This is a genomic window from Streptomyces sp. NPDC048383, assembly GCF_040651775.1.
Lineage (GTDB): Bacteria > Actinomycetota > Actinomycetes > Streptomycetales > Streptomycetaceae > Streptomyces.
Genome location: NZ_JBEZKS010000010.1, coordinates 115,344 through 162,432, shown reverse-complemented (window position 1 = coordinate 162,432; position 47,089 = coordinate 115,344). Strand labels below are relative to the sequence as shown.

At 74.0% G+C, this 47,089-nt stretch carries 40 protein-coding genes, 1 tRNA gene and 1 pseudogene (1 of these 42 running past the window's edge); 18 read left to right on the top strand and 24 right to left on the bottom strand.

Features of this window, described 5'->3' with window-relative positions; genetic code table 11:
- Positions 1–136 precede the first annotated feature (136 nt).
- The 3 genes from AB0D46_RS10400 to AB0D46_RS10390 all read right to left on the bottom strand — a co-directional run bounded on the left by AB0D46_RS10400 (position 137) and on the right by AB0D46_RS10390 (position 3,754).
- A complete protein-coding gene (locus AB0D46_RS10400; protein WP_362876874.1) occupies positions 137–1,429 on the bottom strand; it encodes a hypothetical protein in 1,293 nt (430 codons plus the stop codon).
- A 227-nt stretch (positions 1,430–1,656) separates the two neighbouring features.
- Positions 1,657–3,117: a S8 family peptidase gene (locus AB0D46_RS10395; RefSeq protein WP_362876873.1), complete on the bottom strand. Its 1,461-nt coding sequence runs from the start codon at positions 3,115–3,117 to the stop codon at positions 1,657–1,659.
- 217 nt (positions 3,118–3,334) lie between these two features.
- Positions 3,335–3,754, bottom strand: coding sequence for a GNAT family N-acetyltransferase (locus tag AB0D46_RS10390; RefSeq protein WP_362876872.1), 420 nt, complete (start codon positions 3,752–3,754; stop codon positions 3,335–3,337).
- 41 nt (positions 3,755–3,795) lie between these two features.
- On the opposite strand from AB0D46_RS10390, the gene AB0D46_RS10385 reads away from it, so the two are divergent.
- A complete protein-coding gene (locus tag AB0D46_RS10385; RefSeq protein WP_362876871.1) occupies positions 3,796–4,473 on the top strand; it encodes a nucleoside deaminase in 678 nt (225 codons plus the stop codon).
- A 310-nt stretch (positions 4,474–4,783) separates the two neighbouring features.
- Here the strand turns inward: AB0D46_RS10385 and AB0D46_RS10380 are convergent, their stop codons facing one another.
- Positions 4,784–5,485 (bottom strand): 4'-phosphopantetheinyl transferase superfamily protein, encoded by a 702-nt coding sequence (locus tag AB0D46_RS10380; RefSeq protein WP_362876870.1) that lies wholly within the window; start codon positions 5,483–5,485, stop codon positions 4,784–4,786.
- A gap of 80 nt (positions 5,486–5,565) precedes the next feature.
- On the opposite strand from AB0D46_RS10380, the gene AB0D46_RS10375 reads away from it, so the two are divergent.
- Positions 5,566–6,348, top strand: coding sequence for an alpha/beta hydrolase (locus AB0D46_RS10375; protein WP_362876869.1), 783 nt, complete (start codon positions 5,566–5,568; stop codon positions 6,346–6,348).
- 43 nt (positions 6,349–6,391) lie between these two features.
- Here the strand turns inward: AB0D46_RS10375 and AB0D46_RS10370 are convergent, their stop codons facing one another.
- Positions 6,392–6,913 carry a hypothetical protein gene (locus AB0D46_RS10370; protein ID WP_362876868.1) on the bottom strand — a complete coding sequence of 174 codons (522 nt, stop codon included), beginning with the start codon at positions 6,911–6,913 and terminating at the stop codon, positions 6,392–6,394.
- Positions 6,914–7,169: 256 nt separating this feature from the next.
- On the opposite strand from AB0D46_RS10370, the gene AB0D46_RS10365 reads away from it, so the two are divergent.
- Positions 7,170–7,619, top strand: coding sequence for a phospholipase (locus tag AB0D46_RS10365; RefSeq protein ID WP_362876883.1), 450 nt, complete (start codon positions 7,170–7,172; stop codon positions 7,617–7,619).
- 84 nt (positions 7,620–7,703) lie between these two features.
- Here AB0D46_RS10365 and AB0D46_RS10360 read toward each other — a convergent pair.
- Both AB0D46_RS10360 and AB0D46_RS10355 read right to left on the bottom strand, forming a co-directional pair.
- A pseudogene (locus tag AB0D46_RS10360) lies at positions 7,704–8,365 on the bottom strand (response regulator transcription factor).
- A 186-nt stretch (positions 8,366–8,551) separates the two neighbouring features.
- A tRNA-Arg gene (locus AB0D46_RS10355) sits at positions 8,552–8,624 on the bottom strand.
- 332 nt (positions 8,625–8,956) lie between these two features.
- Here AB0D46_RS10355 and AB0D46_RS10350 point away from each other — a divergent pair.
- The 5 genes from AB0D46_RS10350 (at position 8,957) to AB0D46_RS10330 (ending at position 16,438) form a co-directional block, all read left to right on the top strand.
- Positions 8,957–10,570 carry a dynamin family protein gene (locus AB0D46_RS10350; protein ID WP_362876882.1) on the top strand — a complete coding sequence of 538 codons (1,614 nt, stop codon included), beginning with the start codon at positions 8,957–8,959 and terminating at the stop codon, positions 10,568–10,570.
- A gap of 4 nt (positions 10,571–10,574) precedes the next feature.
- On the top strand, positions 10,575–12,506 hold the full coding sequence (locus tag AB0D46_RS10345) for a GTPase (protein WP_362876867.1): 1,932 nt from the start codon (positions 10,575–10,577) through the stop codon (positions 12,504–12,506).
- A gap of 123 nt (positions 12,507–12,629) precedes the next feature.
- Positions 12,630–13,037, top strand: coding sequence for a single-stranded DNA-binding protein (locus AB0D46_RS10340; protein ID WP_362876866.1), 408 nt, complete (start codon positions 12,630–12,632; stop codon positions 13,035–13,037).
- A gap of 278 nt (positions 13,038–13,315) precedes the next feature.
- On the top strand, positions 13,316–14,692 hold the full coding sequence (locus tag AB0D46_RS10335; protein WP_362876865.1) for a TQXA domain-containing protein: 1,377 nt from the start codon (positions 13,316–13,318) through the stop codon (positions 14,690–14,692).
- 147 nt (positions 14,693–14,839) lie between these two features.
- Positions 14,840–16,438: a phosphatase PAP2 family protein gene (locus tag AB0D46_RS10330; protein ID WP_362876864.1), complete on the top strand. Its 1,599-nt coding sequence runs from the start codon at positions 14,840–14,842 to the stop codon at positions 16,436–16,438.
- A gap of 109 nt (positions 16,439–16,547) precedes the next feature.
- On the opposite strand, the gene AB0D46_RS10325 is transcribed toward AB0D46_RS10330, so the two are convergent.
- Complete coding sequence (locus AB0D46_RS10325; protein ID WP_362876863.1) at positions 16,548–17,267, bottom strand: hypothetical protein; 720 nt, start codon at positions 17,265–17,267, stop codon at positions 16,548–16,550.
- A gap of 71 nt (positions 17,268–17,338) precedes the next feature.
- On the opposite strand from AB0D46_RS10325, the gene ettA reads away from it, so the two are divergent.
- From ettA to AB0D46_RS10310, 3 genes are read left to right on the top strand one after another with little or no spacing between them, the layout of a single operon-like run.
- Positions 17,339–19,003, top strand: a complete 1,665-nt coding sequence (gene ettA / locus AB0D46_RS10320; RefSeq protein WP_362876862.1) for an energy-dependent translational throttle protein EttA — start codon at positions 17,339–17,341, stop codon at positions 19,001–19,003.
- Positions 19,004–19,012: 9 nt separating this feature from the next.
- A complete protein-coding gene (locus tag AB0D46_RS10315; protein ID WP_362876861.1) occupies positions 19,013–19,468 on the top strand; it encodes a thioesterase family protein in 456 nt (151 codons plus the stop codon).
- Positions 19,465–20,181 carry a hypothetical protein gene (locus AB0D46_RS10310; RefSeq protein ID WP_362876860.1) on the top strand — a complete coding sequence of 239 codons (717 nt, stop codon included), beginning with the start codon at positions 19,465–19,467 and terminating at the stop codon, positions 20,179–20,181. The genes AB0D46_RS10315 and AB0D46_RS10310 overlap by 4 nt, the downstream gene beginning before the upstream one ends.
- Before the next feature lie 21 nt (positions 20,182–20,202).
- On the opposite strand, the gene AB0D46_RS10305 is transcribed toward AB0D46_RS10310, so the two are convergent.
- Positions 20,203–20,604, bottom strand: a complete 402-nt coding sequence (locus tag AB0D46_RS10305; RefSeq protein ID WP_362876859.1) for a globin — start codon at positions 20,602–20,604, stop codon at positions 20,203–20,205.
- Between the two features lie 122 nt (positions 20,605–20,726).
- Here AB0D46_RS10305 and AB0D46_RS10300 point away from each other — a divergent pair, with 122 nt between their 5' ends.
- Complete coding sequence (locus tag AB0D46_RS10300; RefSeq protein WP_362876858.1) at positions 20,727–21,782, top strand: methyltransferase domain-containing protein; 1,056 nt, start codon at positions 20,727–20,729, stop codon at positions 21,780–21,782.
- Here AB0D46_RS10300 and AB0D46_RS10295 read toward each other — a convergent pair.
- From AB0D46_RS10295 to AB0D46_RS10230, 14 genes are all read right to left on the bottom strand, one after another.
- Complete coding sequence (locus AB0D46_RS10295; protein ID WP_362876881.1) at positions 21,763–22,869, bottom strand: FHA domain-containing protein; 1,107 nt, start codon at positions 22,867–22,869, stop codon at positions 21,763–21,765. The genes AB0D46_RS10300 and AB0D46_RS10295 overlap by 20 nt on opposite strands.
- A 46-nt stretch (positions 22,870–22,915) precedes the next feature.
- Positions 22,916–24,241 (bottom strand): VWA domain-containing protein, encoded by a 1,326-nt coding sequence (locus tag AB0D46_RS10290; RefSeq protein WP_362876857.1) that lies wholly within the window; start codon positions 24,239–24,241, stop codon positions 22,916–22,918.
- 43 nt (positions 24,242–24,284) lie between these two features.
- Complete coding sequence (locus AB0D46_RS10285; protein ID WP_362876856.1) at positions 24,285–25,958, bottom strand: protein phosphatase 2C domain-containing protein; 1,674 nt, start codon at positions 25,956–25,958, stop codon at positions 24,285–24,287.
- A gap of 3 nt (positions 25,959–25,961) precedes the next feature.
- A complete protein-coding gene (locus AB0D46_RS10280) occupies positions 25,962–28,790 on the bottom strand; it encodes a tetratricopeptide repeat protein (protein ID WP_362876855.1) in 2,829 nt (942 codons plus the stop codon).
- Entirely contained in the window at positions 28,787–30,190 is a 1,404-nt protein-coding gene (locus tag AB0D46_RS10275) for a hypothetical protein (RefSeq protein WP_362876854.1), read from the bottom strand. The genes AB0D46_RS10280 and AB0D46_RS10275 overlap by 4 nt, the downstream gene beginning before the upstream one ends.
- Before the next feature lie 56 nt (positions 30,191–30,246).
- Positions 30,247–31,284 carry a glutamate ABC transporter substrate-binding protein gene (locus tag AB0D46_RS10270; RefSeq protein ID WP_362876853.1) on the bottom strand — a complete coding sequence of 346 codons (1,038 nt, stop codon included), beginning with the start codon at positions 31,282–31,284 and terminating at the stop codon, positions 30,247–30,249.
- Positions 31,285–31,289: 5 nt separating this feature from the next.
- Positions 31,290–32,687, bottom strand: coding sequence for a hypothetical protein (locus AB0D46_RS10265; RefSeq protein ID WP_362876852.1), 1,398 nt, complete (start codon positions 32,685–32,687; stop codon positions 31,290–31,292).
- Positions 32,688–32,890: 203 nt separating this feature from the next.
- Complete coding sequence (locus AB0D46_RS10260) at positions 32,891–33,898, bottom strand: BadF/BadG/BcrA/BcrD ATPase family protein (protein WP_362876851.1); 1,008 nt, start codon at positions 33,896–33,898, stop codon at positions 32,891–32,893.
- On the bottom strand, positions 33,889–35,154 hold the full coding sequence (locus AB0D46_RS10255; protein WP_362876850.1) for a 6-phospho-beta-glucosidase: 1,266 nt from the start codon (positions 35,152–35,154) through the stop codon (positions 33,889–33,891). The genes AB0D46_RS10260 and AB0D46_RS10255 overlap by 10 nt, the downstream gene beginning before the upstream one ends.
- A gap of 5 nt (positions 35,155–35,159) precedes the next feature.
- Positions 35,160–36,047 carry a carbohydrate ABC transporter permease gene (locus tag AB0D46_RS10250; RefSeq protein WP_362876849.1) on the bottom strand — a complete coding sequence of 296 codons (888 nt, stop codon included), beginning with the start codon at positions 36,045–36,047 and terminating at the stop codon, positions 35,160–35,162.
- Positions 36,044–37,012, bottom strand: a complete 969-nt coding sequence (locus AB0D46_RS10245) for a sugar ABC transporter permease (RefSeq protein ID WP_362876848.1) — start codon at positions 37,010–37,012, stop codon at positions 36,044–36,046. Before AB0D46_RS10245 ends, AB0D46_RS10250 begins: the two co-directional genes overlap by 4 nt.
- A gap of 4 nt (positions 37,013–37,016) precedes the next feature.
- Positions 37,017–38,351, bottom strand: coding sequence for an ABC transporter substrate-binding protein (locus tag AB0D46_RS10240; protein ID WP_362876847.1), 1,335 nt, complete (start codon positions 38,349–38,351; stop codon positions 37,017–37,019).
- Between the two features lie 102 nt (positions 38,352–38,453).
- A complete protein-coding gene (locus AB0D46_RS10235) occupies positions 38,454–39,671 on the bottom strand; it encodes an ROK family transcriptional regulator (RefSeq protein ID WP_362876846.1) in 1,218 nt (405 codons plus the stop codon).
- A gap of 152 nt (positions 39,672–39,823) precedes the next feature.
- A complete protein-coding gene (locus AB0D46_RS10230; protein WP_362876845.1) occupies positions 39,824–40,867 on the bottom strand; it encodes a mechanosensitive ion channel family protein in 1,044 nt (347 codons plus the stop codon).
- Positions 40,868–41,155: 288 nt separating this feature from the next.
- Here AB0D46_RS10230 and AB0D46_RS10225 point away from each other — a divergent pair, with 288 nt between their 5' ends.
- From AB0D46_RS10225 to AB0D46_RS10210, 4 genes are all read left to right on the top strand, one after another.
- Entirely contained in the window at positions 41,156–41,692 is a 537-nt protein-coding gene (locus AB0D46_RS10225) for an HNH endonuclease (RefSeq protein WP_362876844.1), read from the top strand.
- A gap of 292 nt (positions 41,693–41,984) precedes the next feature.
- Positions 41,985–42,311 (top strand): hypothetical protein, encoded by a 327-nt coding sequence (locus AB0D46_RS10220; protein ID WP_362876843.1) that lies wholly within the window; start codon positions 41,985–41,987, stop codon positions 42,309–42,311.
- Between the two features lie 11 nt (positions 42,312–42,322).
- Positions 42,323–44,362: a 4-alpha-glucanotransferase gene (locus AB0D46_RS10215; RefSeq protein ID WP_362876842.1), complete on the top strand. Its 2,040-nt coding sequence runs from the start codon at positions 42,323–42,325 to the stop codon at positions 44,360–44,362.
- Positions 44,363–44,382: 20 nt separating this feature from the next.
- On the top strand, positions 44,383–44,616 hold the full coding sequence (locus AB0D46_RS10210; RefSeq protein ID WP_362876841.1) for a hypothetical protein: 234 nt from the start codon (positions 44,383–44,385) through the stop codon (positions 44,614–44,616).
- Positions 44,617–44,762: 146 nt separating this feature from the next.
- Here AB0D46_RS10210 and AB0D46_RS10205 read toward each other — a convergent pair whose 3' ends face one another.
- Positions 44,763–45,260 carry a MarR family transcriptional regulator gene (locus tag AB0D46_RS10205; RefSeq protein WP_362876840.1) on the bottom strand — a complete coding sequence of 166 codons (498 nt, stop codon included), beginning with the start codon at positions 45,258–45,260 and terminating at the stop codon, positions 44,763–44,765.
- Positions 45,261–45,407: 147 nt separating this feature from the next.
- On the opposite strand from AB0D46_RS10205, the gene AB0D46_RS10200 reads away from it, so the two are divergent.
- Entirely contained in the window at positions 45,408–46,349 is a 942-nt protein-coding gene (locus tag AB0D46_RS10200) for an EamA family transporter (RefSeq protein ID WP_362876839.1), read from the top strand.
- 197 nt (positions 46,350–46,546) lie between these two features.
- A protein-coding gene (locus AB0D46_RS10195; RefSeq protein WP_362876880.1) for a DMT family transporter crosses the window boundary here: on the top strand, positions 46,547–47,089 show its 5' portion. It continues 309 nt past the right edge of the window; only the first 543 of its 852 coding nucleotides appear in the window; its start codon is at positions 46,547–46,549; the stop codon falls past the right edge of the window.

Sequence of the window (47,089 nt, the reverse complement as noted above, 5' to 3'; positions counted from 1 at the left end):
CCGGATGGAGCCCGGGTCGAGGGTCAGGGTCCCGTACCGCTCGGCGAGGCGGTCCTTCTGGTCCTGGGGGAACGCGGCGATCATCTCGTCGATGAGTGCGGCGCCGGAGCGCCGCACCACCCCGGGTCGGGCCCGGTCAGGCGATCGAGAACGTCACGACCGACTGGTAGGTGTCGGCGAACATGAACGGCGGCAGCTGGAGCATCGCCGCGCCGCCCACGGCGAACTCGCCGCCGGTCAGCTCGTCACCGCCGGCCGCCTGCGAGGCGACCTTCATCGGGGTGTCGGTGATCGCGCCCGGGGTGCCCGCGGTGCAGGTGCTGGGGCTGTCCGGGTTGGTGACGGTGCAGGACGGCTGGATGCCGAGCTGCGCCTTCGCCATCGAGTGGCCGGTCGTCTGGTTCAGGAACGGCGTACGGGTCGCCGTCACGTCCCAGCCGAGGCTGCCGCCGCGGAAGTCCTGGACGGTCGCGGCGTTGAACGCGCCGAACACCGACTGGGACTTGCCGTTGATGGTCACCGAACCGAAGCTGACGGCCGGCTGGCCGTCCTTCGGGCCGAGGGCCAGCGGCCCGGGCAGCACCTCGATGTCCACCGGGTTCTTGACGCCCGCCTGCTCCTCGACGAACACGAAGGGCTTGGGCGCGAGCGTCGAACCGTCGATCCTGATCGCGTCGGCCTTCTTGGTGACCGTGATGTCGCAGGTCGCGGCGCCGGACGCGGACGCCGTACCGGTACCCGTGTCACCGGTGGCCGCACCACCGAGCAGCGCGGAACAGGAGACCGCGCCGGCCGGGAAGTTGGCGCCGGTGACGACCACGGCGGTGCCCGCCGGGCCGCTGTTGGGCGTCAGCTTCGTCGTGACCGGATCCTTGGGCAGCGCCTCGGAGGCGATCGATCCGACCGAGGCGCTGGGCCGCGGATCCGGCGTACACGTCGTGGTGTAGACGGTGCCGCCCAGGTCGGCGTCCGTGACCACCTGGTCGATCGTGATCTGGACGGTGGTGCCTTCGGTGCCCTCGGGGAGGGTGATGTTCCCGCTGAACGCGGGCGGGTCCGCCTTCTTCCCGGCCTCCTGGTGGCTCGGGACGGCCGGGCTGGTCACCGTCTGGGCGACCCCGCCGACGAGCAGCTTCATCTTGATCGTGTTCACCGTGTCGATGGTGAACATCGGGACGACGGGGGTCTCGCCCGGATCGATGGTGATCGGCACGGACTGACCCGCCTTGGCGGTGTCGGGGACCGTGACCGTGAAGTCCTGGGTGCCGTTGGCGCCCGGCTGGGGCGCGGGGGCGACACACTTCACGGGTACCGGCGTGGTTTTGGTCGCGGCCTGCGCCGTTCCCGTCAGGGCCACGACGCCGCCCGTCAGGGCGAGGGAAAGGGCGCCCGCCCCGGCCAGCATTCTTCGTCGGAACGTTGTACTCACTGGGTCGCGACTCCTTCGTCAGACGAACCCCTCCCCCCACCCGCTGTGTGGGGGAGGTTGAGCCGGTGCGGAGGCCGTCATTGACGCGTCGCGGTGATGAGAAGTCAATGGATGGGTTTCGCCCGAAGCACCCACACATTGATGTCCCATCAGAACCGGTCTGATGGGACATCGGATACCGACTGGTCGGTGGCGGCGGATGGGACCGCCCGGGTGCCGCCGTCGCCTCAGGGGGCCGTCGGGGTGTGCAGGAGCAGGTTCGCGGTGCCGGCGGGCAGGCCGGTGATCCGGTTCGGGATGGCGCCGCTCCGCAGCGCCCGTGCCACCTGGTCGGGCGTACGGACGGTGCCGCCGGCCAGCAGCAGCGCGGCCGCGCCCGCCACGTGCGGGGCCGCCATGGAGGTGCCGGAGGAGCGGGCGAGGGCCGTCGCCGAGCCCTTCCACGCCGAGGTGACGCCCACGCCCGGCGCCGAAAGGTCCACGCAGCGGCCGTGGTTGGAGAACGCCGGTCGCCGGTCGGCGGAGTCCGTGGCGCCCACCGTCAGGGCCTGTGGGACGGCTGCCGGGGAGCCGGCGCAGGCGTTCCCGCCGTCATTGCCGGCCGCCACGGCGAAGGTGATCCCCGACGCCACGGCACGGACCACCGCCGCGTCCATGGCCCGGCTGCGGGTGCCGCCCATGCTCATGTTGACGACGGCCGGGCCCCGGGCGGTGTGCCGGGCGGCGTCCTTCACCAGCCAGTCGAGACCCCGCAGGATCGCCGACAGCTTGCCGTCGCCCCGACAGTCGGCGACCTTCACGCCGACCAGGGAGACCCCCTTGGCCACCCCGTACGTGGCCCCGCCGACGGTCGCGGCGACGTGCGTGCCGTGACCGTTGCAGTCGGCCGCGCCCTCCAGGAACACCGCGTTGTACCCGGCCCGGGCCCGGCCCCCGAACTCCTGGTGCGCGGTGTTGATCCCGGTGTCGACGACGTACACCGTGACGCCCTGCGCCTTGGTCGCGTACGTGTACGAACCGTCGAGCGGCAGCTCGCGCTGGTCGATCCGGTCGAGCGGCCAGGGTGCGGCGGCCTGCGCGGTGAGCGGGGCACTGACGGGGGCGGGGGTGAGGGTGGGAGTGGGTGCGGCGGGGGGGACGGGTGGGGTGGGGATGGTGACCGGGGCGGGAGCCGGGGCCGGAGCTGCGGCCGGGGTGGTGGGGGTGTCGGGGGTGGGGACGGGCTGGGTGGCGGGGGTGTTGGGCGGGGTCTGGGTGCCGGGGGTAGCGGTCGGTGCGGGAGTGCCGGGTGGGGGAGCGGGCGCTGAGGTGGCCGGTGCGGGTGCGGGTGGGGCAATTGGGGCCGGTGTGGCCGGTGTGGGGGCCTCGTCGGAGATTCGGAAGTCCGTGTCCGGTTCGACGGAGGCCACCCGGGGGTCGGCGGCGAGGCCGGCCGCGCGGGCCGCGGTGGTCCGGACCGTGAAGCCGTTGAGCACGGTGTCGTAGACCGCCCCCACCCGGTCCCCGGCCTCCGCGGCCTCCGCGGCCAAGGCGCGGGTCGGGGCGCGGGGGGTGGCGTCCTTGAGGACCACCACGTAGGAGGCGGTGGGCGCTTCGGACCCGGCCGTGTCGTTGGTTGCCGGCGGCGGGAGCGCGGCGGCCGCCGCGAGCAGGGCGGCGGCGGGGAGGAGCGCGGTCAGTGCGGTCATGCTCCCGACGCTCCCGCCGCCGGGTCGGTGGCGCGCGGAGGGTGCGCCGACTGGCCGCACGACACGCCGCCCAAGGGGTCCCCGAGCCGGCGCCTGCCGGGCGGAGCGGTTGCGCGGGCAGTGCTCCGCGCGTCGCAGCCGGACCCCGGCGAGGTCGGCGGCGGGGCAGGGGGGTGACGGGGATTCGGCGGTCCCCGCCTCCGCGTCGGGGCGCGGGTCAGGAGGTGGGGGGTAGGGGCCAGCCGCGCATCGTGAAGACGCCCTCGTCCTGCGCGCCGGACGCGGTGTACGTGGCGAGCGCTGCCTCGTTGTCCGTGTCGACGCCCACCCACATGCCGTAGCAACCCCGCCTCGCCGCTTCCGCGGCAAGGGCCTCGGTGAGGGCGCGGCCGATGCCGCGCCGCCGGTAGCCCTCGTCCACGGAGAGTTCGTACAGGCACATCTCGGTGCCCTTGTCCGGGTGGCTCATCTCGACGCCGGACACCATGCCGGCAGGTACCCCGTCGACGTAGGCGATCAGCATCAGGTGGCCGGGGGAACGCAGGAAGCGCTCGGACCACTCCTCGCGGGCGGGACCGTCGAAGAGCCCCTCGGCGGCTCGTAGTTCGGCGGCGGTGGTGGCGGGGCGGATGTCCATGCCCGTCACGATAGGGGCCGGACCCGTGTGATCATGCCGACATGACGCGTGCGGGCGGGGAGTTCGAGACGGCGTGGCACACGGCACCCGAAGCGGTACGCCGCTCCCTGGGCCGGGCGTACGAGGCGCTGGTGGCCGGCGGCCTGGCGGTCGGGGCGGTGCTGACGGACCCGACGGGGACCGTATTGGCAGAGGGGCGCAACGAGGCCTACGAGGAGCCCGGAACCGACGGCCCGGGCACCGGCCCGCTGCGGGGGACCCCCCTCGCCCACGCGGAGATGAACGTACTCGGGGCCGCCCGGACGGGATGGGACCTCGGCGCCACGACGTTGTGGAGCACCCAGGAGCCGTGCGCGATGTGCGCGGCGGCGGCCCGGTTCTGCGGGGTCGGCGCCGTGCGTCACCTCGCACCCGACCCGTGGGCACTCGCGACGGGCTCGACCGGGTCCTCCGGGGCCGCACCCGCAACCGGCACGCTCTGGCTGCTCGCCGCGAACGTGATGTTCCTGCGCAGCGTGGCGGCGGCCGCGACGGGACCCGGCGAACCGGAGGTCCTGCGCCACCACCGGAGCGCCGAGCCGGAGACGGCCGCGCTCCACGACTCCGTCCCGCCGGGGCTCCCGGAGAACGACCCGGTGGAGAAGTGGCTGGCCCGGTTGTGGCCCGCGCTGACGGAGGCCGCGCGGAACCGGGAGGGCCGCCACCGGAGCCCCCGCTGACGGCGCCGGCCACGCCCCCGCGGACCGCGCGCCGTCGGCGCCGGCCACGCCCCCCGCAGACCGCGCGCCGTCGCCGTCGGGCGCCGCGTTGACTGTGCGCCGTCGCCGTCGCCGTCGCCGTCGCCGTCGGGCGCCGCGCGGGCCCGCTGCCGGCCCCGGCCGTGCACCGTGTCGGCCTCGCGCCGTCGGCGTCGGGCGCCGCGCGGGCCCGCTGCCGGTCCCGGCCTTGCGCCGTTGCAGTCGCGCGCGCCGCCGCGGCCGCGTGTCGGGTCGGGATGGGATGGGGGTGGGCCTGGGGCGACGGGGGCCGTCAGGGTGTGCGGACCGCTAGGGCGGCCGCGTAGGCGGGTGGAGCCGGGAGGTCGCGGAGGGACCAGCCCGGGACGGGGGCCGGGGTGGCGGCCGAGCCGACGTACGGCTCGATCAGGCCGAGGGCGAGCCCGGTGCCGGTGGCCTTGAGGTAGGCCTCCTTGCGGGACCACAGCCGGGCCAGGGCCGCCTGCCGGTCCGTCACCGGGAGGGCGGTCAGTTCGGCGGTCTCCGCCGGGTGCAGGGTGCCGATCACGTCGCCCACGGCCCCCTCGTTCGGGAGGCCCTCCACATCGACGCCGACCGGGACGCCCGCGACGGCGAAGTAGGCCATGTCCGCGCTGTGCGACAGCGAGAAGTGCACCGCGCCACCCGCGACGGCGGGCCTGCCGTGCGGGCCCCCGCAGCACGGGCAGTCCTCGCGGACCAGCGTGACCTTCTCGGGGGCCAGGCCCAAGTAGGCGCCGAGCAGCACCCGCAGCCCGATGTGGGAGGCGAGGTAGCTGCGCCGGTCGTGCGGGCGCAGCAGCCGGCCCAGCCGGTCCCGTTCGGCCGCGTCGAGCAGCGACGCGGCCTCGTCGGTCCGGTGGCCGCCGATCACCGCACGCGTGGTGTCCAGGGACCACACGACGGCGTCCGATCCCACGGGCAGCGTGCCCGTACGCGGTATGTCACCGCCGAGCTGATTCACGTACTCGGTCATCCGAGCAGGGTAGACGAGGAGATCGACGGCCCGGTTACCCTCGGCCGGGTTCGTAATGATCAGCTCCAGGGGGAGAGACCGTGCACAGTGCCGTGGTGACGCCGGAAGGCGACCGGATCCGTTGGGTCGAACTGCCCGGGGAGGACCCGGCCCGGGTGTACGTCCACGGGCTCGGCGCCACCTCGCCCGCCTACTTCGCGGCCACCGCCGTGCATCCGCTGCTCGCGGGCAGGCGCTCGCTGCTGGTCGACCTCCTCGGGCACGGACACAGCGACCGGCCCGACACCTTCTCCTACACCCTGGAAGCCCACGCCGCCCTGGCACGGGCGCTCACCGAAGCCCACGTCGAGGCGGCCGAGGTGATCGGACACAGCATGGGCGGAGCCGTCGCCATCGTGCTGGCCGCCCGCCACCCCGAACTGGTGTCCCGGCTCGTCCTGGTCGACGCGAACCTGGACCCGATGCCCCGGGTCCCCCGCGCCCCCGGCAGCAGCGGGATCGCCTCCTATACGGAGGAGGAGTTCCTGGCCGGGGGCTGGGCCGAGGTGCGCGAGCGGGCCGGCGCCCACTGGTGGTCGACCATGCGGCTGGCCGGCCGGACCGCCCTGCACCGCAGCGCCGTGCACCTCGTGACCGGTACGACGCCCACCATGCGCGACCTGCTGCTGGACCTGAGGATCCCACGCGGCTTCCTGTATCCGGAGGCGGACGGAGCCCCCGCCGGGACCGAAGCCCTGGAGGCCGCCGGAGTGCGCGTCCTGCCCGTACCGGACTGCGGGCACAACATCATGCTGGACAACCCGGACGCCTTCGCCCGGACCGCGTCGGCCCTCCTGCGGGACGGCACGGCCGAGGTTGGGTAGCCGCCGAAGTCCCTATCGGAGACGCGGAGTTTCGCCGCGCCGCTCAGCCTTGCCCGGCGGTCCTGACGACTCCCGCGCTCCGCTTGGCCGGGGCGCCCGGGGACGGGGTGCCGTCGGTCCAGGCGTAGACCCGCTTGCCGCGCACCGCCACCTGGTACTGGTGCCGGTCCCGGCACTCGGGACGCTCCTCCGCCCTCGTGTCACCCGGCCACCAGCGGGCGGCCAGCCGGGGGCCGCCCTTCACCTTCTGGGTGCCGGCGGTGCACTGCGGACCGTCGAGCGCGGTCCGGCCCAGGGTGAAGCGGATCAGCCGAGCCTCGCCGTTCGTCCGGACCCTTATCCGTATGTCCGTGGCGTCCGCCGGTATCCAACTCGGCAGCACGAACGCCCGGTCGCCACGCGCGGGCGCGTCGGCGGCGGTGGCGAAGCGCTTGCCCTTCTCGTGCAGAACCCGGTCGTCCAGCGCGTTGGTGACGGGGTTCGGCGGCAGGTTGGGCAGGGCGAAGGCGGCCGTGGCCAGCACTCCCACGGCAGCGGCGGCGATCACGAGCGGTCGGCGGTTCATAGGGTCAAGTGTTCCGAGGGCGGGTGCGGGGCGCGTCCCTCCGCGGTATCAAGTTCGTCTCTGCCGCAAGTCGGATACGGCCTCATACCTGAGAGGGGCTTGACCGCCACCCCGCCACCCCGCCACCCCGGAGCGCCCCGCGCGTTACAGGTCCGTGGGGGGATTGGAGCCCGGCGGGCGCCGCCGTCCTCCCCGCCCCACCCCACCGGGAGGTCCCGTCGTGCGTCGCCGCCCCACCGTCCCCCTCGCCTGCGCGCTGGCCGCGTGCCTGCTCGCCCTCGCGAGCCCCGCCCGGGCGACTCCCACTGTCCGGGCCGTCCCGGCGGACAAGTCGCTGGTGCTCGACGGCTGGACGCGGACCGGAGCGGCGAGCCACGACGCCTGGGCCGTCGCACGGGCGGACCGGGCGTCCTGGGCGGCGTACGCGTTCGACTGGTCGACCGACCACTGCACGACCTCCCCCGACAACCCCTTCGGCTTCCCCTTCCGGACGGCGTGCGCCCGCCACGACTTCGGCTACCGCAACCACAAGGCGGCAGGCTCCTTCCGGGCCGCGAAATCCCGCCTGGACGACGCCTTCCACGCGGATCTCAAACGCGTCTGCGCCCGCTACGAGCCCGTTAAGAAGGCCTCCTGCGACGCCACGGCCCGCACGTACTACGAGGCCGTACGCGCCTTCGGAGTCCCCCTCGACCGCGCCGGTTGATCCACCCGCCCCGCCGTACCACCGCTCCGCAATCCGCAACCCTCAGACGCTGATGGGCGAAGCTCCGCACCCAGAGCGCCCCGATCAAGCGGTGAGGCCGCTCTCCCACGCCCAGGCCGCGATGCCGACCCGATTGCGCACGGCGAGTTTGCGCTGAACGTCGGCAATGTGGGTCTTGGCCGTGCCCGCCGAGACGAACAACTCCGTCCCGCTCTCCGCGTTGGTTGGCCCCTTGGCGACGAGAGCGGCTATCTCGGACTCGCGTTCCGTGAGGGACTCGATCAGCTGCGGCGCCCGACTCCTGGCCGCACCCACCGACTTGAGGTGTTCCAGCAGCCGCACGGTGATCGCGGGGCTGATCGGCGTGTCCCCTGCCACCGCGGCACGTACGGCCTCCACCAGGAGCGCCGGTCCGGCGCGCATCAGCAGGAAGCCGCAGGCGCCGTGACGCAGCGCGGTGTGCACGTACTCGTCCAACCCGAAGGTGGTCACCACGACCACGCGCAGGGGCTCGACGGCTTCCGGTCCGGCCCGGCCAGCCTGCGCGTGACCTCCAGGCCGTCGAGGCGCGGCATCCGGATGTCGGCCAGTACGACGTCCGGCCTCAACTTCTCGGCCGGTTCGATGGCTTGGACGCCGCCCATGGCCTCACCGACGACCTCCGTGTCCGGCTGGGCGTCCAGGATCGGGCGGACGCCGATGCGAACGGATTCCTGATCGTCGGCCAAGAGGACGCGGATGATCACACCCAGCGCCGTACCCGCGTGCGGCCCGGCGGTGAGCGTGCCGCCGAGTGCGCCGATCCGTTCCTCGAGGCCGACGAGCCCCGTACCCCCGGCCCCGCCCCCGGCTCAGGGCGCCACCCCGCGCCCCCGGACCCGCGCATACGAAAGCCCTCCCCGGAGGGAGGGCTGAGGGTGGGACGGGAAGAGTGCCCCCGGCAGGACTCGAACCTGCGGCCAAGTGCTTAGAAGGCACCTGCTCTATCCACTGAGCTACGGGGGCCGGAAGGTGGCCGTGGTGGCCTGGAGCCCCTGGGTGGGGGTGGGGCGTCCGTCCGTGCCGGGTCAAGGATAGGGCTCCGGTTGCCTTGTCCCGGTTGCTTCACTCGCGGGCCACGATGTGGAGGTTCGGTGAAGCGGTCCCGATACTCGCAGGCAGGTGCGATTCTCGCACCGCTTTTGCGCCGCGTCGCCCTGGGTGTTGTGCACTCGTTATGCCTGCGTCCCACTCGTCCGCCGTGTCCCTGATGTTCCGCCGGAGTGGCGGTCGGCGCGCAGAGGGCGTATAAGCTTCAAAAATGCTCCTAAATTGGGCATTCTTCGCATGTGGTGACCTTGGATGTACGGCCCCAGTTGCTCGATGCCCTGTCCGCCCTGCGCGACCGGGTGGCGTCCGTGCGTCTGCCGCTGCCCCTGCCCGGCGCTCCGCGCGCCCGCCAGACCAGAGCCGAGCTGCTCGCGCAGCTCGACGACTACCTCGTGCCCCGGCTCAAGGCGCCAGAGGCGCCCCTGCTCGCCGTCATCGGCGGGTCGACCGGGGCCGGCAAGTCCACCCTCGTCAACTCCCTCGTCGGCCGTCAGGTCAGCGAAGCCGGAGTGCTGCGCCCCACGACGCGCACACCGGTGCTCGTCTGCCATCCGGATGACCACCACTGGTTCGCCGGGATGCGGATCCTCCCCGACCTGATGCGCGTCTGGGCGCCCCAGGAGGACGACGAACCCACCGGCCCGGCCAAGAAGAACACCCTCCGCACCCAGAACCGCCGCTCCTCCGCCCGCGAACTGCGGATCGAGACCGTCGCCACCCTCCCGCGCGGGCTCGCCATCCTCGACGCCCCCGACATCGACTCCCTCATCGTCGAGCACCGGACGCTCGCCGCCGAACTCATCTGCGCCGCCGACGTCTGGGTCATGGTCACCACCGCCTCGCGGTACGCCGACGCCGTGCCCTGGCACCTGCTGCGCACCGCCAAGCAGTACAAGGCCACCCTGGTCACCGTCCTCGACCGGGTCCCGCACCAGGTGCTCACCGAGGTCTCGCGGCAGTACGGGGCCCTGCTCACGCGGGCCGGGCTGGGTGACGTACCGCGGTTCACGGTGCCCGAGCTGCCCGAGTCGGCCGGCGGGGGCGGGCTGCTGCCGGCCAGCGCCGTCGCGCCGCTGCTCGCCTGGCTCAGCCACCACGCGCAGGACCCGGCCGCCCGGCAGTACGCCGTCGGGCGCACCGCGCTGGGCGCGCTCGACTCCCTCGGACGGCGGATGCCGGAGCTCGCCTCGGCCGTCGCCGCCCAGCACGCCGCCGCCGTACGGCTGACCTCGGCCGTCGAGGACGCGTACAAGCGGGAGGGCAAGCGGGTCCGCAACCGCCTCGACCAGGGCGCCGTCCTCGCCGGGGACGCGCTGACCCGCTGGCGCGGCTACCCCCTCGACACCAGCGCCGACGAGCTGCTGGACTCCCTCGCCGAATCCCTCGCCGCGCTGCTCCAGTGCGCCGTCGCCGCCGCCGACGAGCGGATCGCCGAAGCCTGGCGCCGTGAACCGGCCGCCGCGGCGGTGTCCCTGCCCGCCCCCGACCGGGAGGCGGCGGAACGTATCGGCATGGCCGTACGGCGCTGGCGGCGCGTCCTGGAGGAACTCGCCGAGGAAGAGGTCGCCGGGCTCGACAAGCAGCCGCCGCCCGACCCCGACGGCGTCGCGGCCCTCCTCGTCGCCGCCCTCCTCGGCGGCAAGCGCGCCCGCCCCGCCGGGGAGAAGCTCGCCGAGCGGATCGGCGTCCAGGCCGCCGTACGCCTGCGCGACCGGGGCGGAGAACTGGTCGGGGACCACCTCGACGAGGTGCTCCGCGCCGAACGCGACCGCCGCCTCGCCCCCCTGGAAGCGCTCGAAGTGACCCCGGAACCACAGGCCGAACTGATCGCCGCGCTGTCCCTACTGCAGAAGGAGAGGTGACGCGGTGACCGCCCTGACCGACCGTGACCGCACCGACGACCGCTGGGACGACGGGTTCATCGCGCGCTCCCGCCCCCGACCCAAGGGCCGCCGAGGCCTGGGCGCCGTACCCGGCACCGGCACCGGCGGCGAACTGTGCGGCGAAGGCCTCTGCGACGAGGGCCTGTGCGACGGGGACCACGAGGACGCCGAGGCGCTGAACGAGGGCGACGAGGAACTCGTCCGCGCCGTGTCCGGGGCCGGCAGCGACGGCGGCAAGGTCGCCGCGCCGCCGCTCAGCCCCGAGGCCCAGGCCCTGCGGACCCGCCTCGACGCCCTGCGCCAGCTCGTCGGACTGTCCCGGACCCGCCTCGACGGCAAGACCCTCGCCGAGGCCGGCCGGGTCCTCGACGAGGCCGCGGCACGCCGCGGGCTGTCCCCGCAGCACACCGTGGTCGCCATCGCCGGAGCCACCGGAAGCGGCAAGTCCACGCTGTTCAATTCACTCGCCGGAGTGCAGATCTCCGAAACCGGGCTGCGCCGCCCGACCACCGCCGCACCGATCGCGTGCAGCTGGTCGGACGGGGCCGCGGGCCTGCTGGACCGGCTGGAGATCCCGGGCCGGCTGCGCCGCCGGCCCCGCGAGACCTCCGAGGCGGAGGCCCTGCGCGGCATGGTCCTCGTCGACCTGCCCGACCTGGACTCGGCGCTCGGCGTGCACCGCGACCACGTGGACCGGGTCCTGGCGCTGGTCGACGCGGTGGTGTGGGTCGTCGACCCCGAGAAGTACGCGGACGCCGTCCTGCACGAGCGGTACCTGCGGCCGCTCGCCGGACACGCCGAGATCACCTTCGTCGTGCTGAACCAGGTGGACCGGCTGCCGGGCGAGTCCGCCGACCTCGTCCTCGACGACCTGCGCAGACTCCTCGACGACGACGGCATCGCGCTCGGCGAACACGGCGAACCCGGAGCCACCGTCCTCGGACTGTCCGCCCTCACGGGTGAAGGCGTCGGGGAACTCCGCGAACTCCTCGGACAGTTCACCCAGGAGAAGGGCGCCGCGACCCGACGGATCTCCGCCGATCTCGACCGGGCCGCGCTGCGCCTGCGCCCGCTGTACGTGGCCGACGGACACGCGGGACCGGAGATCGGCGAGGGGGCGCGCGCCGAGTTCGAGGACAGGCTCGCGGAAGCCGTCGGCGCGTACGCCGCGGGCCTCGCCGCCGAGCGGGCCTGGCGGCGCAACGCCGGAAAGGCGTGCGGGACGCCCTGGCTGCGGCTGTGGCGGTGGTACGAGGGCCGCCGCGCCCCGCGCTCCCTGGCCGGACTGGCCGCGCTCGCCGCGATCGGCCGCTCCGGCACGCCCACCGCGCAGGCTCCCGTGGAGGAGGAGGTGACCGCCCGGCAGCGGGTCGAACAGGCCGTGCGGACGGTCGCCGACGAGGCGGTCATCGGGCTGCCCGACCCCTGGGCGCAGGCCGTACGGGAGACCGCCGTGCGCGGCGGCGAACAGCTGCCCGAGGCGTTGGACCAGCTGGCCGTGACGCTCGGGCCCGCCGTCACCGCCCCCGGCGCGAAGCCGCCACGCCCGACGTGGTGGCCCGTCGCCGTGCTCGCGCAGGCGGCCATGACGCTCGTTCAGATCTTCGGCGGGCTGTGGCTCGTCGGGCAGATCGTGGGCGTCCTGGAACCGAAGCTCATGCCGCCGGTGCTCTTCATGGTCGCCGGCATCATCGGCGGGCCGCTGGTGGAGTGGGCCTGCTCCCTCGCGGCCCGCGGTCCGGCCCGCCGCTACGGGCAGGACGCCGAACGGCGGCTGCGACAGGCCGCCGCGGGCTGTGGACGGGCCCGGGTCCTGGAGCCGGTCGCGGCCGAACTGCTGCGCTACCGGGAGGTGCGCGAGCAGTACGCCACGGTCGCCGCAGGGGGGACGAGGTTGTCCACAACCCGCCAGTAGTCCACAGGCCGAAGCGGGATCGGGGGCCCGGGCCCAGCATGGTCGTACCTCGCGCGGCAGGTCCGCGGGGGTACCCGGGCGGAGGGCCCGCGCGGGTGGGCAGACGTGGGGAGGGCGGCCGGGATGAACGACACCCTGGTGACGCTGGTCGGGTACGTGGCGACGCAGATCGACTTCAAGGAGACGACCACCGGCCCGTCGGCGAGGTTCCGCTTCGCCGTCACGCCGAGGTACTTCGACCGGCGGACGGACACCTGGACGGACGCGGCCACCAGTTTTTACACGGTGTGGGCACGCCGTGTACTGGCGGTGAACCTGGCCGGTTCCGTGTCCGTCGGCGAACCGCTCGTGGTGCACGGACGGTTGCGGGTCCGGGAGGACCCGCCCGACGGCGACGGCGTCCGGTGGTTCTCCGCCGACATCGACGCGATCGCGATCGGACACGACCTCAACCGCGGCACGGCGGCGTTCCGTCGGGTGGTCAGGACGGACACCCCGCTGATGGGCACTCAGAACGCGGCGGTGGTCTGAGTGTTCGAGGCGGCTAGGATTCCCCGGTACTCACGGGCACCTGGGTCTTTGGCCCGAAGGGGAAGACTGTGTCGATCGCTGTTCCCGCATCCTCCGCATCCTCCGAATCCTCCACATCCGCCGCGGCCGCGGTTCCCGTGGCGTCCTCGGCGCTCGTCGCCGGCGCCGGCGTCGGCGCTGCGGCAGCGGGGAGACCGGGGTCCGCGCCCTGGGCCGAGCCCGGCGCCCACCCCACGCCCGCAACCCCCGCGCCCGCGGTTCCGCTTACCGTCCTGGCGGTGCCTCCTGCCGCTCCGGCGCCCGGCTCCGCAGGCTCCACCGACTCAGCCGGAGCCCCCGCCGGTGGCCCCGTCCCCGCCGCGGGCTCCGGCGGGGGGCGGCCCTCCGTACGACGGCCGCTCGCCGTGGCCCTGTTGGCGGCAGCGGCCTTCACCGCCACACCGGGGGGCCGGGCCGCGGCGGACGCCGGCCCCGTCCCGGGCCGTGCCACCGAGGGGGCCGGCGCCGTCCTCGACGGACTCAAGACGTACGGGCAGGCCGTCCTGCGCGCCGGGGACGGCTCGGTCCGGCAGATCCCGGCCGGCCTCCACGAGATGCGGGTCGACGGCGGCGGCACCCTCCAGACGTACGGAGTCGGCGTCGCGGGATACGCGCAGCCACAGGCCCGCTTCACCGAGACCGGTTGGGGCGGCAGCCCGCTCGCCGGGAACGCCGAGGCGGGCCGCATCCGCTGGGTGCTGGAGCACTCCTACCCCCAACTCAACGACCTGGCCGGGCTCGCCAAGGCCTCGGGAGCCGGCGCGCTGACCGCCGAGAGCGCGGCCGCCGGTACCCAGGTGGCGATCTGGAGACTGGCCGACGGGGCCCCGGTGGAGGCCGCGGACCCGGCTGCCGAACTCCTGGCCGACTACCTCCAGCGGGAAGCGGGCCGGATGCCGGAACCTCCCCCCTCACTGGGGTTGGAACCCGGCCCGGCGGCGGGACCCGTCACCGGGGCGGCCGGCAGTCGCATCGGCCCCGTCACGGTGCGGACCCGGGCGCAGAGCGTGAGCGTCACGCCGGACGCGGCGGCCATCGCCATGGGCGTGCGGGTCGTCGACGCCGACGGCAAGCCGCTGACCTCCGCCGCCGACGGGAGCCGTCTGTACTTCGAGGTCCCGGCGGGCACCCCCGACGGCACGGCCTCCGTCACCGTCCAGGGCTCCACCAAGGTCCCCGTCGGGCGGATCTTCAGCAGTGGCGTCCCCGCCGAGGCGCAGATCGTGGCCGGCTCCAGCGAATCGGCGGCCTCGGCCGGGGCCGCCGCGACGTGGCCCGTACCGGGACGGGCCACGACGGGCCGGGCCGGCACGGGCTCGTCCGCCGCGGGTTCCGTCGGCACGGGCTCCGTCGGTGCGGGCTCGGCCGCCGCGGGGCCCGTCGGAACCCTGGCCGGGGCGAGCGAGGTCCCCGTCGCCGAAGCCACCGGCGCGGCGGGCGCCGCATCGCCGGACGAGGAACGGCTGGCCTCCAGCGGCAGCTCCGCCGCGACCCCGGTGATCGCGTCCCTGGCCGTCGGCCTGGTGGTCCTGGGCGGCATGGTCGTCCTCCTCCTGCGCAAGCGCCCGCTCGAAGGCGAGCACGCCGGCGAGCGCCCTGAGGAGGAGGGAGCGTAGGGCCGCCGGTCCGCACTCCGTCCGGGCGCGCCGATGCCGGGGCCCGGACGCTCCGGCGTCCGGCGTCCGGGGTCGGGGGTGGGGCCGATCGCCCGGCGTTCGGGGCGCGTCTGATTTCGGATCCGGTCCACGGGGTAAGCGCTGGAAATGGGTGATCAAGAACTGACATGGCGGGGCACGGTCGCGCGGTGGGACCGGCAGCTGTTCGAAGCCGTGGCACGCCGGCACTGGCCCGGGGCCGATCGGGTGCTGCCGCGCCTCGGGCGGGCCGCGAACCACGGCGTCCTGTGGGGCGGGACCGCGGTGGCGATCAGCGTGCTCGGCTCCCCCCGGGCCCGCAAGGCCGCCGTGCGCGGGGCCGCCTCGCTGGCACTGGCCTCGGCGACCATCAACACCGTCGGCAAGTGGTCGGTCCGCAGGCCCCGCCCGCTGCTCGACGGGGTGCCGGCCGTGCGGCAGCTCCACACGCAGCCGCAGACCACCTCCTTCCCGTCCGGGCACGCGGCGTCGGCCTTCGCGTTCACCGCCGGACTGGCGCTGGAGTCCCCGGGCTGGGGCGCCGTGGTGGCGCCGGTCGCCGCGTCGGTGGCCTTCTCCCGCGTCTACACCGGGGTGCACTACCCGTCCGACGTGGTGACGGGCGCGGCGCTCGGGGTCGCCGCGGGATTCGTCGTACGGCGACTCGCGCGGGACGCCCAGGAGGCCCGGGTGGTGCCGGGTGACGAGCGGCCCGCGCCCGGGGTCCCCGCGCTGCCGGACGGGGAAGGGCTGACGGTGGTCGTGAACACCGCGTCCGGGACGGCCGCGGAGGCCGGGCTGGACGTCCTGCGGGAGCGGCTGCCGAAGGCGGAGCTGGTGGAGGTCGGCAGCGGCGAGCTGGTGGCCGAGCTGGCCGCCGCGGCGTCCCGGGCGACCGTCCTCGGCGTGTGCGGCGGGGACGGCACGATCAACGCCGCCGCCACCGCCGCGCTACGGGCCGGGGTGCCGCTCGCGGTGTTCCCCGGCGGCACCCTCAACCACTTCGCGCTGGACCTCGGCCTCGCCGGCCCGGCCGACACCTGCCGGGCCGTCGCGGCCGGCGAAGCGGTCCGCGTCGGCGTCGGCCGCTTCACCCCCGGCCCCCGCCACCCGACCGCACCCGACTCGACGCCGCCCGACGCCCCCGCGCCCAAGGCCACCGGCCCCCACCCGGACGTGAGCCCGGCCACCGGTTCCGTCCCGGTCCCCGGAGCCGGCCCCCGGCCGGGCGAGGACTCGGGGTACTTCCTGAACAACTTCAGCGTCGGGGCGTACCCGGAGCTGCTGCGGCACCGGCTGCACTGGGGGCCGCGGATCGGCGGCGGGCCGGCCGCGCTGCTGGCCGCCTGGCGGGTGCTGCGCGCCGAGCGGCCCGTACGGCTCCGGCTGGCCGGTCGGCCCCGGAGCGTGTGGCTCCTCTTCGCGGGCAACGGCACCTACCAGGGAACCGGCCCGACCCCGCGCCGCCGCGCCACCCTCGGCGAGGGCCTGCTCGACCTGCGGCTCGTCCTCGGCGGCGGCCGCCCCGGCCCCCGCCTCCTCGCCGCCGCGTTCACCGGCCCGCTGACCCGTTCCCCCGTGCACGTCGCGAGCAAGCTGCGCAGCCTGCGCGTCTCGGACGTCCCGCCGGGCACCCCGCTCGCCTACGACGGGGAGTACGCCCAGGCCCCCGCCGCCTTCGTCCTCGACGCCCTCCCGGACGCCCTCACCGTCTACCGCCCCCACTGACGCCCACCGCCCCGCCCCCACGGCCGGGGCGCAGCCGCCGCCCGGGCGCCGCGCCCGTTGTCGGGCCGCGCACCGGGACGAGGGTCCCCGGGGTTTGGTCGAGTACGCATCAGTAGGGCTCCACCGCCGGGCCCGGCTCCGCCCCCACGTGGGCGCGCATCGCGCCCCGCCTGACGACCCCCTGCTCGTTCGCGCGCAGCAGCCCGGACTGGATCTCCTCGAACGAACCGTCCGGCGCCGGACTACCCTCCTCCAGCCGCAAGCCCCGGTCGTACAGGGATGCGAAAGCCTGCGACACCGCGTCCAGTTCTGCCAGGACCGCGCCGGAGGCGGCCATCCGGGCCTCGGCGAAGGACGCGTGCATCGCGTGCCGCGCGTCCTCCAGGGCCGTTCGCCGTTCCGGGGCGAGCGCGTCCTCATCCACCAGCCACAGGTAGTTCATGAGCTCGACGCGAAAGCGGCGGTAGCCGGAGTTCGCCGCCACGTAGCAGTCGCGCCGCTTGTCCAGCGCGGCCACCTGCTGCTCGCGCCGCCACTGGGCCTCGGCCACCCGTTCCTGCCGGCCACCCTGCTCCGCCTGGACGCGGGCGACGAGGCGTTGCGTCAGCAGAGGGGCGAAGAGGGTGCCGCCGACCCCGATGAGCGCGATGACGAGCGGGATGAGGGAACTGCCGTTCAGGGAGCCTCCGGGTCTACCTGCACCGGGCGGCGCAGCGGCATCCTGCCTCCCGGGGAACCCGCGACCGGATCCCGTCCCGCGGCCGCCCCGCGCCCGGATCGCCCGCAGGTCGCCGTCCCGCCCCAGCTCAGGGGCCTCTGACCTACCCATTCGCCCGCAGGTATGGACGACTGGCAAGATGGGGTGTATCTGCCCACCATCGATCTGCCGGACGGTTTCTCTTGGCTGAGTTCATCTACACCATGCGCAAGACGCGCAAGGCGCACGGCGACAAGGTGATCCTTGACGACGTCTTCCTGAACTTCCTGCCCGGCGCGAAGATCGGTGTGGTGGGCCCGAACGGCGCCGGTAAGTCCACCGTTCTGAAGATCATGGCGGGCATCGAGCAGCCGTCGAACGGTGAGGCGTACCTGTCTCCCGGCTACACGGTCGGCATCCTCATGCAGGAGCCGAAGCTCGACGAGTCGAAGACGGTCCTGGAGAACGTCGAGGACGGCGTCGCCGAGATCAAGGGCAAGCTCAACCGGTTCAACGCGATCGCCGAGGAAATGGCGACGAACTACACCGACGCCCTGATGGAGGAGATGGGCAAGCTCCAGGACGACCTGGACCACGCCAACGCGTGGGACCTCGACGCCCAGCTGGAGCAGGCCATGGACGCGCTGGGCTGCCCGCCCGGCGACTGGCCGGTCACCACCCTCTCCGGCGGTGAGAAGCGTCGCGTGGCGCTCTGCAAGCTGCTGCTGGAAGCCCCCGACCTGCTGCTCCTCGACGAGCCCACCAACCACCTCGACGCCGAGTCGGTGAACTGGCTGGAGCAGCACCTTTCGCAGTACAAGGGCTGTGTCATCGCGGTCACCCACGACCGGTACTTCCTGAACAACGTCGCCGAGTGGATCCTCGAACTCGACCGCGGCCGCGCCATCGCCTACGAGGGCAACTACTCCACGTACCTGGAGAAGAAGGCCACCCGCCTCAAGGTCGAGGGCCGCAAGGACGAGAAGCGCCAGAAGCGGCTCAAGGAAGAGCTGGAGTGGGTGCGGTCCAACGCCAAGGGGCGTCAGACCAAGTCCAAGGCCCGTCTCGCCCGCTACGAGGAGATGGCGGCCGAGGCCGACAAGATGCGGAAGCTGGACTTCGAGGAGATCCAGATCCCGCCGGGCCCGCGTCTGGGCTCGATCGTGGTCGAGGTCAACAACCTCACGAAGGCGTTCGGCGACAAGATCCTCATCGACGACCTGTCGTTCACGCTGCCGCGCAACGGCATCGTCGGCGTCATCGGCCCGAACGGCGCCGGCAAGACCACGCTCTTCAAGATGATCCAGGGCCTGGAGACGCCGGACTCCGGCGCCATCAAGGTCGGCGACACCGTCAAGATCAGCTACGTCGACCAGAGCCGCGCCAACATCGACCCCAAGAAGACCCTCTGGGCGGTCGTGTCGGACGAGCTGGACTACATCAACGTGGGCCAGGTCGAGATGCCGTCCCGCGCGTACGTCAGCGCCTTCGGCTTCAAGGGTCCGGACCAGCAGAAGCCGGCCGGTGTCCTGTCCGGTGGTGAGCGCAACCGCCTCAACCTGGCGCTGACGCTCAAGGAGGGCGGCAACCTGCTGCTCCTCGACGAGCCCACCAACGACCTCGACGTCGAGACCCTGTCCTCGCTGGAGAACGCGCTCCTCGAATTCCCCGGTGCGGCCGTGGTCATCTCCCACGACCGTTGGTTCCTGGACCGGGTCGCCACGCACATCCTCGCGTACGAGGGTGAGTCCAAGTGGTACTGGTTCGAGGGCAACTTCGAGTCCTACGAGAAGAACAAGGTCGAGCGGCTCGGCCCGGACGCCACGCGTCCGCACCGCGCCACCTACAAGAAGCTCACCCGGGGCTAGGTCGAGACCATGGCCAGACACCACTATCGGTGCCCCCTCCGCTGGGCGGACATGGATGCCTTCGGGCACGTCAACAACGTCGTCTTCCTCCGCTACCTGGAGGAGGCACGGATCGACTTCATGTTCCGCCTGGCGCCGGGGGAGGGCAGCGATTCCTTCACGGGCGGTTCCGTCGTGGCCCGCCACGAGATCGACTACAAGCTGCCCCTGGTGCACCGGCACGAGCCCGTCCTCATCGAGTCCTGGGTGACCCGCATAGGCGCCGCGTCCCTGACCATCCGCTACGAGGTCAAGGACGAGGCGACGCAGGACAGGCCGGAGACGGTGTACGTCCGGGCCGAGACCGTGGTCGTGCCCTACAACCTCGCCGAGGGGCGTCCCCGCCGCATCACCGCGGAGGAGCGTCGCTTCCTGGAGGAGTACCTCGACCTGCCCGAGGCCGCCGAAGGGCGCCTCGCGGCATGACCGAGCAGCTGCGCTTCGTCGATTCCGGGGAGGCGGCGGACCTCGCCGCCTTCCTGGGTCGGCTGGTGCACTACGACCGCGCCGCCGCGGTCCGCCTGCAGGCGCGGGCGGGCGGCGGCGCGCTCGCCGTCTTCGGGCGCCCGCCGTCCTTCGACGTGCTGGCCGTCCGTACGGCCCGTCTTGCCGAGCCCCTCGCGACACCGCTCGACCTGACGGTGTCCGCGGGCGAGCTGCTGGAGGCCATCGACGAGACCACCGCCGGCGCCGTCGTGCCCGCGCCGGTCACCGGGCCCCCCTGGGCCGGCGTGCTGCCGCCCCGCGGCGGCTGGCAGCCCGTGCCGGGCCTGCCCGCCCCCGAAGCGGTCCGGGCCTGCGTCGCCGCCGCCGTCTCCGAGTTCCGGGCACGTGACGAGGCCCTGCCCCCGCAGCACCGGACCCGCTCCGAGCGTGACCGCATCGGCCGGGACATCTGGTCGCGGACGCTGGGCGACACCGAACTTCCGCTGCGCGCCGTGCACGCCGCGCAGTCCCTGGGCTTCCTGCGGCCGGTACGGTCCCCCGTCCCCGCGGCGGCGCCGGTCACGGCGCCGGCCCCCGTGGCACTGTTCGCCTCGGGCGGCTGGCTGCGCCTGAGCACCCCGTACGGGTCCGTCGCCACGCGGCGCCCCGGGCGGACCGGCGGCCTGGGCGCCCTTCAGGTACGCCCCGTCTGACCGGCCGGCCCGCGCTCCGAATCAGCCGGAGTTGATCATCGAGGCGGCCGCGTAGGTCAGGTAACGCCACAGCTGCGCCTCGTGCTCCGGCGCCAACCCCATCTCGTCCAGCGCGACCCGCATGTGCCGCAGCCACGCGTCGTGCGCGGCCGCGTCCACCTGGAACGGCGCGTGCCGCATCCGCAGACGCGGGTGGCCTCGGTGGTCGCTGTACGTGGTCGGGCCGCCCCAGTACTGCATCAGGAACAGCGCGAACCGTTCCTCGGCGGGCCCGAGGTCCTCCTCCGGGTACATCGGGCGCAGCAGCGGGTCCCCCGCGACCCCCTGGTAGAAGCGGTGGACCAGCCGGCGGAAGAAGTCCTCGCCGCCCACCAGCTCGTAGAAGGTCTGCTCCTGGACCGTGCTCTGCGACTCGTCATTCACCCGACCATCGTCTCAGACGCCCGGACGGAGGACCCCGGTCCTAGGACCCTCGACCTCGCGCTCCGGCCCCCCGACCACCCGCCGGGGTCGCACGGGCGGCCCGCCCGCAGCACAGTGGAGTCATGGGTACGGGCGGCACGGGGGCACACACCCCCCACACGTCCCGCGGCGCACCGGACGAAGCGGCCCGGGACCTGCGGGCAGCGGCGCACGCCGGTCAGGTGCGGGAGCTGACGGCGGCCGGGGCGCTGGCCGACCCGGCCTGGCGGGCGGCCTTCGCGGCGGTGCCCCGGCACGTGTTCGTGCCGTACTTCTGGACCGGCCGCGGCGCCGGCCACGAACGGCTGTGGGGCGAGGACCCCGACCCCGAACAGCGGGCCCGCTGGCTGCGCGGGGTGTACACCGACGCCCCGCTGGCGACCCGCCTGCGCGACGGCGAACTGGTCTCCTCCAGCAGCCAGCCCTCGCTGATGGCGAAGATGCTGGCGGCACTGGAGGTGCGGGACGGCGACAACGTACTGGAGATCGGCGCGGGCACCGGCTACAACGCGGCCCTGCTGTGCCACCGGCTCGGCGAGGACCTGGTCACCACGGTCGACCTGGACGAGGAGATCACCGAATCGGCGCGGGCCCACCTGGCGCTGCTCGGCCACCACCCGACGGTGGTGACGGGGGACGGCGCGCGCGGCTGCCCCGCCCGCAGCCCCTTCGACCGGATCCTGGTGACCTGCACCCTGCCGCTGATCCCGCCCGCCTGGCCCGCCCAGTGCCGGCCCGGCGCGCGGATCCTGGCGCCGCTGTCGACGGGGCTGATCGCGCTGACCGTCCGGGACGCCGACTTCGCCGAGGGGCACTTCCTGCACACCTCGGCCTACTTCGTCCCGCTCCGCGGGGCCACGGCGTCATCCGCCCCCGCCGGTACGACGGGGCCGCTGCACGGGGTCCCGTACGAGCTCATCGAGAACGAGCGCTTCCAGTTCCTGCTGATCCTGACCGCGGGCGTGCTGCACCCCCGCGAGGCCCTGGACCTGTGGCGCAGGGAGGGCCGTCCGGCGCGCGAGCGGTTCGGGGTCACGGTCACCGGGCGGGGTCAGTGGTCCTGGCTCGACGACCCCCGGGGCCCGTACGTGTGGCCGTTGGGGGAACCGCCGGGCCCGGTCAGCCGCGGCGGATGGTGATGGTGGTCCAGGCCCCCACGTGGACCCGGTCGCCGTCGGAGAGCGGAACCGGCACGTAGGGCTGGATCGGCTCCTCACCGCCGTTGATGGTGGTGCCGTTGGTGGAGTTCTGGTCGACCACCGCCCAGCTCAGGTCGGGCTGCTGGACGAGCACCGCGTGCTGATGGGAGACGCCCGGGTCCTCCGGCGGCACCGCGAGGTCGATGTCCGGGGCCTCGCCCGAGGAGGCACGGCGCCGGCCGATGGTGATCTGCCCGCCGGAGAGCGGCAGGTGCTGCTCGGGGGAGTACGCGGGCAGGTTCAGCGCCGCCGCCTCCGGGCCGCTGCGCTGCATCATCGCCAGGAAGTACGAGCGGTCGGGCGCGACCGTCACCGACCAGGACAACGGCGCCTGGGCGTTCTGCGGCGGGAACGGCTGCTGCTGCGGCTGGTGCTGCTGCTGGTACTCGTGCTGCTGCTGCGCCGGCTGCTGCTGGTGGTACTCCTGCTGCGGCGGAGCCTGCTGCTGGTAGTACTCCTGCTGGTACTCGGGCTGCTGGTACTCCTGCTGCACGGGCCGGGCCTGCTGCCCGGACGGCCCCTGCTGCCCGGACCGCTGCGAGGACTGCCCCTGCCCCTGCCCCTGCCCCTGCTCGTGCGAGGGCGGCGGCAGCAGCCAGTCGTCCTCCCGCTGGAGCGGTTCGGCGGGCCGGTTGACCCGGGACGGCCGGGACCCCTGGTATTCGAAGTGGTCCTGGGAGAACACCGGCTGCGCCGGAGCCGGCGGCGGGGGCGGCGGCCCGGGCTGCGCGCCCGCCCCGGTACCGGGCCCCGTGCCCGTGGCGTCCGGGGACAGCGGTGCGTACGAAGTCGGCGTACGGGTCAGGAAGTTGTACCGGCACTCCTCGCAGAACGGGGCCATGGCCTCGCGCGGGGTGCGGCACTGCGGGCACAGCTCCGCCTGGGCGGTCGGCTCACCGGCCGTGGGAGGGTAGCCGTATCCGTAGGAGGGCGCCGCGGGGGTGCCCGTAGGGGCAGCCATGCGGTGGCCGCAGACCTCGCACCAGTCGTCGGAGGCGGACTGGTGCCCGTTCGGGCAGGTCGGCATCGCGGCGCTTCCCCCTTCTCCCTGCGTCATCGCGTCAGGTTTCTTCTCAGGTCTTCTTCACTCGGACGGTCTGCGTCGAACGCGTTTCAAGGGTCATCTCGTCGGCATCGGCGACCTTGGCTTTCAGCCGCACAGTACCCGCCACCGCATCCACGACGTCCACCACCTTCGCCAGCAGTTTGGCAGTGTCGGCGTTCCCGGAGACGCTCGCCAACTGCACGGCACGCCCCAGTTTCGCCGTGGCCCCGTCCACATCACCCATTTTGCGGGCTTCCAGGCCCTGTTGGATAGCCTGCGCGAGTTCTGCCTGTCCTGTGTAGTGCGCCACTTGCGGGCTGATCGCGGTCGAAGCGGCCAGATCGTCTGTCCACACCGCCCTGACCAGGCCCTGCGCCAGCGCCGGCTGCGGCTCGCCCGCCGGCCCGGGCAGCACCAGCGAGGCGCGGGCCGCCAACATCTCCTGACCGACGGCCGCACCCGGCACCCGTACGCAGACGTGGTACTCGCGGGACTCGTCGCCCCACGACCCGGTCGGGTAGTCCCCGGCGCGCGGCCCGGCCTCCGTGCGGCGGGCGGTCAGGTCGTGAACGGCGGGCGCGACCTGCTTGACGTACTGGACCTCCACCCCGACCGGGGTCCACAGGCGCAGCGCCACGTCCGCGACCTCCTTGCCCATGACGTTCTCCATCACCCGCGTGAAGTCCTCGGTGAGGTGGGCCGGGTCGGCGACGATGTCCGCCGAGCCGAGCAGGGCGCTCGCGATCCCGGTGACCTCCTTGACCTCCCAGTCGGTGCCCACGCCGCGGGCGTCGCAGGTGAAGCGGCCGGCGCAGGCGTCGAGGGTGGCGCGCAGCACGGCCGGCTCCTCGTGCTCGTTGCGGCCGTCGGTGAGCAGGATGCCGTGCCGGATCGTGGCCGGGGACTGCCGGAGCAGGCCGTCTGCCAGCCGCAGCCAGGTCCCGATGGCGGTGCCGCCTCCGGCGGTCAGGGAGCCCAGCGCCTCCTTGGCCCGGGCGCGGGTCGCCGGATCGGCGGTGGCCAGCCGGCCCTGACCCGGGTAGACCTCGCGGGCGACGTGGGTGCCCGCGATCACCGCGAAGGCGGTGCCGTCGCGCAGGGTGTCGATCGCGGCGGCCGTCGCCTCGCGGGCCCCGCGCATCTTGTCCGGCGGGTAGTCCATCGAGCCCGAGCAGTCCACCATGATCACGACGGCCGCGTCCTGACCCAGGACGCGGGCGGCCGTCGCGGTCGCGCCCCCGCTGGAGGTGACCGTCACGATGGCGTGCACGTCCCGGCCGCCCTCGGGCAGGAACTCGTTCTGGTACACCTCCACGCTGAAGCGCGGGGCGCTCGGCTTGGCGAAGTTCGCCATCGACTGGACTCCTCGGGGCTCGCTGACGACGGGGACGGGCGGGTCAGGCCCGGGGGTACGGTTCCGGTTCCGCTTCGGCTTCCGCCGCCGGGGCGGCGCCGGGGGCCCCCGGTTCCGGTACGGCGGCGAAGGGCACGATGGCGACGGTCACGTTGTCGTGCCCGCCCCCGTCGAGGGCGTGGCCCACCAGGACCTGTGCGCTGTGCAGGGGGCGGACGGCCGCGTCGGGCGGCAGGACCTGGGCCATGTCCCGGGCGGACTCCGCGTAGTTCCACAGGCCGTCGGTGCATACGACGACCACGCCGGGGTGGTCCGGCTTGTAGCTGGCGGTGTGCGGTTCGAGGTCGTACGCGTCGGCCCCGAGCCAGCCGGTGATGGCGTGGGCCCGGACGTCGGCGTAGGCCTCGGCCTCGCCCATCAGGCCCGCCGCGACCATCTGGGCGGCCCAGGAGTCGTCCTCGGTGAGGCGCCGCGGCAGGGCGCCCCGGTCGTCGGGCACCCAGTAGGCACGGCTGTCGCCGACCCAGCCGATGGTCAGGACCCCGCCGCTGACGACGGCGCCGACCAGCGTGCAGGCCGGCGCGTTCTGCGCGCCGGGGGTCTCGGGCGCGAGGGCGTTCACGGCGGTGGCCGCCGCCAGGATCGCCTCGTGCATGGCCTCCTGGGGGTGGGCGCCGCGGGGGAGGGCGTCGAGCAGCGCCTCGTTGGCGGCGCGGGCGGCGGCGGCCGAGGCATCGTCGGGCCGGCTCGCGGAGGAGACGCCGTCGCAGACGATCGCCACGGTGGCGGCCGAACCGTCGGGCAGGGCCGTCGCCGACACGGCGAAGGAGTCCTCGTTGCGGTGGTGGCGCAGGCCGCGGTCGCTGACGGCGGCGACGCTGCCGAGCTCCTCCTCCAGGTGGTCCCGCTCGCGGGGCTGGGCGTGGCCGCAGTGCTCGCAGTACCCGTCGGGGTCGACGTGCCCGGCGCGGCAGGCGACGCAGGTCTTCCCGCCGTCCCCCGCGGGGGCGGCCCCGTACGACTCCTCGGGCGCGGGCCCGCCCTGCGCGGCGTACGGCTCCTCGTGCGCGGGCACCCCCCAACCCCCGTCCCCGGGCTCCCCGACCCCGCCGGGGAGGTCGTGGCGCAGGGGCTCCCGCTCGGGCGGGGTCTCGGGCCGGGCCGGTTCCTGCCCGTACGGGGACTCGGGCCCGGGGTCGGAGGCGCCCCGGGGGGCGCTCGGGCCCGGCATGCCGGAGCCGTCGCCGACCAGGGTGGGCGCGGCCTCGGCCACGCTGCCCCAACCGGGCGCGGGCACCCCGGGGGTGTAGCCGGCGGAGCCGCGCAGGCCGGCGCCGACCGGCTCGCCCGCCGGACCGGCGGCCCGGGGGGCCGCGCCGGGGGCCTCGCCCGCAGGGGCGTGCGCCGGAGCGGCGGGATACGCGGCAGGGGGCGCGGCCGCCCTGGCCGGGTCCCCGGCGCCGGAGGAGTACGCCCCGGCGGGGTCGGTTCCGGGACCCTGCCCGGGGTGGGAGCCCGCCGCCGCGGCGGGGACCCCGGCCGTGGCGACCCGTCCGGCTGGCGCCGGCGCCGGCGGGGAACCGACCGGCAGGGTCGGACGGGAATCCGGGGTAGGGGGCGGGGAGGACAGGGCGTAACCGCACACGCCGCAGAAACGGTCACCCTCCTCCAGGGGCTCCGCGCAGCTGGGGCAGCCCGACGGCCGATGCATCGACATCACTCACACCCACGTCCGGGGACGGAAACGGTTTGCCCGTTCCACCAGTTCGATCCTCTCCTCGCCCCGCTGCGCCAGCCGGGCGAGGACGCGGTACGAGCGTTCCAGGCCGAAGCGCAGCCCCCGCTCGTCCAGTTGACTGCCGAGCAGCGAGGTCCGGCCGGGGTCGGCGCCCCGGCTACCCGACAGTACCCAGTCCAGGGCCACGCCCAGAACCTCCGTCGCGAGCCGCTCCTGCCGTTCCGGGTCCAGCCCGAACCGCCGCAGCGCCTCCACCTGGCCGGACGCCGCCACGAGATCGGCCAGCAGGGGCTCCTGCGGGGACCGGTCGCGCAGGCGTGCCCGTACGGCCGCCACCCGTGCGGCGGTGTAGTGGATGGAGGCCTCCGGTACGGACTCCAGCGTGCGCACGGCGCCGTCCCGGTCGCCGGACGCCAGCTGGACCCGGGCCAGCCCGAAGGCCGCGCTCACGAACCCCGGGTCGGTGGTCCAGACGAGGCGGTAGTACTCGGCGGCGTTGTCCAACTGCCCGAGGACCTCGGCGCACAGGCCGAGGGCCAGCTTCGGAGCGGGCTCGCCCGGGAAGGCGTCGTAGATCGCGTCGAAGGACAGCGCCGCTATCTCGTCGTCCCCGGTGGCCAGCGAGGCGATGCCGCGGGCCCACACCACGCGCCAGTCGTCCGGGTGCCGGTCCTCCAGCGCGGTCAGGGCCTCGCCCGCCACCGCGAGTTCGCCCAGTTCGAGCCGGGCCCGCAGCTCGCGCAGCCGCAGTTCGGCGGAGTCGGCCGGGGCCGAGCCGAGGGCGCCCAGCAGGTCGGCAGGCGCGGAGGCCAGCAGTCCGGTCAGGAAACCGGCGTTGGGGTCGGCGGCGTCGACCAGCGGCACGGGCAGGGCCAGCGCCGTGTCGCGCGCGTCGAGGCGGGCCAGCCCGGCCCGGGCCGCGAACGCCCCGGGACCCCGCGCCGACAGCGGAACGGGAGCCTGCGACAGCCCGGCCGTCGGCGCCGACCGGGCCTCCGGCGCGGGACCGGTCCGCCGGGGCGCGGGCACCGCGGCGCCCGCCAGGTGCGTGGCGGTCGTCCCGAGTGCGGCGACGGCACCTCCCGCGGGCGGGGACGGCGCGAACGGCGCCGGGGCGCCGACGGAACCGACGGAACCGACGGAACCGACGGAACCGACGGAACCCGCGCCACCGGCCACGACCGGGACCGCGGCGGGAGCCGGCGCCGGCAGAACCGGAACCGGAGCGCCGGCCGGCGCCCGCCGCCGGCCCGGGCCCCACAGCGGCCGCGCGGTGTTCCGCGCGCCCAGCCGGGAGACCTCGGCCCCCGGCCCGTCCGCGTACAGCCGGGTGTCCGGCACCCGCAGCTCGGGGCCGAACAGCGTGGACAGCTGCGGCCGCGGCCGGCCCGTCTGCAACGCGACGACCTCCCGCAGCACGCCCGTCAGCTGGTCCGCCATCTCCTGCGCGGAGGCGAACCGCCGCCCCGGATCCGGATCGGTGGCCCGGACCAGCAGCCGGTAGAACGACTCGTACCGGCCGAACACCTCGATGTGCTCCGGGTCCGGCAGCGAGTCCACGAACACGTTCGTGTAGCCCTGGAAGTCGAAGGTGAGCACGGCGAGGGTGCGCGCCACCGTGTAGAGGTCCGAGGCCACGGACGGACCCAGCTCGGCCACCTCCGGGGCCTGGTAGCCCACGGTGCCGTATATCGCCGACTCCTCGTCGTCCATCCGCCGGACCGCGCCCATGTCGATCAGCTTGAGCTGGTCCTGCTGCTGGATGGCGTTGTCGACCTTGAAGTCGCAGTACAGGAGGTTGCGGCTGTGCAGGTGCCCGAGCGCCTCCAGCGCCTCGATCCCGTACGCGCAGGCCTGCTCGACGGGCAGCGGGTCGCGTCTGCCGTCCGGCCGGCGCCGCTCGTTCGCGATCTCCTTCAGGGACTTGCCGCCCACGTACTCCATGACGATGTACCCGTCGAGCGAACCCGTCCGCTGGTCCAGGTGCTCCACGAAGTTGTAGATCCGCACGATGTTGGAGTGCTCGATCTCCGCGAGGAAGCGCCGCTCGGAGATCGCCGCCTCCATCGCGTCCTGGTCCCCGGTGTCGAGGAGGCCCTTGAGGACCACCCACCGGTCGGAGACGGCCCGGTCCACCGCCAGGTAGACCCAGCCCAGACCACCGTGCGCGAGGCAGCCCGCCACCTCGTACTGGCCGTGCACCACGTCGCCCGCGCGCAGTTTGGGCACGAACGAGTACGGGTGACCGCACTTGGTGCAGAACCCCTCCGTACGGCCGGGCCGCTCGCCCCGCGCCCGACCCACCGGCGCCCCGCAGTCCGAGCGCGAGCAGAACCGCTTGCGCTCCGGGACCTCCGGGTTCTCCAATACGGCCGCCGACGGATCCGGACGCGGCACCTCCGGCATGCTGACCAGCCCGGCTCCCAGCCGCCCGCGCCCCGAGGCGGCGGAGGCCGAACCGGAACTGCGAACCGACACCGAACGGGCCGACGCGGAACCCGGCAGCGAGCGCGACAGCCGCCCGGACACCGAGCGGCGCGAGGAGGAGGACCGGGAGGAACGGGAGGACCTCGCCGAGGCCGAGGACCGGCCCGAGCCGCGCGAGCCCGCCGAGCCCCCCGAACCCCGCGAGTCGCCGTGCCGGGCGGCGCTGGTCATGCCGGTGGGCGGGGAGACGAGTTCCTCGGCACCCGCCGCGACCGCACCCGTCGGGGCGAGCCCGCAGGTGTCGCAGTACAGCTCGCCGCCGCCCATGTCCTCGTACGTCCCGGGGCAGCCGGGGCGCATGCACGGCGTTCCGATCAGGCTCATGCGTCCTCCTTCCCCGGCCCCGCGGGCCGGTGCTGCTCGGGTTGGTGCTGGTCGGATCGGTACGGGTCGGATCGGGTCGGGTCGGGTCGGTACGGGTCGGGCCGGTGCTGCTCGGGCAGGTGGTGCGCCTGCGCGTCGTGGTGTTCCCCCGGTGCGGGGGCCGCGTCGGTGGCGGGTTCCGGCGGCGCCAGTGCCTCGGCGGTGGCCCGCTGGTAGCGCAGGACCGCCAGTTCGGCGGCCCGCAGGTCGCAGGGCGCGCTCCACAGCATCCGTCGGGCGGTGTCGTACCGCTCGATCAGCAGCGGATCCTCCGCCAGTCCGTGCCGGGCGACCTTCGCCCGGTAGGCGTCCAACCTGCCGCGCAGTTCCGCCCGCACGGCCAGCGGCGCCGTCACCGCGGTCAACGATTCGCGGGCCCGCCGGAGTTCCTCCTCCGCCCGTTCCTCCAGGGCGTCCAGCAGCGGGGACAGCCGGTGCCACCGCGCGTGCCTGCGGTACTCGGCGGCCGCCGCGAGCTGTTCCTGGAGGGCGGTCGGCGGTCCGCTGACGGCCGGCACCTCGGACGCCGCGATCTTCGCCAGCACCTCGATGCGGGCGTTGCGCGCCTCCGCGAGGGTCCGATCGGCCCGCGAGAGCACGTCCCGCACGGCGATGAGCCGCTGCTCGGCGTCCTGCCGGACGGTCAGCACCGCCTCGACCTCCCGCCGTACGTCGTCCAGCGCGCGGGCCGCCCGGTCGTAGCGGGCGGTGTCCGGCCGGCCCCCGCCCGGGGCGGAACTGCCCGCCGCCGGCGTCCAGAAGGCCAGCGGGTCGGCGATGACCCGTTCGCGCAGCCGCGTCAGCTCGGCGGTGATCGACTCCAGGTCGTCCCCCGACGGGTGCTCGCCCGGCCGCACCCCCACCGAGTGCGCCAGTGACCGCGTCCGGTGCAGTTCGGCGGCGAGCAGGTCGATCCGCGCGGGCAGCGCCGACCACACCGCGTCGGCGGCGACCACCAGGTCCAAGGAGCTCGCGTAGAGCTCGTTCATCCGGGCGACGAGTTCGGCCAGCGAGAACCGCTCCGCGAGCGCGGCGCCCTCCAGCCCGGCGCCGGCGATGGTCACCCCCGGCCCGCGCAGCCGCTCGGTCAGCTCCGCCAGGTCCTCCCGGTTCGGCCAGCGCCGCCGCTCGCGGATCGCGCGGGCGGCGGCCAAGGCCCCGCTGTAGGCGTCGAAGTACGCCCACAGCCGGGTGATGGCCGCGTCGGCGGCGGCCCACCGCTCCCGCGTGACCCCGCTGAGCGCGGCCCCCTCCAGGAGCCTGCGGCCCGCGTGGTCCTGGAGCGCGAGCAGCGAGGTCTCCACGGCCTCGTGCTCCGCGCCCAGGCGGGTCAGCGCACGGTCGACGTCGTCCCTGTCCATCACTGCGGGCCCCGTTCCCGGAAGGCTCACGTACGGCCTCGATTCCGCCACCGGCCTCAGCCGTCCCGGTACTTGGGCGCGGGCGGCGAGGCCACCTTCGGCAGCACGTTCTGGAAGTGGTTGCGGTACGAGGTCGCCCACGGGCCGGCGTCACCGCCCGCACGGTAGTCCTCCAGCACCTTGTTCACCCGGCGCACCAGGTCGGAGGCGTCCTTGTTCATCGCCACCCCGTAGAACTCGCGGGTGAAGGGGGCTCCGACGAGCTGCACCGACGGGTCCTGCGCGGCCTGGCCCGCGGCCAGCGCGTTGTCCGTGATGATGCCGTCGACCTCGCCGAGTTGCAGCCGCACCAGACAGTCCAGCTGGTTCGGGACGGAGACGGACACCGAGCCGTAGGCCTGGGCCTTCAGGGCCGCCTCCGCCGTGGAGCCGGCGGCCGTGCAGATCCTGCGGCCGTTCAGCGAGCCGTCGTAGCCGGTGATCGGCGAACCCTTGGGGGCCAGGACCTGCTGGCCGGCCTCGAAGTAGGCGGTGGAGAAGGCGACGTCCTCCAGGCGCTTGCAGTTGATGGTCATCGTCCGCACGACGACGTCGACGCGGCCCTCCTGGAGGGCCGGGATCCGCTGGCTGGTGGGGATCGCCCGGTAGATGACCAGGTCCTCGTTGCCGAGGATGTCCTTCGCGATGGCCTTGACCAGGTCGATGTCGAAGCCGACGAGGTGCCCGTCCGGATTGCGGTAGCCCCACTTGAAGCTGTTCTGGTCGACGCCCGCGACGAGCTTGCCGGCCTTGCGGATCCGCTCGATCGTCGGCCCGTCCATGCCGGACGGGCGCAGGCTCGCCTCCGGGTCCGGGCAGGTGTCGGCGGGGGCGGCGGGCGCCGCGACCACCGCGGCCGGCTCGCGGACCGGGCCGCTCCGGCCGCCGTCCGGCGCGCCCTGGGCGAGCGGCAGCAGCACGGCCGCCGCCGTCACCGCGCAGGCGGTGGCCATCGCGCTCACCCCGCCCCAGCCGCGCAGCCGGCCCGCCGCGCGGCGCACCGGAGTCGCCCCGCCCGCGCCGCCCCGCCCCGAGCGCATCCGCCGTATCCGCATCGATCTCACCTGTACTCCGAAAGCCTGCGGCCGATGCCGAGGAGGGCGGCCACCGCGCCGAGGACGGCCAGCGCCGCCGCGCCCGTCACCAACCCGTCCAGCGCGCCGAGCCCGCCACGGGCCGCCCGGGTGAATTCCTGCTGTTCGTGGACCACGGCTTCCTCCAGGGAGGCGTCCACGACGTCGAACGACGCCCCGCTGCTGTTCTTGCCCCCGATCACCTGGGGCAGGGCCAACTCGTAGTCGCCCTTCATGTCCGACTCCCGGGCCGCCGCGTGCCGCTGCTTCCACTCGGTCACACCGGCCGCGGCCTTCTTGAGGGGGTCGCGGCCACTGTCGTCGTCGGCCAGCCGCAGGGCCTTGGCCAGCCCCTCGTCGAGCTGGCGCATGTTCGTCGCGTAGTCGACGTCGTACTTGTCGGACTTCTTGTCCTCGGCCAGTACGGCGCCCCGCGCGATCAGGGTCAGGTTCTCGCCGGCCCGCGCCTGGAGCGAGGCGATCCGCGCGTCGTTCAACACCTTCAACGACTCCTGCCCGTCCGCCCGGGCCTCGCTCAGCTCCGAACGGGCCACGCTCTGCCCGACCGTCAGCCACAGCAGCACCACCACCGAGGCGGCGGTCGCCGCCAACAGCCCCTGGTTGAGGACCCGGTGGGTGCGCAGGTAGTTGCGCCGCTGCGCCCACGCCAGCACGCCGACGGCCAGGACACCGGCCCCCGTCGCGGCCAGCGGCCAGGACCGGGCCTCGTCGTGGTCCGTGTAGAGCCGGCCGGTCTCCGCCTCGTACAGCCGCTGCGCGGCGGGCAGCAGGACCGTGCTCATCTGTTCGTTGGCGTGGCGCAGGTAGGCCCCGCCCAGCGGCAGGCCCTGCCGGTTGTTGGCGCGGGCCTGCTCGATCAGGCCGGTGTAGCGGGGCAACTGCTCGCCGAGGAGCGCTATTTCCTTACGGGACTCCCCGCCGGCGCCGGTGTTCGCCGCCGCGCTGATCAGCAGCCGGGAGGCACTGGCGATGTCCTTCTCGTAGCGCTCGCGGACCTCCCGGGGTTCCTGGGCGCCCGCGAGGAACCCGCTGGAGGAGGCGGTGTCCGCGTCCGCGAGGGAGCGGTAGATGCTCGCCGCGTCCGCGCTCAGCGGCTGGCTGCGGCCCACCACGGCCTCGGCGGCCGACACCCGGTCCGAGACCTCCCACACGGCGACCGCGCCGAACAGCACGATCAGCGCGGCCAGTACGGCCCCGATGATCCGCAGTCGGCCCGGCTCGGTGGTCGCGGCGGCACGCAGCCGCTCGACGCCCTCCGCCCAGGCGGTGCCCCGCCCCGGTGGGGCGGGCGGGCCCGCGGCGGGGCGCGGCGGCGCACCGGACGTACCGCTCCCGGGCGCGGCCGCGCGTGTCGTGATGGCCACCGTGACCTCCCCCTCGGTCCCTCTGTTCCGGAGCAGTATGGCCCCAGCGGCGGCCCACCACAGCACCCGGTGCTCGATCTTGGGTGATCCGTACCCGCGGTCGGCCCGGGGGACGCCCCCCGCGCCGCCCCCGGCCACCCCTTCACCGTCAATACGTCGCGGGGACCCCCACGGTTCCTGATCCGCCGCGTTCCGGGGCGGGTTCACCCGAAATGGGCACGGAGCTTCCCGTGGGCCCCGGCGGGCGCCCCCAGCGCGTCCAGCCCCAACAGCCCCGCGCCCAGCACCGGCGGCGCGGCCACCACCGCGACCCGCGCGAGCGGGGCCCGCCGGGCCAGCAGGGCCTCGATCCTGTCGTTGAGCTGCGGATGGGCGGCCGCGAGGACGCTGCCGCCCAGCAGCACCGGTACGTCCTGGGTCAGCAGGCCGAGCCGCTCCAGTGCCACCGACGCCATCGCCACCACCTCGTCGGCCTGCCGCTCCACGAGGGCGCCCGCCACCGGATCGCCCGCCGCGGCCACCGCGAACAGCACCGGCACCAGCTCGTGGACCCGCCCCCGGGCGAGGGAGCCCAGGTGCAGCGCCTCGATCAGCTCGTACATGGAGCCGAGCCCGAAGTACCCCGGCAGCGCGGCCGCCAGCTCCGTGGGCCCGCCGCGTCCGTCCTCGGCGCGCGCGGCCCACCACAGGGCCTCCTCGGCGAGGCCGCCCCCGCCGCCCCAGTCACCGGAGATCATTCCGACGGCCGGGAACCGCGCGGTGCGCCCGTCGGGCAGCATGCCGACGCAGTTGATGCCCGCCCCGCAGACCACCGCGACCCCGCGCGGCGCGTCCCCCGCGGGCAGTCCGGCCCGCAGGATCGCGAAGGTGTCGTTGCGCACCTCGGTGGCCGCGCCCCAGCCGCGCGCGCTGACCGCGTCGGCGAGCCGGCGTTCCTCCACCGGGAGGTCCGCGTTGGCCAGGCACGCCGAGACCTGCGCGGCGTACGGGGCCCCCGGCCGCAGCCGGGGCAGTCCGGCGGCCTCCGCAGCCTCCGCGACGGCCTGCCCGAGCACGTCCACGGCCCCCTCGACGCCGACCCGGGGCGGCTGGAAGCCGCCGGAGCGGCCGGTGCCGAGGACACCGCCGTCGGCGTCGATCAGCGCGACGTCGGTCTTGCTGTTGCCCGCGTCGATCGCGAGCACGGCCGCGCCGGCGGGCGTCACGCCCATGGCAAGTGCTCCTTGTTGTGGGCGAGCAGCCGGTCGGTCAGCCCTTCGGCGAGGTCGAACTGCCCGACCAGGGGGTGCGCGAGGAGGGCCTTGAACACCCGCTCGCGCCCGCCGCGCAGGGCGGCGTCCAGCGCGAGGTCCTCGTACGCCGTCACGTGGGAGATCAAACCGGCGTACAGGGGATCCGGTCGGGGCACGGCCAGCGGCGCCGGACCGGAGCGGTCCACCCGGGCCTGCACCTCGATGACCGCGTCGTCCGGGAGGAACGGCAGGGTCCCGCGGTTGAGCGTGTTGACCACCTGGATCGGGCTGCCGCCGTCACCCAACAGGGCGGCGGCGAGGTCCACGGCGGCCTCCGAGTAGAAGGCGCCGCCCCGCTTGGCGAGCAGTTCGGGCTTCTCGTCGAGCGCGGGGTCCGCGTACAGGTCGAGCAGTTCCTTCTCCATCGCGGCGACCTCCGCGGCCCGCGAGGGCTTCTCGCCCAGCTCCCGGACCACCTCGTCGTGGGCGTAGAAGTAGCGCAGGTAGTACGAGGGCACCACCCCGAGCCGGTCCAGGACCGCGCGCGGCAGCCGCAGGTCGGCGGCGACGGCGTCGCCGTGCGCGGCGAGCAGGCCGGGCAGCAGGTCCTCCCCGTCGGGCCCGCCGCGGCGCACCCCGGTCTCCCAGGTCAGGTGGTTGAGGCCGACGTGGTCGAGGTGGACCTCGGCGGGGGACAGGTCGAGCAGCTTGGCGAATTTGCGCTGGAAGCCGATGGCGACGTTGCACAGGCCCACGGCCTTGTGCCCGGCGCCGAGCAGGGCCCGGGTGACGATCCCGACGGGGTTGGTGAAGTCGATGATCCAGGCGTCGGGGGCGGCCCGCCGGACGCGCTCGGCGATGTCCAGGACCACCGGGACGGTCCGCAGGGCCTTGGCGAGGCCGCCCGCGCCCGTGGTCTCCTGTCCGACGCAGCCGCACTCCAGCGGCCAGGTCTCGTCCTGGAGTCGGGCGGCCTGCCCGCCGATCCGCAGCTGGATCAGCACCGCGTCGGCGCCGGCGACGCCCGCGTCCAGGTCGGAGGTGGTGGTCACGACGGCCGGGTGCCCCTGGCGGGCGAAGATCCGCCGGGCCAGGCCGCCGATCAGCTCCAGCCGTTCGGTGGCGGGGTCGATCAGTACCAGTTCCTCGACGGGCAGGCCGGCGCGCAGCCGGGCGAAGCCGTCGATCAGCTCGGGGGTGTAGGTGGAACCGCCGCCCACCACTGCGAGTTTCATGGTCGTCAGCCTTTCACTCCGGTCAGGGTGACGCCTTCGACGAACGCCTTCTGGGCGAAGAAGAAGAGGACGATCACCGGTGCCATGACGAGCACGGTCGCCGCCATGGTGAGGTTCCAATTGGTGTGGTGCGCGCCCCTGAAGGACTCCAGGCCGTAACTGAGGGTCCAGGCGGCCGGGTTGTCGGAGGCGTAGATCTGCGGGCCGAAGTAGTCGTTCCAGGCGGCGAAGAACTGGAACAGGGCGACGGCCGCGATGCCCGGCTTGGCCATGGGCAGTACGACGCGCAGCAGGGTGCGCAGTTCTCCGCAGCCGTCGACGCGGGCCGCGTCCAGGTACTCGTCGGGGATGGTCAGCAGGAACTGGCGCAGCAGGAAGATGGAGAACGCGTCGCCGAAGGCCATCGGGATGATCAGTGGCCACAGGGTGCCGGACAGGTCCAGCTGCTTCGCCCAGAACAGGTACATCGGGATGACCACCACCTGCGGCGGCAGCATCATCATGGCGATCACCAGCAGCAGCGACAGCCGCCGCCCGCGGAAGCGGAACTTGGCGAGGGCGTACGCCACGGGCACCGAGGACAGCAAGGTCAGCAGGGTGCCCAGGCCCGCGTACAGCAGGGTGTTGCGCCACCAGGTGAGGAAGCCGGGGGTGTGCCAGACCGTCGCGTAGTTGCCCCACTCCCAGGTGCGCGGCCACAGGTCGCGGGTCAGCGCCTGCTGGTCGCTCATCAGGGAGGTGAGGAGCAGGAAGACGAACGGGAGGACGAAGAACAGGGCGGCGGCCACGCCCAGGCTGTGCACGGCGACCCAGTGCAGGACGACCCGGCGACGCGCCCCGCGGCGCGGCGACGGGCGGGGTACGAGGTGGCGAGGGGGGCTCGACGTGCTCATGTGCCGGCTCCGATCAGTCCGCCACGGCGCCGCATGAGGAGCGCGGTGAAGGCCATGGAGAGGGCGAACAGCACCAGGGCGACGACGCAGGCGGTGCCGTAGTCGAAGCGTTGGAAGCCGACGTTGTAGACCACCTGGGGGAGGGTCAGCGTGGACTTGTCGGGGTAGCCCGGCTCGAACTGCTGCCCCGAGCCGCCGATCACGCCGGCGGCGGCCTTTCCGGCGACCAGCGGCTGGGTGTAGTACTGCATGGCCTGGATGACCCCGGTAACCACCGCGAACAGGATGATCGGCGAGATGTTCGGCAGGGTGATGTGCCGGAACCGGGCCCAGCCGCCGGCTCCGTCGAGCTCGGCGGCCTCGTACTGCTCCTTCGGTACGTCGAGCAGCGCGGCCATGAAGATGACCATCAGGTCGCCGACCCCCCACAGCGCCAGCGCGGTGAGGGCGGGCTTGGACCAGTCGGCGTCGGTGAACCAGCCCGGCGCGGGCAGTCCGAGCGACTCCAGCACGGTGTTGACCGGGCCGGTGCCGGGGTTGAGGAGGAAGACGAAGGCGAGCGTCGCGGCGACCGGTGGGGCCAGGTAGGGCAGGTAGAACAGGGTCCGGAAGATTCCGGCCCCGGTCCTGATCCGCGTGATGAGCAGGCCGACGCCGAGACCGAAGACGACCCGGCAGCTCACCATGACCAGCACCAGCCACAGGGTGTTGCGCATGGCCGGCCAGAACAGCGGATAGTCCGTGAAGACGTAGCTCCAGTTGGCCAGTCCGTTGAAGACGGGCGGCCGGAAGCCGTCGTAGGAGGTGAAGGAGAAGTAGACGGTGGACAGCAGCGGATAGGCGAAGAAGACCGAGAAGCCGATCAGCCAGGGGGACATGAAGGCGAGGGTCCGCAGTCGGGAGCGGCGGTGCCTGGCCTTCAGGGCGCGGGCGTGCGGGCCCGCGGGGGCGTGGGTGCGGGGCATCGGATTACTGGGCCTTCGCGATGTCCGTGTCGATCTGCCGGTCGGTGTTCGCCAGTCCGGCGGCGAGGTCGGGCACGTCGCCCTTCTCCACCGCGTACGCGAAGTCCTGGAAGGTCAGTTGGTAGGTGCCGCCGTCCGCCTGGGCGGGGGTGGTGTTCGACTTCGGGTGCCGGGCGATGTCGATGAACGTCTTGAACTCGGGGGTCACCTCCAGGTCGGGGGAGTCCAGGGCGGCGAGCGTGGACGGCACGTTGTGGATGGCGTTGGCGAAGGCGACCACCGCCGCGGTGTCGGTCGTCATGTACCGCACCAGCTCCCAGGCGGCGTTCTGCTTCCGACTCGCCGCGGAGATGCCCATGATCGTGCCGGAGACGTAGCCCTTGCCGTAGTCGGCGGCCTGGTCGTCCGGTACGGGCAGCGGGGCGGTGCCGATCTCGAACGGAACCCCGGCTTCCTTCGCCATGGCGGCCCGCCACTCCCCGTCGATCTGCATGGCGACCTGGCCGCGGTGGAAGGGGTGCTCGGCGCTCCACTCGTCACCGAAGCCGGCGCGGAACCTCTCCAGCTTCTGGTAGCCGCCGAGCTTGGCCACCAGGTCCTTCTGGGCGGTCAGCATCTTCGCGAAGGCCGGGTCGGCGGCCAGGTTCGACTTCCCGTCGGGACCGAAGTACGTGGGGCTCCACTGGGCGGCCAGCCGCATGGGGGTGGTCTCGTAGCCGTGGAAGGTGGGCATCAGGCCGACCTGTTCGTACGAGTCGCCGCTCCGCTTGGTCAGTTTCTCCGCGACCGCGGTGAACTCGCTCCAGGTGCGCGGTGCTTCGGTGATGCCGGCGGCGGCGAAGGCGGTCTTGTTGTAGACGAGGCCGTAGGCGTCGTTCAGCAGCGGCAGCGTGCACTGGTTGCCCTTGAACTGCGTGTACTCCAGCAGGGTCTTGGGGAACACCTCGGCCTTGTCGACCCCGGACTTCGCGAGGAAGGGGTTCAGGTCGACGAAGGCGCCCGAGTTGCAGAACTTCCCGACGCTGTCGGTGGTGAAGGAGGAGACCACGTCGGGGGCCTTGTCGCCACCCGCCCGCAGGGCCTGGTTGACCTTGTCGTCGGTCATGTTGCCGGTGGTCTTCACCTTGATGTTCGGGTGGGCCTTCTCGAACCGGGCGATGTTCTCCTCGATCGCCTTGACCTCGGCGGGCGCGGACCAGCCGTGCCAGAAGGTGAGGGTGACGTCCGCCTTCGGATCGTCGGCGGCGCCGGCGCCGCTCTGCCCGGCGCAGGCGGTGGCGAGTACGGATATGGCGGCCAGGGTGGCCGCGGCCGTGGTGAGGCGTCCGGTTCTGGGCATGACGGGGCTCGCTCTCTGCGGGAGGAACTTCCGGTGCGGGGTGCCGAGGAGGGGATCGGGGGCGTGGGGGAGGGACGGGGTTCGGTGGCGGGGCGGGGCGCTCTAGCGGGAGGTGTCGAACACTTCCTCGCGGGCGGCGGCCAGGGCGCTCTCCAGGGCGCCCCGCAGGACGGGCCGCTCGCGGACCTCGCCGGTCACGAGCCGGGGCCGGGAGGGCGCCAGCTCCGCCAGCTCGGTCTCCAGCAGCGTGCGCAGGGGATCGCCGCCCGCGGTGATCACGGCCCCGGACAGCACCACGATCTCCGGGTCGAGCACGGCGACCACCGAGGCCAGACCGGTCGCGAGGACGGTGGCGTACGCACGCAGGAAGTCCAGGTTCGCCCCGTCGGGCGCGGCGGCGGCCCGCTCCAGCAGGGCGACGCCGACGGCGACCTGCGGCCCGTGCGGGGCGTCCGGCGCGGGCGGCGGCGGGGTGTCGACGCCGAGTTCGGCGGCGAGCCGGGGCAGCACCTGCACGCCGGCCAGCTCCTGGTAGCCGCCGGTGTTGGCCCGGGTCACCTGGCGGACCAGCGGGTGCCCGGAGACGGGCAGGAAGCCGACCTCGCCCGCGCCGCCGGTCCAGCCGCGGTGCAGCCGGCCGCCGAACACCAGGGCGGCCCCGAGGCCCTCCTCGTTCCACAGCAGGACGAAGTCCTCGTACCCGCGGGCCGCGCCGAGCCGTTGTTCGGCGACCGCGGCGAGGTTGACGTCGTTCTCGTACTCCACGGGCACCGGTAGCGCGGCCGCCAGCTCGTCGAGCAGGGTGGGGGAGTGCCAGCCGGGCAGGTGGCTGGCGTAGCGCAGCCGGCCGGTCTGCGGGTCGAAGGCGCCCGGGGTGGCGATGACCAACCGGTGCAGGTCGGCCGCTCCGATCCCGGCGGCGCGCAGGGCGCCGTCGAGGGCCCGGGTGACCTGCTCGACGGCGCCGGCGCCCTCGGTGTAGGGAAGTTCGAAGCTGCCCCGCACCGTGCCCGTCAGGTCGGCCACCGCGGCGAGCACCCGTTCCGGGGTGACGTCGAGTCCGCCGACGTGGGCGGCGGGGCCGTTGAGGGCGTAGAGCTGGGCGCTGGGCCCGGGCCGGCCGCCGTCGGTGCCGGTGGCCACGACCAGTCCGGCGCTCTCCAACCGGGCCAGCAGCTGGGAGGCGGTCGGCTTGGACAGCCCGGTCAGCTGCCCGATCCGGGTCCGGGACAGCGGGCCGTGCGTCAGCAGCAGCTCCAGGGCGGCGCGGTCGTTCATGGCGCGCAGCAGGCTGGGCGTTCCGGGCGTGGCGGCGGGCATGGCGCGGTCTCTCCTCGACGAGATGAACTGTTAGGTAAGTTTCCTATTGCGCTCCGAGCCGTGTCAATGCCGCTGCCCCGCCGGAAACGGACCGGCGGGGCAGCGGGACGGGCGCGAGCCCGGACGTAAGGGAGGTACGGGGAAGTAGGGGACTACTTGGTGATCCGAGGCGACCCGGAGCCCGACGGCGGCGGGATCGGGGCGGTCGCCAGGGACTGCGGCGAGGTCGGGTTCGACAGGGCGGACGGCGCGGCGACGGAGGCGGACGGGTCCGCGGCCTCCTCGGCCTCGTCGGCGAGCGGCAGACCACCGATGATCTTGATGCCCGCCGCGTCGAAGGCCTCCTTGAGGCGCCATCGCAGCTCGCGCTCCACCGAGAACTGCTGACCCGGCATGGTCTTCGCCGAGACCGCCACCGTCATGGACGCCAGCAGCACCTCGTCCAGCCCCAGCACCTCCACCGGACCCCACAGGCGCTCGTCCCACGGGGACTCCTTCGCCAACGAGTCGGCGACCTCCTGGACCACCTCGCGGATGTGCGTGAGGCTCTCCGAGGGCTTGACCTGCACGTCCACGGTCGCGGTCGCCCAGCCCTGGCTGAGGTTGCCGATCCGCTTGATCTCGCCGTTGCGGACGTACCAAATCTCCCCGCTGTCGCCGCGCAGCTTCGTCACGCGCAGGCCGACCTCGATCACCTCGCCGGAGGCCACCCCGGCGTCGATCTTGTCGCCGACGCCGTACTGGTCCTCCATGATCATGAACACACCGGACAGGAAGTCCGTCACCAGGTTCCGCGCGCCGAAACCGATGGCCACACCGGCCACACCGGCACTCGCCAGCAGCGGGGCCAGGTCGATCTTCAGTGCGGCCAGCACCATCAGCGCGGCCGTGCCCAGGATCAGGAACGAGGCCACCGAACGCAGCACCGACCCGATGGCCTCCGACCGCTGCCGGCGCCGCTCCGCGTTGACGAGGAGCCCGCCGAGCGCCGTGCCCTCCACGGCCTCGGCGCTGCTGTTCATCCGGCTGATGAGCTTGGTCAGCGCCTTGCGGACCACCGATCGCAGCGCCGCGGCTATGACCACGATCAGCAGGATCCGCAGGCCGATGCTCAGCCAGGTGGCCCAGTTCTCCTCGATGAAGCTCGCGGCATTGGTCACGCTCTCGGCGGCATCGTCGGTGGTGGTCGCTGCCAACGGGAGCAGGGTGGCGGGCGAGGGCACGGCAGGAACCTCCAGGCATAGCGGTCTGCCCGCGGAACGGGATGTGCGGGCAGACCAACCACACTAACGGGGCTCGGGCCCTACCTCGTTGCCGTGTTCGAGGGAGAGACGGGACTCACCCGGGGAGGAAGGCGGTGTGGTCGAAAACACCTCGGACCCGTTACGGGCGCGTGGTGGCGCTTCGACCAGCCGTAAGGGGAGACTGGAAAGCAGATCGTCCCGGCGCGAGCCACGCGCCGCCGGCGTACAAGGAGGCAGTCCGTGCCGCACGTCCTGGTCCTCAACGCGTCGTACGAGCCGCTCGGCGTCGTACCGCTCCGACGCGCGCTCGTCCTCGTCCTGGAGAACAAAGCGATCTCCCTGGAAGAATCGGGCGCCTTTCTGCACAGCGCGACGAGAGCAGTCCCCGCGCCCAGCGTGGTCCGGCTCAAGCGCTTCGTGCGGGTCCCCTACCGGGGGCCCGTTCCGCTCACCCGGCGCGCGCTCTTCGCCCGCGACGGCGGTCGCTGCATGTACTGCGGGGCCGTCGCCACCAGCGTCGACCACGTCATCCCGCGCAGCCGGGGCGGCCAACACCGGTGGGACAACGTCGTCGCCGCCTGCCGCCGCTGCAACCACGTCAAGGCCGACCGGCACCTGCTGGAGCTGGGCTGGCGGCTGCGCCACCAGCCCGCCCCGCCGTCCGGGCTGGCCTGGCGGATCATCGGCACGGGCCACCGGGACCCGCGGTGGATGCCCTACCTCCAGCCGTACGGCGCCGACGACGCGCTGGAACGCATCGGAGCCGCGGCGTCATAGGGCCGGCCGCCCGCCTCCACCGGCCGCCCCACCCGCTCCCCTTCTCCTGCCGCCCTCTCCCGAGCACCACCCGTCGCCGTCACGGATGCCCGCTGCCCGCGCCCCCGCCGCCCCGGTCACTGTCGCCCGCGGCCGGGGGCGTACGGCCGCCCGCGGCCGGGGGCGGCGGTGATCGTGGGGTGGTCTGACCTGGATCGGCCAGGAATGCGGGGCCGCCGACTGGGTATGGCTGCGGTGTCCGCCGGTGTGTTGCACGGGTGGGTCCGACGATCCCGCGCAAAGGAGTGCTCTCGTGAACGCCCGTGCCAAGTCCAACGTTCTCCCCGCCCCCCTTCCGCGCCCCGCCTCCCGCTCCGCCCGGCCCGCGGCGCCCGACCCGGCCGTTCCCGAACCCGCGGGCCCGCCCGCCTCCGACACCGCCGACCCGACCGCTCCCGAACCCCGGGCACCGCTGGCCCACCTGCCCGCCCCGAGCTGGCCGCAGGACCGGCCCCTCGTCGGTGAGCAGCCGCCGGCGGGATCCGCCTGCGCGCCGCTGACCAGCGAATCCCCGCTCATGGAGGGGCTCCCGCTGACCAGCGAGCCCCACCTCCCCGCCACGATCGTCGCGGGCTACTAGACAGGACACCGATGGACGACCTCGACCGGCTCGCGGCCCTGCACGGCGTCGCCACCTCCTACCAGCCGGCCGAGGACGTGACCGTCCCCGTGCCCGAGGTCACCGTCAGGGCCGTCCTCGGCCTGATCGGCGTACCCGTGGACACCCCGCAGGACGTCCGGGCGATGGCCGACGAGGACGAACGGGAGCGGGCCGGGCGGGTGCTGCCCCCGACGATGGTGCTCTGGCAGGGCGAGCCCGTCCCGGCGCAGTTGACCGCGCTGCCCGCCGGCGCCCGGATCCGGGTCGACCCGGAGGAGGGGCCCGAACCCCTCGTCTGGGAGGCCGGTGGCGGGCAGCCGCCCCGCGGGCTCGCCTCCGGGCAGCCCGCAGAACTGCCCCTCGGCGTGCACCGCCTCACCGCCGAACTGCCCGACGGGCACACGGCCGCGGCCACCCTGATCGTCGCCCCGGAGCGGGCCCCGGCCGCGCCCGCCCGGGCCCACGGACTGCTCGTCCAGCTGTACTCCCTGCTCTCGGAGCGCTCCTGGGGCATGGGCGACCTCGGCGACCTGACGGAGCTCGCCCGCTGGGCCGCCCGCACCCACGGCGCCGATTTCATCCAGGTCAACCCGTTGCACGCGGCCGTCCCCGGCACCCCGACCGACCCGTCCCCGTACCGGCCGTCCTCGCGCCGCTTCCCCGACCCGGTGCACCTGCGGATCGAGGACGTCCCCGAGTACGCCGACTGCCCGGACCGCGACGCCCTCGCCGAGCTGGCCGGTCGCGGCGCGGAGCTGCGCAGGGAGGTGCTGGAGAAGGGGGCCCTGATCGACCGGGACGCCGTCTGGGCCCTCAAGCGCGCCGCCCTGGAGCTGCTGTACACCGTCCCGCGCAGCCCCGCCCGGGAGGCGGGCTACGGGGAGTTCCGCGCGGAGCAGGGACCCCACCTCGACGTGCACGCCGCGTGGTGCGCCGCCGCCGCGGGGGAGGACCCCGAGGAGCGGGGCGACTTCCACCGCTGGCTGGTCTGGCTGACGGACACCCAGCTGACCGCCGCCCAGCGGGCCGCGCGGGAGGCCGGGATGACGGTCGGCATCGTGCACGACCTGGCCGTCGGCGTGCACCCCGAGGGTTCGGACGCCGGTACGGGCCCCTTCCACGCCCGGCACATCAGCGTCGGCGCCCCGCCGGACGCCTTCAACGCGCGGGGCCAGGACTGGGGGTTGCCGCCGTGGCGGCCCGACGCCCTGGAGGGCACCGGGTACGCCCCCTTCCGGGCCCTGCTGCGCGGGCTGTTCCGGTACGCGGGAGCCGTCCGCATCGATCACGTCATGGGCCTGTTCCGGCTGTGGTGGATCCCGCAGGGGGCCCCGCCGGCGGAGGGCACGTACGTCTCCTACGACGGCGAGGCGATGCTGGCCGTCCTGGTGCTGGAGGCGCACCGGGCGGGCACCCTGGTGGTCGGCGAGGACCTCGGGACGGTGGAGCCGCGGGTGCGCCGGGCGTTGGCCCGGCGCGGGATCCTCGGCACCTCGGTGCTGTGGTTCGAACGGGACTGGGAGGGCGACGGGGAGCCGCTGGAGCCCGAGGAGTGGCGGGCCGACTGCCTCGCCACCGTCACGACCCACGACCTGCCGCCCACCGCCGCGAAGCTGGCCGGGGAGCACGTCGAACTGCGGGACCGGCTGGGCCTGCTGACCCGTCCGCTGGAGGTGGAGAAGGCCGAGGACGCCGCCGACACCGCCCGTTGGCTGGAGGTGCTGGAGCGGCTCGGCCTGACGACCGGGCACGAGGAGGCGGCCGTCCGCTCCCTGTACGCCTTCCTGCTGCGCACGCCCGCCCGGCTGGTGGGCGTCTGGCTGCCGGACGCGGTGGGGGACCGGCGGCCGCAGAACCTGCCGGGCACCTGGGACCAGTACCCCAACTGGAGGCTGCCGGTCGCCGACGCCTCGGGCCGGCCGCTGACGCTGGAGGAGCTGACGGCCTCGCCCCGGGCGAACGCCCTGTTGAGCGCGGTGCGGGAGGGGGCGGGGACCCGTACGGCACCCCCGGGCGCGCGGCCGCTCTAGGTGTTCGCTACGTTTGCACCGTGGACAAGAAGAACGCTCTGCGCGCCGGCGCCGTCACGGCCGGAACGACGCTGATGATGCTGCTGATGACGTCTCCCGCCCTCGCGCTGACCCCCGACGACGGTGACGACCCGGGCCCCAAGCTGAGCATCGCCGAGACGCTCGGCCTGTTCGTGGCCGCGCCGATCGTGCTGTTCCTGGTCATCGCGGGTCTGGTGATGGTCGGCGACAAGTCGCGCAAGACCCAGGCCTGACCGACCGGGCAGGTCTCATGCTTCCGGGGCGCCGGAGGTCCGTACGGCCGTCGTAGGACGGCCGTGGCGCGACCTCCGGCGCCCTGGCATGTCCCGGGCCGTGCCGGGGTGGGCGCCGCGGCCCGGTGAGCGCCTGTGGCGGCGGGCTACGGCACGTCGGCCATGAGCTTGCGCAGCAGGCCGATCAGCTGCTCGACCTCTTCGCCGTCGAGTCCGGCCAGGGCGGCGCGCTGGACCTCCAGGCCGGCGGTGACGGCCTCGTCGATCAGGGCCAGTCCGCGGTCGCTGATCGTGACCTGGAGCCCTCGCCGGTCGTGCGGATCGGGGCTGCGGCCGAGCAGCCCGGCCTTCTCCAGCTTGTCCAGGCGTCCGGTCATTCCGCCCGTCGTGAGCATCAGCGTGGCCGACAGCTGGCGCGGCGAGAGCGTGTACGGGGCGCCGGAGCGGCGCAGCGTGGCGACGACGTCGAACTCCCCGCGGGAGATCCCGTAGCGGTTGTAGGTCCGTTCCATCGCGTCGCCCATGGCCTTGGTGATCCGGTACATCCGCCCGAAGACGGCCATGGGGGCCGTGTCCAGGTCGGGGCGTACCGCGTACCACTGGGCGGCGATGGCGTCGACGGCGTCCTTGTTGGCCTCGGTCATATCCGCAGTATCCGGTTCCGCTTCCTCGTTCGCAAGAAAGTTGCTTGACGGAAAGTGGCTTAGTGCTAAGCTACTTTCAAGTGACCTACTTGGGGGAGGCGTCGTGATGAAGGTGCCCATGTTTCCTCACCCGTACGAGGAGTCCCCGTGAACCGCCTGACCACCACGCTCCTGACCGCTCTGGCCCCCATCTCCTGGGGATCGACGTACTTCGTCGCCAGCGAACTCCTGCCCCCCGACCGGCCCCTGTTCACCGGGGCCATGCGGGCCCTGCCCGCCGGGCTGCTCCTCATCGCCCTCTCCCGGACCCTGCCCAAGGGCGAGTGGTGGTGGAAGTCCGCCGTCCTCGGCACGCTCAACATCGGCGCCTTCTTCCCGCTGCTCTTCCTCTCCGCCTACCGGCTGCCCGGCGGTGTCGCCGCCGTACTGGGTTCCGCCGGCCCGCTGTTCGTCGTCGGACTCGCCGCCCTGCTGCTCGGCGAGCGGGCCCGGCCGCGGACCGTCCTCGCCGCCGTCGCCGCCGCGTTCGGCGTGAGCATGGTGGTGCTGACCGCCGAGGCCGAGCTCGACCTGATCGGCGTCATCGCCGGCGTGGTCTCCTCCGCCTCCATGGGCGCCGGCACCGTGATGACCAAGCGCTGGGGGCGGCCCGAGGGCGTGGGCCCGCTGGCCATGACCGGTTGGCAGCTCACCGCCGGCGGGTTGGTCATCATCCCGATCGCCGCCCTGATCGAGGGGGCGCCGCCCGCCCTCGACGGCAAGGCCTTCCTCGGCTACGGCTACATGATGCTGATCAACACGGGCATCGCCTACTGGCTGTGGTTCCGCGGCATCGGCCGGCTCAGCGCCACCTCCGTCACCCTGCTCGGCCCGCTGTCCCCGCTCACCGCCGCCGTCATCGGCTGGGCCGCGCTCGGCCAAGGCCTCTCGCCCGTACAGCTGGCCGGCATGGCCATCGCCTTCGGTGCCACCGTCATCGGGCAGTTGCCGGGGCGCAGGCCCCGGGCTCCGAAGGAAACGTTCAGTTCTTCTGAAGACATCGATCGAAATGTTTCGATGGACCTGGGCAATGCGGAGGTGCGACGGTAGGTCCACGATCCAACCGACCCAGAACCCCGAGGGGGAGACCACACGTGACCGTCACGGACCAGGTCCGCACCGGCCGACAGGCGCAACCGGCGGAGCGGACGCCGCAGGCGCCGCAGCAGGCCGAGCAGGCAGGCGAGCACGCCGCCGAGCAGGCGCCGCAGCGCCCCGGCGCCCCGGCGGGCAAGGGCGCCGCCGGCATCGGCCTGCTCCTCGCCCTGGTCGCGACGGTCGTCTGGTCCGGCAGCTTCGTCGCCACCCGGGGCATGGCCGACACCGTTCCGCCCGTCCAGGCCGTCTTCTGGCGCTGGATCATCGCCGCCGTCGCGGTCGCCCCGTTCGCCGCCCGGCAGGCCTGGCGACAGCGGGCCCTGCTGCGCCGGCACCTCGGCTACGTCAGCCTCGCCACCCTCTTCGGCGTCACCCTCTACAACACCCTCGTCCACCAGGCCGGACTGACCACCTCCGCCTCCAACATGGGCATGATCATGGCGGCCTCGCCCGTCATCATGGCCCTCTACTCCCGCCTCGGCGGCGAACGGCTCGGTGCCCGACGCACCTTCGGCCTGCTGCTCGCCGCGTTCGGCGTCCTGCTCCTCGTCGGCGACGGCTCGATCGGCTTCGACTTCGGCGCCGGTGACCTGTGGATGTTCGGCGCCGCCCTGTCCTTCGCCACCTACAGCGCCCTGCTCAAGCGCAAGCCCGCCGAGATCGGCCAACTCGCCTTCCTGTTCGCCACCTTC

Coding starts and splice junctions, on each gene's coding strand:
- AB0D46_RS10395 (WP_362876873.1), bottom strand. CDS start 3,117: ATGACCGCACTGACCGCGCTCCTCCCCGCCGCCGCCCTGCTCGCGGCG.
- AB0D46_RS10390 (WP_362876872.1), bottom strand. CDS start 3,754: ATGGACATCCGCCCCGCCACCACCGCCGCCGAACTACGAGCCGCCGAG.
- AB0D46_RS10385 (WP_362876871.1), top strand. CDS start 3,796: ATGACGCGTGCGGGCGGGGAGTTCGAGACGGCGTGGCACACGGCACCC.
- AB0D46_RS10380 (WP_362876870.1), bottom strand. CDS start 5,485: ATGACCGAGTACGTGAATCAGCTCGGCGGTGACATACCGCGTACGGGC.
- AB0D46_RS10370 (WP_362876868.1), bottom strand. CDS start 6,913: ATGAACCGCCGACCGCTCGTGATCGCCGCCGCTGCCGTGGGAGTGCTG.
- AB0D46_RS10340 (WP_362876866.1), top strand. CDS start 12,630: ATGAACGACACCCTGGTGACGCTGGTCGGGTACGTGGCGACGCAGATC.
- AB0D46_RS10330 (WP_362876864.1), top strand. CDS start 14,840: ATGGGTGATCAAGAACTGACATGGCGGGGCACGGTCGCGCGGTGGGAC.
- AB0D46_RS10325 (WP_362876863.1), bottom strand. CDS start 17,267: ATGGGTAGGTCAGAGGCCCCTGAGCTGGGGCGGGACGGCGACCTGCGG.
- AB0D46_RS10315 (WP_362876861.1), top strand. CDS start 19,013: ATGGCCAGACACCACTATCGGTGCCCCCTCCGCTGGGCGGACATGGAT.
- AB0D46_RS10310 (WP_362876860.1), top strand. CDS start 19,465: ATGACCGAGCAGCTGCGCTTCGTCGATTCCGGGGAGGCGGCGGACCTC.
- AB0D46_RS10300 (WP_362876858.1), top strand. CDS start 20,727: ATGGGTACGGGCGGCACGGGGGCACACACCCCCCACACGTCCCGCGGC.
- AB0D46_RS10295 (WP_362876881.1), bottom strand. CDS start 22,869: ATGCCGACCTGCCCGAACGGGCACCAGTCCGCCTCCGACGACTGGTGC.
- AB0D46_RS10290 (WP_362876857.1), bottom strand. CDS start 24,241: ATGGCGAACTTCGCCAAGCCGAGCGCCCCGCGCTTCAGCGTGGAGGTG.
- AB0D46_RS10285 (WP_362876856.1), bottom strand. CDS start 25,958: ATGTCGATGCATCGGCCGTCGGGCTGCCCCAGCTGCGCGGAGCCCCTG.
- AB0D46_RS10280 (WP_362876855.1), bottom strand. CDS start 28,790: ATGAGCCTGATCGGAACGCCGTGCATGCGCCCCGGCTGCCCCGGGACG.
- AB0D46_RS10275 (WP_362876854.1), bottom strand. CDS start 30,190: ATGGACAGGGACGACGTCGACCGTGCGCTGACCCGCCTGGGCGCGGAG.
- AB0D46_RS10270 (WP_362876853.1), bottom strand. CDS start 31,284: ATGCGGATACGGCGGATGCGCTCGGGGCGGGGCGGCGCGGGCGGGGCG.
- AB0D46_RS10260 (WP_362876851.1), bottom strand. CDS start 33,898: ATGGGCGTGACGCCCGCCGGCGCGGCCGTGCTCGCGATCGACGCGGGC.
- AB0D46_RS10255 (WP_362876850.1), bottom strand. CDS start 35,154: ATGAAACTCGCAGTGGTGGGCGGCGGTTCCACCTACACCCCCGAGCTG.
- AB0D46_RS10250 (WP_362876849.1), bottom strand. CDS start 36,047: ATGAGCACGTCGAGCCCCCCTCGCCACCTCGTACCCCGCCCGTCGCCG.
- AB0D46_RS10245 (WP_362876848.1), bottom strand. CDS start 37,012: ATGCCCCGCACCCACGCCCCCGCGGGCCCGCACGCCCGCGCCCTGAAG.
- AB0D46_RS10240 (WP_362876847.1), bottom strand. CDS start 38,351: ATGCCCAGAACCGGACGCCTCACCACGGCCGCGGCCACCCTGGCCGCC.
- AB0D46_RS10235 (WP_362876846.1), bottom strand. CDS start 39,671: ATGCCCGCCGCCACGCCCGGAACGCCCAGCCTGCTGCGCGCCATGAAC.
- AB0D46_RS10215 (WP_362876842.1), top strand. CDS start 42,323: ATGGACGACCTCGACCGGCTCGCGGCCCTGCACGGCGTCGCCACCTCC.
- AB0D46_RS10205 (WP_362876840.1), bottom strand. CDS start 45,260: ATGACCGAGGCCAACAAGGACGCCGTCGACGCCATCGCCGCCCAGTGG.